At 71.2% G+C, this 44406-nt stretch carries 40 protein-coding genes and 2 pseudogenes; 19 read left to right on the forward strand and 23 right to left on the reverse strand.

What is annotated here, in order from left to right:
- Window positions 1-114: 114 nt before the first annotated feature.
- From ACR9ZG_RS04500 to tkt, 7 genes are read right to left on the reverse strand one after another with little or no spacing between them, the layout of a single operon-like run.
- Window positions 115-1059 carry a prolyl oligopeptidase family serine peptidase gene (locus tag ACR9ZG_RS04500; RefSeq protein ID WP_481283628.1) on the reverse strand — a complete coding sequence of 315 codons (945 nt, stop codon included), beginning with the start codon at window positions 1057-1059 and terminating at the stop codon, window positions 115-117.
- Window positions 1060-1077: 18 nt separating this feature from the next.
- Window positions 1078-1848, reverse strand: a complete 771-nt coding sequence (gene pgl, locus ACR9ZG_RS04505; RefSeq protein ID WP_481283629.1) for a 6-phosphogluconolactonase — start codon at window positions 1846-1848, stop codon at window positions 1078-1080.
- The gene (locus ACR9ZG_RS04510) at window positions 1845-2807 is read right to left on the reverse strand and encodes a glucose-6-phosphate dehydrogenase assembly protein OpcA (RefSeq protein WP_481283630.1); all 963 of its coding nucleotides are present in this window, start codon (window positions 2805-2807) and stop codon (window positions 1845-1847) included. Before ACR9ZG_RS04510 ends, pgl begins: the two co-directional genes overlap by 4 nt.
- Window positions 2804-4348: a glucose-6-phosphate dehydrogenase gene (gene zwf / locus ACR9ZG_RS04515; RefSeq protein ID WP_481283631.1), complete on the reverse strand. Its 1545-nt coding sequence runs from the start codon at window positions 4346-4348 to the stop codon at window positions 2804-2806. Before zwf ends, ACR9ZG_RS04510 begins: the two co-directional genes overlap by 4 nt.
- A gap of 31 nt (window positions 4349-4379) precedes the next feature.
- Window positions 4380-5990, reverse strand: coding sequence for a glucose-6-phosphate isomerase (locus ACR9ZG_RS04520; RefSeq protein ID WP_481283632.1), 1611 nt, complete (start codon window positions 5988-5990; stop codon window positions 4380-4382).
- Window positions 5987-7117 (reverse strand): transaldolase, encoded by a 1131-nt coding sequence (gene tal / locus ACR9ZG_RS04525; RefSeq protein ID WP_481283633.1) that lies wholly within the window; start codon window positions 7115-7117, stop codon window positions 5987-5989. Before tal ends, ACR9ZG_RS04520 begins: the two co-directional genes overlap by 4 nt.
- Window positions 7118-7147: 30 nt before the next feature.
- The gene (gene tkt, locus ACR9ZG_RS04530; RefSeq protein WP_481283634.1) at window positions 7148-9241 is read right to left on the reverse strand and encodes a transketolase; all 2094 of its coding nucleotides are present in this window, start codon (window positions 9239-9241) and stop codon (window positions 7148-7150) included.
- 294 nt (window positions 9242-9535) lie between these two features.
- Here tkt and ACR9ZG_RS04535 point away from each other — a divergent pair, with 294 nt between their 5' ends.
- Both ACR9ZG_RS04535 and ACR9ZG_RS04540 read left to right on the forward strand, forming a co-directional pair.
- Complete coding sequence (locus ACR9ZG_RS04535; protein WP_481283635.1) at window positions 9536-10456, forward strand: heme o synthase; 921 nt, start codon at window positions 9536-9538, stop codon at window positions 10454-10456.
- 55 nt (window positions 10457-10511) lie between these two features.
- Window positions 10512-10993 (forward strand): annotated as a pseudogene (locus ACR9ZG_RS04540) (GNAT family N-acetyltransferase).
- 7 nt (window positions 10994-11000) lie between these two features.
- On the opposite strand, the gene ACR9ZG_RS04545 reads toward ACR9ZG_RS04540, so the two are convergent.
- Window positions 11001-11945 (reverse strand): COX15/CtaA family protein, encoded by a 945-nt coding sequence (locus tag ACR9ZG_RS04545; protein ID WP_481283636.1) that lies wholly within the window; start codon window positions 11943-11945, stop codon window positions 11001-11003.
- A gap of 304 nt (window positions 11946-12249) precedes the next feature.
- Here ACR9ZG_RS04545 and sufB point away from each other — a divergent pair, with 304 nt between their 5' ends.
- The 6 genes from sufB (at window position 12250) to ACR9ZG_RS04575 (ending at window position 18018) form a co-directional block, all read left to right on the forward strand.
- Window positions 12250-13668, forward strand: coding sequence for a Fe-S cluster assembly protein SufB (sufB, locus tag ACR9ZG_RS04550; RefSeq protein WP_481283637.1), 1419 nt, complete (start codon window positions 12250-12252; stop codon window positions 13666-13668).
- Window positions 13669-14862: a Fe-S cluster assembly protein SufD gene (gene sufD, locus ACR9ZG_RS04555; protein ID WP_481283638.1), complete on the forward strand. Its 1194-nt coding sequence runs from the start codon at window positions 13669-13671 to the stop codon at window positions 14860-14862.
- On the forward strand, window positions 14859-15188 hold the full coding sequence (locus tag ACR9ZG_RS04560; RefSeq protein WP_481283664.1) for a non-heme iron oxygenase ferredoxin subunit: 330 nt from the start codon (window positions 14859-14861) through the stop codon (window positions 15186-15188). The genes sufD and ACR9ZG_RS04560 overlap by 4 nt, the downstream gene beginning before the upstream one ends.
- 1 nt (window position 15189) lies before the next feature.
- The gene (sufC, locus tag ACR9ZG_RS04565) at window positions 15190-15984 is read left to right on the forward strand and encodes a Fe-S cluster assembly ATPase SufC (protein WP_481283639.1); all 795 of its coding nucleotides are present in this window, start codon (window positions 15190-15192) and stop codon (window positions 15982-15984) included.
- Between the two features lie 23 nt (window positions 15985-16007).
- A complete protein-coding gene (locus ACR9ZG_RS04570) occupies window positions 16008-16337 on the forward strand; it encodes a metal-sulfur cluster assembly factor (protein ID WP_301208424.1) in 330 nt (109 codons plus the stop codon).
- A gap of 82 nt (window positions 16338-16419) precedes the next feature.
- Window positions 16420-18018, forward strand: coding sequence for an ABC-F family ATP-binding cassette domain-containing protein (locus ACR9ZG_RS04575; protein WP_481283640.1), 1599 nt, complete (start codon window positions 16420-16422; stop codon window positions 18016-18018).
- A gap of 87 nt (window positions 18019-18105) precedes the next feature.
- Here the strand turns inward: ACR9ZG_RS04575 and ACR9ZG_RS04580 are convergent, their stop codons facing one another.
- The 4 genes from ACR9ZG_RS04580 to ACR9ZG_RS04595 form a co-directional block, all read right to left on the reverse strand.
- Complete coding sequence (locus ACR9ZG_RS04580; protein ID WP_481283641.1) at window positions 18106-19005, reverse strand: patatin-like phospholipase family protein; 900 nt, start codon at window positions 19003-19005, stop codon at window positions 18106-18108.
- A gap of 167 nt (window positions 19006-19172) precedes the next feature.
- A complete protein-coding gene (locus ACR9ZG_RS04585) occupies window positions 19173-20030 on the reverse strand; it encodes an SURF1 family cytochrome oxidase biogenesis protein (protein ID WP_481283642.1) in 858 nt (285 codons plus the stop codon).
- Window positions 20027-20251, reverse strand: a complete 225-nt coding sequence (locus ACR9ZG_RS04590) for a hypothetical protein (protein ID WP_481283643.1) — start codon at window positions 20249-20251, stop codon at window positions 20027-20029. The genes ACR9ZG_RS04585 and ACR9ZG_RS04590 overlap by 4 nt, the downstream gene beginning before the upstream one ends.
- Window positions 20248-20589, reverse strand: a complete 342-nt coding sequence (locus tag ACR9ZG_RS04595; RefSeq protein ID WP_481283644.1) for a DUF3099 domain-containing protein — start codon at window positions 20587-20589, stop codon at window positions 20248-20250. The genes ACR9ZG_RS04590 and ACR9ZG_RS04595 overlap by 4 nt, the downstream gene beginning before the upstream one ends.
- Window positions 20590-20650: 61 nt before the next feature.
- On the opposite strand from ACR9ZG_RS04595, the gene fabG reads away from it, so the two are divergent.
- Complete coding sequence (fabG, locus tag ACR9ZG_RS04600) at window positions 20651-21361, forward strand: 3-oxoacyl-ACP reductase FabG (RefSeq protein ID WP_481283645.1); 711 nt, start codon at window positions 20651-20653, stop codon at window positions 21359-21361.
- A gap of 30 nt (window positions 21362-21391) precedes the next feature.
- Here the strand turns inward: fabG and serB are convergent, their stop codons facing one another.
- Both serB and glgC read right to left on the reverse strand, forming a co-directional pair.
- Window positions 21392-22057: a phosphoserine phosphatase SerB gene (serB, locus tag ACR9ZG_RS04605; protein WP_481283646.1), complete on the reverse strand. Its 666-nt coding sequence runs from the start codon at window positions 22055-22057 to the stop codon at window positions 21392-21394.
- Window positions 22054-23298, reverse strand: a complete 1245-nt coding sequence (gene glgC, locus ACR9ZG_RS04610) for a glucose-1-phosphate adenylyltransferase (RefSeq protein WP_481283647.1) — start codon at window positions 23296-23298, stop codon at window positions 22054-22056. Before glgC ends, serB begins: the two co-directional genes overlap by 4 nt.
- 47 nt (window positions 23299-23345) lie before the next feature.
- On the opposite strand from glgC, the gene glgA reads away from it, so the two are divergent.
- The 3 genes from glgA to ACR9ZG_RS04625 all read left to right on the forward strand — a co-directional run bounded on the left by glgA (window position 23346) and on the right by ACR9ZG_RS04625 (window position 25758).
- Complete coding sequence (gene glgA, locus ACR9ZG_RS04615; RefSeq protein ID WP_481283648.1) at window positions 23346-24527, forward strand: glycogen synthase; 1182 nt, start codon at window positions 23346-23348, stop codon at window positions 24525-24527.
- A 60-nt stretch (window positions 24528-24587) separates the two neighbouring features.
- On the forward strand, window positions 24588-25388 hold the full coding sequence (locus ACR9ZG_RS04620) for an ABC transporter ATP-binding protein (protein WP_481283649.1): 801 nt from the start codon (window positions 24588-24590) through the stop codon (window positions 25386-25388).
- A 118-nt stretch (window positions 25389-25506) separates the two neighbouring features.
- Complete coding sequence (locus ACR9ZG_RS04625) at window positions 25507-25758, forward strand: type B 50S ribosomal protein L31 (protein WP_301208435.1); 252 nt, start codon at window positions 25507-25509, stop codon at window positions 25756-25758.
- 77 nt (window positions 25759-25835) lie between these two features.
- Here ACR9ZG_RS04625 and ACR9ZG_RS04630 read toward each other — a convergent pair whose 3' ends face one another.
- From ACR9ZG_RS04630 to treS, 3 genes are all read right to left on the reverse strand, one after another.
- Window positions 25836-26243, reverse strand: a complete 408-nt coding sequence (locus ACR9ZG_RS04630; protein WP_481283650.1) for a DUF4190 domain-containing protein — start codon at window positions 26241-26243, stop codon at window positions 25836-25838.
- Between the two features lie 45 nt (window positions 26244-26288).
- Window positions 26289-26972: an exonuclease domain-containing protein gene (locus ACR9ZG_RS04635; protein WP_481283651.1), complete on the reverse strand. Its 684-nt coding sequence runs from the start codon at window positions 26970-26972 to the stop codon at window positions 26289-26291.
- A gap of 101 nt (window positions 26973-27073) precedes the next feature.
- Entirely contained in the window at window positions 27074-28783 is a 1710-nt protein-coding gene (gene treS / locus ACR9ZG_RS04640; protein WP_481283652.1) for a maltose alpha-D-glucosyltransferase, read from the reverse strand.
- Window positions 28784-28805: 22 nt separating this feature from the next.
- Here treS and ACR9ZG_RS04645 point away from each other — a divergent pair, with 22 nt between their 5' ends.
- Both ACR9ZG_RS04645 and ACR9ZG_RS04650 read left to right on the forward strand, forming a co-directional pair.
- Window positions 28806-29753, forward strand: coding sequence for an alpha/beta fold hydrolase (locus tag ACR9ZG_RS04645; RefSeq protein ID WP_481283653.1), 948 nt, complete (start codon window positions 28806-28808; stop codon window positions 29751-29753).
- Complete coding sequence (locus ACR9ZG_RS04650) at window positions 29750-30841, forward strand: glycosyltransferase family 4 protein (protein ID WP_481283654.1); 1092 nt, start codon at window positions 29750-29752, stop codon at window positions 30839-30841. Before ACR9ZG_RS04645 ends, ACR9ZG_RS04650 begins: the two co-directional genes overlap by 4 nt.
- Window positions 30842-30847: 6 nt before the next feature.
- On the opposite strand, the gene ACR9ZG_RS04655 is transcribed toward ACR9ZG_RS04650, so the two are convergent.
- Window positions 30848-31447 carry a histidine phosphatase family protein gene (locus tag ACR9ZG_RS04655; RefSeq protein WP_481283655.1) on the reverse strand — a complete coding sequence of 200 codons (600 nt, stop codon included), beginning with the start codon at window positions 31445-31447 and terminating at the stop codon, window positions 30848-30850.
- 64 nt (window positions 31448-31511) lie between these two features.
- On the reverse strand, window positions 31512-32357 hold the full coding sequence (locus ACR9ZG_RS04660; protein WP_481283656.1) for a Sir2 family NAD-dependent protein deacetylase: 846 nt from the start codon (window positions 32355-32357) through the stop codon (window positions 31512-31514).
- 81 nt (window positions 32358-32438) lie between these two features.
- Between ACR9ZG_RS04660 and ACR9ZG_RS04665 the strand changes: the two genes are divergently transcribed.
- On the forward strand, window positions 32439-33242 hold the full coding sequence (locus ACR9ZG_RS04665) for a TrmH family RNA methyltransferase (RefSeq protein WP_481283657.1): 804 nt from the start codon (window positions 32439-32441) through the stop codon (window positions 33240-33242).
- 115 nt (window positions 33243-33357) lie between these two features.
- Window positions 33358-34626, forward strand: coding sequence for a D-alanyl-D-alanine carboxypeptidase family protein (locus ACR9ZG_RS04670; RefSeq protein WP_481283658.1), 1269 nt, complete (start codon window positions 33358-33360; stop codon window positions 34624-34626).
- Between the two features lie 30 nt (window positions 34627-34656).
- Here the strand turns inward: ACR9ZG_RS04670 and ACR9ZG_RS04675 are convergent, their stop codons facing one another.
- Window positions 34657-35445, reverse strand: coding sequence for an SGNH/GDSL hydrolase family protein (locus ACR9ZG_RS04675; protein WP_481283659.1), 789 nt, complete (start codon window positions 35443-35445; stop codon window positions 34657-34659).
- A 165-nt stretch (window positions 35446-35610) separates the two neighbouring features.
- Between ACR9ZG_RS04675 and ACR9ZG_RS04680 the strand changes: the two genes are divergently transcribed.
- Genes ACR9ZG_RS04680 through ACR9ZG_RS04690 form a run of 3 tightly spaced genes read left to right on the forward strand, consistent with a single transcriptional unit; the run spans window position 35611 to window position 39006 of the window.
- Entirely contained in the window at window positions 35611-37437 is a 1827-nt protein-coding gene (locus ACR9ZG_RS04680) for a DEAD/DEAH box helicase (RefSeq protein ID WP_481283665.1), read from the forward strand.
- A gap of 18 nt (window positions 37438-37455) precedes the next feature.
- Window positions 37456-38181: a VIT1/CCC1 transporter family protein gene (locus tag ACR9ZG_RS04685; protein ID WP_481283660.1), complete on the forward strand. Its 726-nt coding sequence runs from the start codon at window positions 37456-37458 to the stop codon at window positions 38179-38181.
- Between the two features lie 45 nt (window positions 38182-38226).
- Complete coding sequence (locus ACR9ZG_RS04690) at window positions 38227-39006, forward strand: AMP nucleosidase (RefSeq protein WP_481283661.1); 780 nt, start codon at window positions 38227-38229, stop codon at window positions 39004-39006.
- Between the two features lie 73 nt (window positions 39007-39079).
- Here the strand turns inward: ACR9ZG_RS04690 and ACR9ZG_RS04695 are convergent, their stop codons facing one another.
- The 3 genes and pseudogenes from ACR9ZG_RS04695 to ACR9ZG_RS04705 form a co-directional block, all read right to left on the reverse strand.
- Window positions 39080-42469 carry an error-prone DNA polymerase gene (locus tag ACR9ZG_RS04695; protein WP_481283662.1) on the reverse strand — a complete coding sequence of 1130 codons (3390 nt, stop codon included), beginning with the start codon at window positions 42467-42469 and terminating at the stop codon, window positions 39080-39082.
- A 99-nt stretch (window positions 42470-42568) separates the two neighbouring features.
- Window positions 42569-44155 carry a DNA polymerase Y family protein gene (locus ACR9ZG_RS04700; protein WP_481283663.1) on the reverse strand — a complete coding sequence of 529 codons (1587 nt, stop codon included), beginning with the start codon at window positions 44153-44155 and terminating at the stop codon, window positions 42569-42571.
- Window positions 44156-44406, reverse strand: a pseudogene (locus tag ACR9ZG_RS04705) (hypothetical protein); the annotation flags it as partial.

The raw sequence follows: 44406 nt of genomic DNA on the forward strand, positions 1-44406 counted from the left end.
CCGCCCCCCCCCCCCCCCCCCCCCCCCCCCCCCCCCCCCCCCCCACCCCCCCCCCGCCCCCCCCCCCCGGGGGGGCTCTTCGTCGTCGTGCGACTCGTCGTCGTGCGACGTGGGTCAGTTCAGGGCGTCGTCGAGGAAGCGGAGCAGCAGCGCCCGGTAGCCCGGATCGTCGAGGATCGTCTGCGCGGTCGAGTGACCCAGGGTGGAGACGAGCACGAGGTCGGCCGTCCCTCCGGCGTTGGTCACGCGGTTCGCCAGCTCCACGCTCTGCTGGTACGGCACGACGTCGTCGCGCATGCCGTGGAAGAGCAGGATCGGCGGGTCGCCGGCGTCGACATGGCTCACCGGAGAGGCGTCGGCCAGTCGCGCCGGCGGACAGGTCGGCATGATGCATCCCAGCTCGGCCGCGATCGGCGAGCCCGCGGTGGTCATGCACATGACAGAGGCGGCGGCTCCGTGGGCGCACGCCGGGAGCTGCGCGTCGAAGGTGGCGAAGTCGGTCGGCGGGTAGAACGCGACGACACCCTTCACCGGCTGCCCGGTCAGGCCCGCCTGGAGGGCCGCCCAGCCGCCGGACGAGTCGCCGGAGACGACCAGGCGGTCGGTGTCGAGCTCGTACTGGTCGGCCACCGACGTGAGATAGCGGATGGCGGCCGCGATGTCGTTCCGCTGCGCCGGGAAGCGGGCCTGGCTGCTCGCGCGCACGTTGACGCCGACGACGGCGTAGCCCTGCGGGTTCAGGACCTCCGCCAGCATCGGCGCGGTCGAACCGCCGTCGTCCGCCCGCCACGCGCTCCCGCCCGTCCAGAGGACAACGGGTGCGGGGCGGCCGGTGGGCGCGGGCAGGTAGAGGTCGAGCAGGTGGCCGTTGCTGCCGGGCGGGGTCGCCGGGGCGTACGGGAGACCGGTGACGACGCTGGCCGTCGGCGTGGGCGTCGGCGTCGTGGAGGCCGTCGGCTGCGGCGACGCCGCGGGACCGAGGAAAGAACAGCCGGTGACGAGGATCGCCACCGCCGCGATCAACGCAGCGGTGGCGACCCGGGACGTGCGTCCCCTCATCTCGTGGTGCTCATCGCGTCAGTAGCTCGGCGCGATGAGGTTCTCCGGCACGTCGACGGCGGCGTCCTTGTCGACGAAGAACACCGTGCGCTTCCGGCCCTTGGCGCCGGCGACGGGAACCTCGGTGAAGCTGGCGCCCGCCAGGGCGAGGCCGAGAGCGCTCGCCTTGTCGGTGCCGGCCAGCACCAGCCAGATGCGGTCGGAGGCGTTGAGCACCGGACGCGTCAGGCTGAGCCGCTGCGGCGGCGGCTTGGGCGACTCGCGCTCGGCGATCACCGTCGCCTCCGTCTCACGGATGCCCGCGCGGTCGGGGAACAGCGAGGCGATGTGCCCGTCCGGCCCGACACCGAGGAACGTGATGTCGAACCGCGGGAACCGCTGGCCCTCCGACGCGAACGCCTCGAGCTCGGCGGCGTACACACGGGCCGCCTCGTCGATGTCGGCGATGTCGTCCGAGGCCGGGAACGGGTGGATGTTCTCCGGCGGCACGGCGATGTGGTCGAGCAGCGCCTCCCGGGCCTGGCGCTCGTTGCGCTCGGGGTCGTCGCGCGGAACGAACCGCTCGTCGCCCCACCAGAAGTGCACCTTCGACCAGTCGATGGTGTCGCGGGCGGGGGAGGAGTTGACGGCCTCCAGCACCGCGATGCCCATGGTGCCGCCGGTGAGTGCGATGTTCGCCCCGTCGAGGTCGTCGAGGATGTCGATGGTCTTGGTCAGGAACCGTGCGGCCACCGACGCCGTCAGAGCCTCTTTGTCGGGGTGGACGAGCACCCGCCGTTCGTTCGTCATGCCTTGGAGCCCGCTCCCTCTTCGGAGGCCTCGAGCAGCCCGAGACCCTTGGTGATGACCTCACCGTAGAGGTCGTCGGGGTCCAGCCTACGCAACTCCTCGGCGAGGCAGTCGCGGAGGTTCCGGCGTGGCAGCGCGAGGTCGTGCGAGGGCTGGTTCGGCTGCGACAGCTTGGCCACGTTCGGGATCTCGCGCTCGAGCACGATCGGGCCGGAGGGCCGCTCGAGGCGCACCCCGTGGATGCCGCCGGAGCCGATGGCGCGCGACGCGAGGTCGTAGTGCACCGGCGCCTGGAGCTGCAGGCGCAGCCAGGCGGCGAGCAGGAGCGTCGACGGGGAGTCCGCCGCGCCGGCGACCTCGATCGACGTGACCGGCTCGTACGGCGGCTGGTCGAGCACCGCGGCGAGCTGCGCTCGCCACAGCGTGAGCCGCGTCCAGGCGAAGTCGGTGTCGCCCGGCGCGTACGTCTCGGCCAGGTGGTACAGCGCCTCCTGCGGGTTCGGCTGCGCCGACGCGTCGGTGATGCGGCGCGTGGCGATCCGGCCCAGGGGAGAGGTGGAGACCTTGGCCGGGGCGACGCCGGGCCACCAGACGACCACGGGGGCGTCGGGCAGCAGCAGGCCCGTGACCAGGCCCTCCTCGTCGCTCGCGGTCTCGCCGTAGGCGCGGAGCACGATGACCTCGCTCGCGCCGGCGTCGCCGCCGACGCGGATCTGCGCGTCGAGCCGGCCCTCGCCGTCGTGGCTGCGCTCCTCCTCGGTCGAGACCACGATGACGCGCATCGGGTGCTCGCGGGAGGCGTCGTTGGCGGCCTCGATGGCCTCCTCCTCCTGACCGAGGTGGGTGGCGATCACGAGGGTGAGCACACGGCCGAGGGCGACCGCGCCGCCCTCCTCGCGGATCTTGACCAGTGCCTTCGAGATGTTGCTGACAGTGGTTGCGGGCAGGTCGACGATCATGGACGCCTCCAAACGCGGCCGTCGCGGGCCAGCAGCTCGTCGGCCGAGCGCGGGCCCCAGGTTCCTGGACGGTACTGCTCCGGCCGGCCGCCCTCGGCGGCCCAGAACTCCTCGATCGGGTCGAGGATCTTCCAGGAGAGCTCGACCTCCTCGTGGCGGGGGAACAGCGGCGGGTCGCCGAGCAGCACGTCGAGGATGAGCCGCTCGTACGCCTCCGGGCTCGCCTCGGTGAAGGCGTGGCCGTAGCCGAAGTCCATGCTCACGTCGCGCACCTGCATGCCGGCGCCGGGGACCTTGGAGCCGAAGCGGATGGTGACGCCCTCGTCCGGCTGGACGCGGATGACGAGCGCGTTCTGGCCGAGCGCGCTGGTCTGCGACTCCGCGAAGAGCTGCTGCGGGGCGCGCTTGAACACGACCGCGATCTCGGTGACGCGGCGGCCGAGGCGCTTGCCGGCGCGCAGGTAGAACGGCACGCCCGCCCAGCGGCGGGTGCCGATCTCCAACTTGATGGCCGCGTAGGTCTCCGTGGTGGACTCGGGGTTCATCCCGTCCTCCTCCAGGAAGCCGACGACCTTCTCGCCGCCCTGCCAGCCGCTGGAGTACTGCCCGCGGGCCGTCGACGTGGCGAGGTCCTTGGGCAGGCGCACCGCGGCGAGCACCTTCTCCTTCTCGGAGCGGAGGTCCGCCGCGTTGAACGAGATCGGCTCCTCCATCGCCGTGAGGGCGAGCAGCTGCAGGAGGTGGTTCTGGATGACGTCGCGCGCCGCGCCGATGCCGTCGTAGTACCCGGCGCGACCGCCGACGCCGATGTCCTCGGCCATGGTGATCTGCACGTGGTCGACGTAGTTGGCGTTCCAGATCGGCTCGTACAGCTCGTTCGCGAAGCGCAGCGCCAGGATGTTCTGGACCGTCTCCTTGCCGAGGTAGTGGTCGATCCGGAAGACCGAGTCCGGCGGGAACACCGTCTCGACGACCGCGTTCAGCTCACGCGCCGACTGCAGGTCGTGACCGAACGGCTTCTCGATCACGACGCGCCGCCAGCCGGTTCCGGACTGGTCGGCGAGCCCCGACTTCTTGAGCTGCTCGGTGACGAGCGGGAACGCCTTCGGCGGGATGGACAGGTAGAACGCGTGGTTGCCCATCGTGCCGCGGGCGCGGTCCAGCTCCTCCACCGTCTCCTTGAGCCGGATGAAGGCGTCGTCGTCGTCGAACTCGCCGGGGACGAACCGGATGCCCTGCGCGAGCTGCTTCCAGACGTCGTCCTCGAACGGGGTGCGGGCGTACTGCTTCACCGCGTCGTAGACGACCTTCTCGAAGTCCTGGTCCTCCCAGTCGCGCCGGGCGAACCCGACGAGCGAGAACCCGGGCGGCAGGAGGCCGCGGTTGGCGAGGTCGTACACCGCGGGCATCAGCTTCTTGCGGGAGAGGTCTCCCGTCACTCCGAAGATGATGAGGCTGCTGGGCCCCGCGATGCGGTTGAGGCGGCGATCGGAGGGCAACCGCAGCGGGTTGAACTCCGGGGTGATTTCCACCGGGGACATCGATCTCCTTGGTCGGCGCGGCGCGCCGCTGTCAGTTGACGGCCTCGAACAGCGAGACGACGTCCGCCTCGGGGTTCGTGAGCGTCAGGGTCAGCACCGGACGGCCGTGCTCGCCGAGCACGCTGGCGTCACCCGCGGCCTGCGCCTGGATGAGCTGCCCGAACGTGAACGGACGGTCCGGGATCTCGAGGTCCTCCGGAGCCGTGGCCGTGATCTGCAGGAACACGCCGACGGCGGGGCCGCCCTTGTGGAACTGCCCGGTCGAGTGCAGGAAGCGCGGGCCCCAGCCGAACGTCACCGGCCGCTTCGCCTTGGCGGCGAGCAGGTCGCGGACGCCCGCGAGCTGGGGGAGCGCGATGCGGTTGACGTAGGCCTGGACCGCGACGTACCCGTCGGGGCCGAGCTGCGCGAGCAGCGCGTCCACCGCGGCGTCGAGCGTTGTGGCGTCGCCCAGGAACGAGCCCGTGGTGCGCACCTCGACGCCGCCGGCGGTGAAGGCCGGGGCGGCGGGCTCGGGCCGGTTGTCCAGCAGAGCGCGCGCGGCGGCCTTGGCGGCCTCCACATCGGGCTGGTCGAACGGGTTGATGCCGAGCAGGCGGCCGGCGACCGCCACGGCGTACTCCCAGACGATGAGCTGGGCGCCGAGGCTGCCCGAGACGAGGATCTCGCCCTCGTGCCGGTCGGCCGGGAACAGGTGGTGCGCCTCGGCGTTGGCGACGAGCCGGACGACCTGGAGGTCGGCGGGCTTGAACTCCAGCTCCGGGGCGAGCTTGTCGAGCACCACGGGGAGGAGGCCGGTGCCCTCCTTGCCGGTGGACTCGGCGATCAGCTGCTCCGCCCAGTCGGCGAAGCCCACGATGTGGGTGCCGTCCGCGACGATGCCGAGCTTGTCCTTGAGCGGGCTCGTGCCGGCGATCGCGGCGCCGAGCACGAGGCCCGGGTTCTCGTCGTTGTCGACGGCGAGCTCGATCAGCGTCGCCTCGGCCTCGTCGAGCAGCTCGCTGATGTCCACCCCGGCGAGGCCGGACGGCACGAGACCGAACGCGGTCAGCGCCGAGTAGCGGCCGCCCACGTTCGGGTCGGCGTTGAACACGCGGTAGCCCGCCTCGCGCGCCGCCTGGTCGAGCGGGGAGCCCGGGTCGGTGACGATGATGATGCGCTCGCGCGGGTCGATGCCGGCGTCGCGGAACCACTTCTCGTAGATGCGCTTCTGGCTGTCGGTCTCGAGCGTCGATCCGGACTTCGACGAGATGACGACAGCGGTCGCCTCCAGCCGGTCGCGCAGCGCGTCGAGCACCTGGCCGGGGTCGGTCGAGTCGAGCACCGTCAGCTCGGCCTCCGCCGTCCGGGTGATGACCTCGGGGGCGAGGGAGGAGCCGCCCATGCCGCCCAGCACGATGTGGTTCACGCCCTTGGCGTGCAGCTCCTCGCGCAGGGCGTCGATCTCGGCGACCAGCGGACGCGAGATGGCGACCGCCTCGACCCAGCCGAGGCGCTTGGACGCCTCGGGCTCGGCAGCGGGGCCCCAGAGGGCCGGGTCCTGGGCGGTGATGCCGGAGGCGACCCTGTCGGCCACCAGCTGCGGCACCACCGTCTTGACGGCCTCCGCGGCCGGGCCGGTGACGTGGATGCGGAAGGTCACTTGGCCGCCGCCTGCGCCTTGGCGCCCTCGAGCGCGTCGGTCACGGTCTGGACGAGCTCGTCCCACGAGACGTTGAACTTCTCGACGCCCTCGCGCTCGAGCGTGGCGGTCACGTCGTCGTAGTCGACGCCCAGCGCCGCCAGCTTGTCGAGCACCTCGTTGGCGTCGGCGTAGTTGCCGGTGATGGTGTCGCCGGTGATCACACCGTGGTCGAAGGTCGCGTCGAGCGTCTTCTCGGGCATGGTGTTGACCGTGTTCGGCGCGACGAGCTGCGTCACGTAGAGCGTGTCGGGGAGGCTCGGGTCCTTGACGCCGGTCGAGGCCCAGAGCGGGCGCTGCTCGTTGGCGCCGGCCGCGACCAGGTTCTTGGCGCGCTCGGTGGCGAACGCCTCCTCGTAGACCTGGTACGCGAGGCGGGCGTTGGCGACGCCGGCCTTGCTCTTGAGCGCGAGCGCCTCGTCGGAGCCGATGGCGGTCAGGCGCTTGTCGATCTCGGTGTCGACGCGCGACACGAAGAACGAGGCGACCGACTGGATGCCGGAGAGGTCGATGCCCGCCTCCTTGGCCCGCTCGAGGCCGGTGAGGTACGCGTTGATGACCTCGCGGTAGCGCTGCAGGCTGAAGATCAGGGTCACGTTGACGCTGATGCCGGCGGCGATGGTCTCGGTGATCGCCTCGACGCCCTCGACGGTCGCCGGGATCTTGATCAGTACGTTCGCCTTGTCGATCTTGGCGGCGAGCTTCTTGGCGGCCTCGACGGTGCCCTTCGCGTCGTGCGCGAGTCCGGGCTCCACCTCGATGGAGACGCGGCCGTCGACGCCGTTGGTGCGCTCGTAGATGTCGTGGAAGATGTCGCTGGCGTTGGCGACGTCGTCGGTCGTGATCTCGAAGATCGCGTCGTCGACGGAGACGCCGGCGGCGGCGAGCTCGCGGACCTGCTCGTCGTACGCCTCGCCCTTGGAGAGGGCGGTGGCGAAGATCGTCGGGTTCGTGGTCACGCCGACGACGTTCTTCTCGGCGATGAGGCTCTGCAGGCCGCCGGAGTTGATGCGCTCGCGCGACAGGTCGTCGAGCCAGATGCTGACGCCGGCTGCGGAGAGCTGGGCGGTGGGAGTGGTGTCGGTCATTGTTCTTCTATCTCCTCTGTGTGCCCGCGCTCAGAGCGACGCGAGCGATTCCTTCGCGGCGGCGACGGCGTGCTCGGTGGTCATGCCGAACTCGCGGAACAGCGTCTTGTAGTCCGCCGATGCGCCGAAGTGCTCGATGGACACGCTGCGGCCGTGGTCGCCGACGATCTTGTTCCAGGCGAGCGCGAGGCCGGCCTCGATCGAGACGCGGGCCTTCACGGACGACGGGAGCACGGCCTCCTGGTACTCGGCGGGCTGCTCGTGGAACCACTCGAGGCACGGCGCCGAGACGACGCGGGCGTTGATGCCCTCGCCCTTCAGCACCTCGCGGGTCTCGAGCGCGATCTGCACCTCCGAGCCGGTCGCGATGAGCAGGACGTCCGGCGTGCCGCCGGGAGCCTCCGCCAGGACGTACGCGCCCTTGGCGACGTTCTTCGCCGACGCGAGGGTGTCGCCCTCGGCGTCGCCGTCGCCGCGCTCGAACACGGGGATGTTCTGGCGGGTCAGCGCGATGCCGGCCGGACCCTCGCGGCGCTCGAGGATGGTCTTCCACGCGTACGCGACCTCGTTGGCGTCGCCCGGGCGGACGACGTCGAGGTTCGGGATGGCGCGGAGGGTCGAGAGCTGCTCGATCGGCTGGTGCGTGGGGCCGTCCTCGCCGAGCGCGACGGAGTCGTGCGTCCAGACGAAGATCGAGGGCACCTTCATCAGCGCGGCCAGGCGGACGGCCGGGCGCATGTAGTCGCTGAAGATGAGGAACGTGCCGCCGAAGGCGCGGGTCGGGCCGTGCAGGACGATGCCGTTGATGATCGCGGCCATCGCGTGCTCGCGGATGCCGAAGTGCAGCACGCGGCCGTACGGGTTGCCGGTCCACTCGTGGGTAGAGCGCTCGGCGGGGACGAACGACGCCGCGCCCTCGATGGTCGTGTTGTTCGACTCGGCGAGGTCGGCGGAGCCGCCCCACAGCTCGGGCATGATCGGCGCGATGGCGTTCAGCACCTTGCCGCTCGCGGCGCGGGTGGAGACGTCCTTGCCCGGCTCGAAGATCGGCAGCACGGACTCCAGGTCGGCCGGGGCCGCACCGGAGAGCAGCCGGTCGAGGAGCTCCTTGCGCTCGGGGTTCGCCTCGGCCCAGGCGTCGAAGCCCTTCTGCCACTCGGCGTGCTCCTGCGCGCCGCGCTCGACGGCCTTGCGGGTGTGCTCGATGACCTCGTCGGTGACCTCGAAGGTCTTGTCGGGGTCGAAGCCGAGCACCTCCTTGACCGCGCGCAGCTCGTCGGCGCCGAGGGCAGAGCCGTGGATCTTGCCGGTGTTCTGCTTCTTGGGCGACGGCCAGCCGATGATGGTCTTGAGGACGATGAGCGACGGCTTGTCTGTGACGGCCTTCGCGTTCTCGATCGCCTCGTAGAGCTCGTGGACGTCCTCCTTGTAGACGCCCGTCTTCTTCCAGTCGACGACCTGGACGTGCCAGTGGTATGCCTCGTAGCGGGCGGCGACGTCCTCGGTGAAGGCGATGTCGGTGTCGTCCTCGATCGAGATCTGGTTGGCGTCGTAGATCGCGATCAGGTTGCCGAGCTCCTGGTGGCCGGCGAGCGAGGACGCCTCGCTCGAGATGCCCTCCTCCAGGTCGCCGTCGGAGGCGATGACGTAGACGTGGTGGTCGAACGGGCTGGTGCCCTCAGCGGCCTCCGGGTCGAACAGGCCGCGCTCGAACCGCTGCGCATAAGCGAAACCGACGGCCGAGGAGATGCCCTGACCGAGAGGTCCGGTGGTGATCTCCACGCCGTCGGTGTGTCCGTACTCGGGGTGTCCGGGGGTGAGCGAGCCCCAGGTGCGGAGCGCCTTGAGGTCGTCGAGCTCGAGCCCGTAGCCGCCGAGGTACAGCTGGATGTACTGGGTCAGCGAGCTGTGACCGGCCGAGAGGATGAAGCGGTCGCGGCCCAGCCAGTGCTGGTCGCGGGGATCGCGGCGCATGACCTTCTGGAACAGCAGGTACGCGGCCGGGGCGAGGCTCATCGCCGTGCCGGGATGCCCGTTGCCCACCTTCTCCACCGCGTCGGCCGCGAGGATGCGGACCGTGTCTACTGCCTTGTCGTCAATGGGATCCCACTGCAGAGCTGCCACGTGAAAACTGACCCTTCGTCGAAGTGGTGAGGGCCGTCTGTGGAACCCGCACCGGTTGAGGTAGTGCGCGCCGTGGACGTCATCGGCGCCGGGCCGCGGATGCGTGCGAGTCCTACAAAGAACCGCGCACACGCGTCGGCTTCGGCTGGCGAGCATCTCCAAGTATAGGTAACACGCACGAAACGTGGGGTGTTCCCGCAGCCGCTTGCGAGCTCTCTCGCGGCGGGGTAGTGCTCTACGCCGTGTCGTAGACTCGTAGCGAACCCCCACCACCGATCGGATGACCGAGGAGCAATGGACGTCGCTGTAGAGAGCCGTGTCGAACCGGGCCGCATCGGCGTCGCTCGCAAGGTCAAGGCGTACATCGCGCTGACCAAGCCGCGCGTCGTCGAGCTGCTGCTGGTGACGACCGTCCCGACGATGATCCTCGCCGCCCACGGCATCCCGAACCTGCTGGTGGTGCTCGCCACCGTCGTCGGCGGCTACATGTCGGCGGGCTCGGCGGGGGCCTTCAACTGCTACATCGACCGCGACATCGACCGCGTCATGCGCCGCACCAAGAACCGGCCGCTGGTCACCGGCGAGCTCTCGGACCGGGAGGCGCTGGTCTTCGCGTGGGCACTCGGCGCGGCCTCGGTGCTCGTGCTCGGGTTCTTCACCAACTGGCTCGCCGCGGGGCTCTCGGTCGTCGCGATCCTGCTGTACGTCGTCTTCTACACGCTCATCCTGAAGCGCCGCACGCCGCAGAACATCGTGTGGGGCGGCATCGCGGGCTGCATGCCGGTGCTGATCGGCTGGGCCGCGGTGACCGGCTCGCTCGACTGGGCGCCGTTCATCCTGTTCGGGATCATCTTCCTCTGGACCCCGCCCCACTACTGGCCGCTGTCGATGAAGTACCGGTCGGACTACAAGGAGGCCGGTGTCCCGATGCTCGCGGTGGTCCGAGGCCGCGCCGTCGTGGGGCTCCAGGTCATCCTGTACGCGTGGGCGATGGTCGCCTGCTCGCTGCTGCTCATCCCGGTCGCCCACATGGGCCTGGTCTACATCGCCGTCTCGCTGGTCGCCGGCGGCTGGTTCCTGTACGAGTCGCATCGGCTCTACAACCTCGCCATCCGGCACGAGTCCGTGTCGCCGATGCGGGTGTTCCACGGTTCGATCGCCTACCTGACGCTGATCTTCCTGGCCGTCGCGATCGACCCGCTGCTCCCGTTCTGACGTGCAGGAGCTGAGGACGGCCCGGCTCGTCCTCGATGCCCCGCGCGCGGGCGACGTGGAGGCCGTCCTCGACGCCTGCACGGACCCCGAAACCCAGCGCCAGGTACCCGTGCCCTCCCCGTATACGCGCGATGATGCGGAGTACTACGTCCACAGCTACTGCCCGCATGGGGAGCTGAGCGGCCGGTACACGGTCTGGGCGCTGCGCACGGCCGGGGACGCCCCGCTGCTCGGCACCGTGGAGGTGCGGCTCGACGAGGCGCGGGCTCGGCCTCCCTCGGCTGCTGGCTGCGCCCCTCCGCCCGCGGTCACGGGTACATGCGGGAGGCGGTGCGGGCGGTCGTCGCGTACGCGCTCGACCCCGCGGGGCTCGGCTGCACGGTGCTGCACTGGGACTGTCTCCCGGACAACCTGCGCAGCAAGCGGCTGGGGGAGGCGGTCGGCTTCGCCTTCGACGCCGGCGAGCGTCGGATGCTGACCTTCCGGGGGGAGTCGCGGGAGGCGCTGTCCGGCGTGCTCCGGGCGCCGTCCCGGTAAAGGGCTCCTAGGCGCGAACGGCGCCGCTGACCGCGGGACCGGCGGCCTCCACCGCGGACGGCGCCGGCGCCTTCAGCGACAGGATGACGGCGGTCATCGCGGCGGCGAGGGCCGCCGCGAGCATCATGTGGACGCCGACCAGGATGCCCGGCAGCCCGGTGTTCGCCTGGATGAGCCCCACCGCGATCTGGAGCACCTCCACGGCCAGCAGGTACATCGTGTAGCGGTGCACGCGGGTGGTGCGGATGCGGAGCGAGCCGAGGACCAGTACCAGCGTGAGGCCGAACGTCACGTAGGCGGGGATGGCGTGCACGTGCTGGAGCAGCTCGGAGTTCAGCCCGTTGCGCGGGGCGTCGGCGTCGCCGGCGTGCGGCCCGGAGCCCGTCGTCAGGATGCCGACCAGGATGGTGACCGCGACGACCGCGCTGGTGACATGCGCCACCGCCGCGAACCAGCCCGGAACGGCGCGGACGCGGGGACCGGGAACGTCGTAGACGCGGAACAGGAACGCCGTGCACAGTCCGACCAGCACGATCGAGACGACGAAGTGGAGGCCGACGACGTACGGGTTCAGCCCGGTCAGCACGCTCAGACCGCCGATCACCGCCTGGGCGGGGATGCCGAGCCCGGCCAGCAGCGTCAGCCAGAACAGGTCGGGCCGCTGCTTGCGCAGCCGCAGGATGGCGACGAAGGCGACGATCGCGACCAGCCCGAGCAGCACCCCCAGCAGGCGGTTGCCGAACTCGATGATGCCGTGCACGCCCATCTCGGGCGTGTTGACGAGGGAGTCCGCCGTGCACTTCGGCCAGGTCGGGCAGCCGAGCCCGCTGGAGGTCAGTCGCACCAGGCCGCCGGTGCCGACCAGGACGATCTGGCCGACGAGATAGACCCAGGCGACCACGCGCAGCCGGGTGTCGACGCGGTCGGGCAGCCAGGCGATGATGCGGTTCATGGGTCTCGGTGTTCCTCGCGGGGTGGCGGTGCGGATCGGATACTCGGCCAACGTGCAGGCGCGCCTCTACTATTACCGTCCCGCACCTGTAGAATCGATGGGTTCGAGAAACGCGCGATCCTGCGCGTGCCGTGTCGCCGTTCTGCGAACGCGGCCGGGGCATCGTCGCCCGTGTCCTCGATCAGTTTAGGTACGCACACCAGCCACCCGCACAATCAGGACGCCCGAGCGGCGGCGCACGCCGTCGCCCGGGGGAATGAGCCGGACTGATATCCGGTTACGGATGGTAGGAAACGAGGTAGATATGTCAGACATCCTGATCGACCGGCCTGAACTCGCGAGCCTTGGGCAGTACGAGTTCGGCTGGGCGGATTCCGACGCTGCGGGCGCTTCCGCGCGTCGCGGGCTCTCGCCGCAGGTGGTGAAAGACATCTCGGCGCTGAAGAACGAGCCCGAGTGGATGCTGCAGCGCCGGCTCAAGGCCCTCCAGCTGTTCGAGCGCAAGCCGATGCCGACCTGGGGCGCCGACCTCTCGGAGATCGACTTCGACAACATCAAGTACTTCGTGCGCTCGACCGAGAAGCAGGCGCAGAGCTGGGAGGACCTCCCGGAGGACATCCGCAACACGTACGAGAAGCTCGGCATCCCGGAGGCGGAGCGTCAGCGCCTCGTGGCCGGCGTCGCCGCCCAGTACGAGTCGGAGGTCGTCTACCACCAGATCCGCGAGGACCTCGAGGCGCAGGGCGTCATCTTCATGGACACCGACACCGCGCTGCGCGAGCACCCCGAGTTCTTCGAGGAGTACTTCGGCACGGTCATCCCGGCGGGCGACAACAAGTTCGCGGCGCTCAACACCGCGGTGTGGTCGGGCGGCTCCTTCGTCTACGTGCCGAAGGGCGTCCACGTCGAGATCCCGCTGCAGGCCTACTTCCGGATCAACACCGAGAACATGGGCCAGTTCGAGCGGACGCTGATCATCGCCGACGAGGACAGCTACGTCCACTACATCGAGGGCTGCACGGCCCCGATCTACAAGTCCGACTCGCTGCACTCCGCGGTCGTCGAGATCATCGTCAAGAAGAACGCCCGGGTGCGCTACACGACCATCCAGAACTGGTCGAACAACGTCTACAACCTCGTCACCAAGCGGGCCACCGCGGCCGAGGGCGCGACCATGGAGTGGATCGACGGCAACATCGGCTCCAAGGTGACGATGAAGTACCCGTCGATCTACCTGATGGGGGAGCACGCCAAGGGCGAGACGCTCTCCGTCGCCTTCGCGGGCCCCGGCCAGCACCAGGACGCCGGCGCCAAGATGATCCACATGGCGCCGTACACGCAGTCGTCGATCGTCTCGAAGTCGATCGCCCGCGGCGGCGGCCGCGCCGGCTACCGCGGCGAGGTCCGGGTGGACGCCAACGCGCACCACGCGGCCAACACGGTCCGCTGCGACGCGCTGCTGGTCGACACCATCTCGCGCTCCGACACGTATCCCGCGATCGACATCCGCGTGGACGACGTGCAGCTCGGCCACGAGGCGACGGTCTCGAAGGTCAGCGAGGAGCAGCTGTTCTACCTGATGTCCCGGGGGCTTCCGGAGGACGAGGCGATGGCCATGATCGTCCGCGGCTTCATCGAGCCGATCGCCCGCGAGCTCCCGATGGAATACGCACTCGAACTCAACAAGCTCATCGAGATGGGCATGGAAGGCTCTGTCGGCTAAATGATGTCAGCTACCACTCCGGCGCAGGCCGAGCAGTCGGCGCCGAAGCACATGCGCGCGCCCGTTCCCGTCCAGACCCGTTCCGAGCGGTTCACGTCCACGCAGGTCGCCGACTTCCCCGAGGTCACCGGCCGCGAGGCGATGTGGAAGTACACGCCCGTCGCCCGCCTCGCCGACCTCATCACCGGTGAGCTCGACGGCTCGCCCTACGTCTACGACGCGACCACCGCCTCCGGCGTCACCACCGAGTGGATCGGGCGCGACGACGCCCGCATCGGCGCGGCGGGCACCCCGGAGGACCGCGCGTCCGCGAACGCCTGGACGCACTTCCAGCAGGCGCTCCTCGTCCGCATCGCGGGCGACGACCGCAAGGAGGTCACGCTCACCCGCTCGACGCTCGGCGGCTCCGCCCGTGCGGCGCACACCGTGGTCGAGGTGGCCGAGGGTGCCAACGCGACGCTGATCCTCCAGAACTCCGGCCAGGCGCATCTCGCCGAGAACGTCGAGTTCCTGGTCGGCAGGAACGCCGATCTCACGGTCGTGAGCGTGCAGGAGTGGGACGACGAGGCCCTCCACGTCGCCGCGCACTTCGCCGAGCTGGCCGAAGGCGCACGCCTCAAGCATGTGGCGGTCACCCTCGGCGGCGGCGTCGTGCGGCTGAACCCGTCGGCGCACCTCGCCGGGGCGCGCTCCGACGTGGAGCTGCTCGGCGCCTACTTCGCCGACGCGACGCAGCACCTCGAGCAGCAGGTCTACGTCCACCACGACGGGCCAGAGACCCGCAGCCGCGTGACCTACAAGGGCGCGCTGCAGGGCGAGGGAGCTCGCACCGTCTGGATCGGCGACGTGCTCATCGGCCAGAAGGCCGTCGGCACGGACTCCTACGAGCAGAACCGCAACCTCGTGCTCACCGACGGCGCCCGCGCCGACTCGGTGCCGAACCTCGAGATCGAGACCGGCGACATCGTCGGCGCCGGCCACGCCAGCGCGACCGGCCGGTTCGACGACGAGCAGCTGTTCTATCTCCAGTCCCGCGGCATCCCCGAGGAGGAGGCGCGCCGCCTGGTCGTTCGTGGCTTCCTCTTCGAGATCGTGCAGCAGATCGGCTCGCCCGCGCTCCAGGAGCGCCTCCAGGCCGCCATCGAGGCAGAGCTGGAGTCGTCGGTCATCGCGTCCGCCACGGCGGCGAGCTGATGGGCACGCGCGTCTGCTCCGCCGCAGAACTGGTCGAGAACCAGGCCACCCGCGTGGTGGTGGACGGCGTCCCCATCGCCGTCGTCAAGGACTCGGCCGGCGACATCCACGCCATCGGCGACACCTGCACCCACGGCGAGATCTCGCTGTCGGAGGGCTTCGTCGAGGGTGAGACGCTGGAGTGCTGGGCGCACGGCTCCCAGTTCTCGCTGATCACCGGCAAGCCCCTCAACCTCCCGGCGTACGAGCCGGTCCCCGTCTTCGACGTCGAGCTCATCGACGGAGACGTCTACATCGACCCGAGCGTCACGAAAGCGATTCAGTAACATGTCCACTCTTGAGATCCGCGACCTGCACGTCACCGTCGAGACCGACCAGGGCACCAAGCCCATCCTCAACGGCGTCGACCTGACCATCAACGAGGGCGAGATCCACGCCATCATGGGCCCCAACGGCTCCGGCAAGTCCACCCTCGCCTACACGATCGCCGGGCACCCGAAGTACACGGTGACCCGCGGCACGATCACGCTCGACGGCGAGGACGTCCTCGCGATGAGCGTCGACGAGCGCGCCCGCGCCGGCCTGTTCCTCGCGATGCAGTACCCCGTCGAGATCCCCGGCGTCACCAACACCAACTTCCTCCGCACCGCGAAGACGGCGATCGACGGCCAGGCGCCGGCGATCCGCACCTGGGTGAAGGACGTGCGCGAGTCCATGACCAACCTGCGCATGGACTCCTCGTTCGCCGAGCGCAACGTCAACGAGGGCTTCTCGGGCGGCGAGAAGAAGCGCAACGAGATCCTCCAGCTGGAGCTGCTGAAGCCGAAGTTCGCGGTGCTCGACGAGACCGACTCCGGCCTCGACGTCGACGCGCTCAAGATCGTGTCGGAGGGCGTCAACCGCGCCAAGGCGAACACCGGCCTCGGCATCCTGCTCATCACGCACTACACGCGCATCCTCCGCTACATCAAGCCGGACTTCGTGCACGTGTTCGTCGCCGGCAAGGTGGCGGAGCAGGGCGGTCCCGAGCTCGCCGACCGCCTGGAGGAGGAGGGCTACGACCGCTACGTCGGCGCGCCCGAGGCCGCCAGCGCCGCCGCGGGCAACCTGGCCGACGCCTGAGCCGCGAGAGGTAGACTCCCACCATGCCCGCCACTCTGAGCCCGGCGCTCTTCGACCAGGTCGAGGAGGCGCTGAAGAACGTCATGGATCCCGAGCTCGGGATCAACGTCGTCGACCTGGGCCTCATCTACGACCTGGCCTGGGACGACGAGAACAACGCGCTCATCATCTCGATGACGCTCACGAGCGCCGGCTGCCCGCTCACCGACGTGCTCGAGGAGCAGACGGCGGAGGCGCTCGACGGGATCGTCGAGGCGTTCCGCATCAACTGGGTGTGGATGCCGCCATGGGGCCCCGAGCGGATCACCGACGACGGGCGCGACATGATGCGCGCCCTCGGCTTCGCGATCTAGCCCCACCACCACACCACTGACGGGTCCCGGCACGGAGTGCCGGGACTCTCGTGTGACCACCGACTGAAGAACGGATACCACTGTGCTCGCCGTGCACGACCTCGAACTGCGCGTCGGCGCCCGCCTGCTGATGGAGGACGTCAGCTTCCGCGTGGCCGCCGGCGACAAGATCGGGCTCGTCGGCCGCAACGGCGCCGGCAAGACCACGCTGACGAAGGTGCTCGCCGGCGACCTGCTGCCGACCGCCGGCAAGGTCGAGCGCAGCGGAGAGCTGGGGTACCTGCCGCAGGACCCGCGCTCCGGGAACCTCGACGACCTCGCCCGCACGCGCATCCTCGACGCCAGAGGCCTCGGCTCCATCGTGCTCGGGATGCAGCAGGCGACGATGGACATGGCCAGCGACGACCCCGCCGTCTCGGCCGCGGCGATGAAGAAGTACGGCCGGCTGGAGGAGCAGTTCCACCTCCACGGCGGTTACGCGGCCGAGGCCGAGGCGGCCTCCATCGCGTCGAACCTCAACCTCCCGGACCGCATCCTCGACCAGCCGCTGAAGACGCTCTCGGGCGGTCAGCGCCGCCGCATCGAGCTCGCGCGCATCCTCTTCTCGGACGCCCGTACGATGATCCTCGACGAGCCGACCAACCACCTCGACGCCGACTCGATCGTGTGGCTGCGCGACTTCCTCAAGAGCTACACCGGCGGCTTCATCGTGATCTCGCACGACGTGGACCTGGTGGGGGAGACGGTCAACCGCGTCTTCTACCTCGACGCCAACCGCCAGGTGATCGACATCTACAACATGGGCTGGAAGAACTACCAGCGCCAGCGCGCCGCCGACGAGGAGCGCCGCAAGAAGGAGCGCGCCAACGCCGAGAAGAAGGCGAGCGCCCTGCAGCTCCAGGCGGCGAAGTTCGGCGCCAAGGCCACGAAGGCGGCGGCCGCGCACCAGATGGTCGCGCGCGCCGAGAAGCTGCTCGCCGGGCTGGACGACGTGCGCCAGGCCGACCGGGTGGCCAAGCTGCGCTTCCCGACCCCCGCGCCGTGCGGGCGGACGCCCCTCCAGGCCTCCGACCTCTCCAAGAGCTACGGCTCGCTCGAGATCTTCACCGCGGTGGACCTCGCGATCGATCGCGGCTCGAAGGTGGTCGTGCTCGGGCTGAACGGCGCAGGCAAGACCACGCTGCTCCGGATGCTCGCCGGGGTGGACCGGCCGGACACCGGTCAGGTGGAGCCCGGTCACGGTCTCCGCATCGGCTACTACGCCCAGGAGCACGAGACCATCGACGTCGATCGCACCGTGCTGCAGAACATGGTGTCGTCCTCGCCGAACCTGACCGAAACCGAGGCGCGCAAGGTGCTCGGCTCCTTCCTCTTCACTGGGGACGATGCCCACAAGCCCGCCGGCGTGCTCTCCGGTGGTGAGAAGACGCGGCTCGCCCTCGCGATGATCGTCGTCTCGGGCGCGAACGTGCTGCTGCTCGACGAGCCGACCAACAACCTCGACCCGGCGAGCCGCGACGAGATCCTCGACGCGCTCGCGCACTACGAGGGCGCGGTCGTGCTGGTCAGCCACGACGAGGGCGCGGTGGAGGCGCTGAACCCCGAGCGCGTCCTCATCCTCCCCGACGGCGTCGAGGACCACTGGAACAAGGACTACCTGGAGCTCATCTCCCTGGCCTAGTAGCCGCCGAGCACAGGGTTTTTGTCGCGGAATGCGCCTGAACGCGACATTTTTCCTGTGCTCGGCGGCTGGCGGCTAGGGCGGGGGCTAGCGCCAGAAGGGGGCGAGCGCTGTTGCGCGGGCCCGGCCGACGGCGCAGCCCGCGCGGGCGGCGGCCGGGCGCAGGGTGACGTCCATCGCGTTCTCGCCGAACAGGTCCTCCGACTCCGGGAAGATCGTCTCCACGGTGCTTCCGCTCGCCCGGAGGGCGTCCACCTGCGCCGCGAGGTGCACGCCCCAGGACGCCGGTGCGAGCGACCGGCCGCCGAAGGGCGACAGCACGAGCACGCGGGCGTACCCGGTGGCGAGGTCCGCGTTCTCGGCGTTCGAGCGGAAGCCGCCGTCGAGGTAGCGCTTGTCGCCGATCCGGAAGGGGAGGCCGCTGGAGCAGCTCGCAGCCACGGCATCCACCAGGTCGATGCCGCTGTCGCGGTCGAACACGACGCCCTCCCCGGTGCGCGCGTCGACGCCCGTGATCGCGATCGCGCGCTCCGGCCAGCGGGCGCCGGGGAGCCGCTGGGCGACGATGGCGCGCCAGCGCTCCGACCAGGTGCCGTCCGACTCCGCATCCGCAGCGAGGGCGGAAGCGCACAGCCGCCGCCGGTAGTCGGCCGCGTCGGCCGACTCCGCGATGAGGGCGGTCAGCCGTTGGAGCCCGCCGGCGGCCGGGCGGGAGAGGGCGCCTCCACCCGGCTTCCGTACAGGGAGGGGCGTGAGCGCGGCCTCGTACAGCTCGTCGGGCCGGGACGAGGCGAGCTGCGCCGCCGCGGTCGAGCCGGCCGAGGTGCCGACGGCGAGGTCCGGCGCGGTGACGTCGAGTCCGGCCGCGTGCAGGCCGGCGACCACGCCGATCAGCCAGGCGTTGCCGGTGGAGCCGCCGCCGCCGAGGACGAGGGCGCGCTCACGAGTGGGAGCAGCAGCAGAAGAAGAAGAAGAAGAAGGGTTCATGGGAGTCGCCTTTCGCGATGTCGCTGAACGGCGCTCCCGGCGGCGACTACCTCGGCCGCGCGATCGTGGGCTCGGGGGGAGCGCCCACTGTCGATGCGTACATGGGTCTCACCTCCTGGAGTCGGAACACGATCGGGAAGACCATAGCACCCCGCGTGCGCCCGCGCTCAGCGGGTGGCGTCGAGCAGCTCGTCCTCGATGTCGGCGTCGGTGCGCTTGCGGGCGCGGCGCCGCTCCCGCTCGGCGGCGCGCTCGCGCTCGGCCGGGTCGTCGGAGTTGCGCCGGCGGTACTCGGTGCGCAGCGCGTAGCCGAGACCGAAGAAGCCGATCAGCGCGAAGATGATCCACTGGATCATGTACGACCAGTGCAGCCCCTCGTCCTGCGTGGGCGGCGACGTCACGGTCGGGGTCGGCGCCTCGGCCGGGGACGGCGTCTGCGAGTCGAGCAGGCCGTACGCGCCGGTGTACACGTCCGCGTCGCCGAGCTTCTGCTTCACGACCGAGAGCTGGATGGTGCCCACCTGATCACCGGTGGCCGTGCGGCCCTGGATGGCCGGCTCGCTCGCCTTGAGCCGCGCGACGACCGTGACCGTTCCGGCGGGCGCGGCCGGCACCGCATCCGGCGCGTCGGTGTCGTTGCCCGTCGGAACCCAGCCGCGGTCGACGATGAACAGCGCGCCGTCCGCCGTGCGCAGCGGCGTCAGCACCTCGAAGCCGGGGCTGCCGTTGAAGGGCCGGTTGCGTGCGAGCAGCTCCTTGTCGCGCTCGTAGGTGCCCGTGATCTCGACGCGCCGCCACTCCTGCTTCGGGGAGTAGGAGGTGAGCGTCGGCAGCTCCTGCGTGAGCGGGACCGGCATGGAGTCGAAGTTGGCCGAGATGAGGTGGTTCGCCGCCGCGGCCTCCTTGCTCCTGGCCAGCTGCCAGTTGGAGAGGAACCCGCACGCGATGGCGAACGCGATCGCGAACGCCAGGTAGCCGAGCCAGCGCCGCGAGAACGCGAACCGCCAGCCGTCGCGCGCGCTCACGCCGTCGTCCTCTCGCCGATCGCGACCACGGACAGCGGGAAGTCGCGCGCGGCCAGGAACTCGCGCAGGTAGTCCACGTGCTCGTCGCACGCGAGCCACACCTTCACCCGGTCGGCCGTGTGGATGCGCGGATTGCGCCACTCCAGCCGCCACGCCGCCCGTTCGCGGCAGCCGGCGCGCGAGCAGGTGAGGGGCTCCGGTTCGCCGCCGAGTCCGATCACCGCTCCTCCTGCCGGTCGTCGCCCGCACCCGGAGGGGGAGGGGTCTGCGCTGCTGACGGCCCCTGCACGGGCGGGGGGCTCATAGGCAGGATATTGCCAGGACGCTGGACTTCTTCTCGACGCGGGTCGGCGCCGACGTTGGCGATGACGACGGCGAAGTACGGCAGGAAGATCGCCCCGATCAGCGGGACCGCCGCCCACCAGCCCGGCACGATGACCGCGACGATCAGGCAGACCACACGGATGCCCATGGCGACCGAGTACTTGATGACTCGGCGTCGGCGCTCCTCGTCGGGGGACAGGGGGAGGCTCGTGAGCGACGGGCGTGTGTTCTTCATATGCGTTGACTCCAGGGTACGTCCATAGACTGGTAGCCGTTTCGATTCGGAAGGAATACCCATGACCACACCCCGCACCGTGCTCGTCACCGGCGGCAACCGCGGCATCGGCTACGCGATCGCTCAGGAGTTCGTCGCGCAGGGGCACCGCGTCGCGGTCACCGCCCGCTCGGGCGAAGGCCCTGAGGGCTCGCTCACCGTGCGTGCCGACGTGACGGACGCCGCGAGCGTGGACGCCGCCTTCACCGAGGTGGAGGAGAAGCTCGGTGCGGTGGAGGTCGTGGTCGCCAACGCGGGCATCACCCGCGACACGCTTCTCATGCGCATGTCGGACGACGACTTCGACGCCGTCGTCGACACCAACCTGGGCGGCTCCTTCCGGGTGATCAAGCGCGCCTCCAAGGGCATGCTGAAGGCGCGGTTCGGCCGCATCGTGCTCATCTCGAGCGTGGTCGGCCTCTACGGCTCGGCCGGGCAGGTGAACTACGCCGCCAGCAAGTCCGGCCTCGTCGGCATGGCCCGCTCGATCACGCGCGAGCTCGGCGGCCGCGGGATCACCGCCAACGTCGTCGCCCCCGGCTTCATCGAGACCGACATGACCGCTGAGCTGCCCGAGGCGCAGCAGGCGGAGTACAAGCGCAACATCCCCGCCGGCCGGTTCGCGTCTCCCAACGAGGTCGCGAAGGTCGTCACGTGGATCGCGGGCGACGACGCCGGGTACATCTCGGGCGCGGTCATCCCGGTCGACGGCGGCCTCGGGATGGGGCACTAGGGCACGACGCCCGCGGGCCGCGGGCGTCGGTCAGCCGCGCAGGCCGAGCAGCGGGAGCACCTGCGCGAGGTCCTGCCGGTCGATCACGAGGTCGGCCTCCTGGCGCACCTTCGGCTTGGCGTTGAAGGCGATGGAGAGGCCGGCCTCCGCCATCATGCGAAGGTCGTTGGCGCCGTCGCCGATGGCGACGGTCTGCGAGAGGTGCACACCGGCGTCGGCGGCCCAGAACAGCAGGGCCTGCGCCTTGGCGGCGGCGTCGACCACCGGGCCCTCCACGTCGCCGGTGAGCACGCCGTCGCGGACCTCCAGGCGGTTGGCGCGCCAGTGGTCGAGGCCCAGCCGCTCGCCGAGCGGGTCGAGGATCTCGTGGAAGCCTCCCGAGACCACGCCGATGCGCCCGCCCGCCGCCTGCACGCCCGCCACCAGCTCAGGGACACCGTCGGTGACGCGGATGCGCTCGCCCACGCGGGCGAACACCTCCACCGGGAGCCCTTCGAGCGTGCGGACGCGCTCGCGCAGGCTCTGCTCGAAGTCGAGCTCGCCGCGCATCGCGCGCTCCGTGATGGCGGCGACCTCGGTGCGCGAGCCGGCCTCCTCGGCGAGCAGCTCGATCACCTCGTCGTGGATGAGGGTCGAGTCGGCGTCGAGGACGACGAGCCAGCGGGCGCTTCTTCTGTTGTGCTCTGCGGTCGTCATGGAACGACGTGGACTCCCTTGCCGACCACGGTGATGCCGGAGTCGGTGACGGTGAAGCCGCGGGCGCGGTCGCGGGCGGGGTCGACGCCGATGCGGGCGCCCTCGGCGACCACCACCTCCTTGTCGAGGATGGCCCGGCCGACGAACGCGTTCGGCCCGATGACCGCGCGGTCGAAGACGACAGAGTCGATGACCTTCGCCCCCGAGTCGACCTTGGCCCACGGCCCGAGCACGCTGCGCTCGAGGTGCGCCCCCGAGATCACGGAGCCGAGCGAGACGATCGAGTCGATCGTCGTCCCGAGCGCTCCGCGGCCGTCGCGCACGATCTTCGCGGGCGGGGAGTTGACCACCTGCGAGAAGATCGGCCACTGGTCGTTGTAGAGGTTGAAGATCGGCAGGGTCGAGATGAGGTCCTGGTGCGCCTCGAAGAACGAGTCGATCGTCCCGACGTCGCGCCAGTAGTAGCGGTCGCGGTCGGTGGAGCCCGGCACGTCGTTGTTGTTGAAGTCGTAGACCGCGGCCTCGTCGCGCGAGACGAAGTCGGGGATGATGTCGCCGCCCATGTCGTGGTTGGAGTCCGGGCGGTCGCCGTCGCGGATCACCGCGTCGATGAGCGCATCCGCGTCGAACACGTAGTTGCCCATCGAGGCGAGCACCTCCTCGGGGGAGTCCGGCAGGCCGACCGGGTCGCTCGGCTTCTCGCGGAAGGCCGCGATGCGGTCGGGCCGCGCGGCGTCCACCTCGATGACGCCGAACTGGTCGGCCAGCGAGATCGGCTGCCGGATGGCGGCGACCGTCGCCGGGGCTCCCGAGTCGATGTGCGCCTGGATCATCTGGCCGAAGTCCATCCGGTACACGTGGTCGGCGCCGACCACGACGACGATGTCGGGCTTCTCGTCGCGGAGGAGGTTGAGGCTCTGCAGGATGGCGTCCGCCGATCCGCTGAACCAGCGCTTGCCGAGCCGCTGCTGGGCGGGCACGGAGGCGATGTACGAGTTCGTGATGCCGTCGAGGCGCCAGGTCTGCGACACGTGCCGGTCGAGGCTGTGCGACTTGTACTGGGTGAGCACGACGATCTGGCGCAGCTGGGAGTTGATCAGGTTGGACAGCGCGAAATCGATGAGGCGGTACTGGCCGCCGAAGGGGACCGCCGGCTTCGCCCGGTCGGCTGTCAACGGCATCAGCCTCTTGCCCTCCCCGCCCGCTAGTACGATGCCGAAGATCTTCCTGCCTGCTGCCATGAGCACCACAGTAGAGGCAAGTGGGGGGCTGTACTAGCGTTCTCGACATGCGCGTCGATCTTCTGACCCGGGAGTACCCGCCGGACATCTACGGCGGGGCCGGGGTCCACGTCACCGAACTCGTCCGTGCCCTGCGGGCCGACACCGAGGTGCGCGTGCGCTGCTTCGGCGAGCCGCGGGAGGAGGCGGACACGTTCGCCTATCGCATACCGGCTGAGCTGCTGGGCGCGAACGGCGCGATCACGACGCTCGGCGTCGACCTGCAGATGGCGCAGGACTGCGGGGGAGCGGACGTCGTCCACTCGCACACCTGGTACGCGAATGCGGGCGGCCACCTGGCGAAGCTGCTGCACGGCGTTCCGCACGTGGTGACCGCGCACAGCCTGGAGCCGCTGCGCCCGTGGAAGGCCGAGCAGCTCGGCGGCGGCTACCGCGTCTCCAGCTGGGCGGAGAAGACCGCGTTCGAGGCGGCCGACACGGTCATCGCCGTGAGCGACGGCATGCGCCGCGACATCCTGACCTCCTACCCCTCGCTCGACCCGGCGAAGGTCGTCACCGTCTACAACGGCATCGACCTGGAGCGCTGGCAGCCGAACCACGACGAGGAGCTCGCACGCTCGCTCGGCGTCGACCCGAGCCGGCCCGCCGTCGTGTTCGTCGGCCGCATCACCCGGCAGAAGGGGCTGCCGTACCTGCTGCGTGCCGCGCGCCTCCTGCCGCCGGAGGTCCAGCTGATCCTGTGCGCCGGCGCGCCGGACACGCCCGAGATCCTCGCCGAGGTGACCGCGCTGGTGGAAGGGCTGCAGGCCGAGCGCGACGGCGTCGTCTGGATCGACCGGCTGCTGCCGAACGACGAGCTGCGGGCCGTGCTCACGGCCTCCACCGTCTTCGTCTGCCCGTCGATCTACGAGCCGCTCGGGATCGTGAACCTGGAGGCCATGGCGTGCGGCCTGCCGGTCGTCGGCACCGCGACGGGCGGCATCCCCGAGGTCATCGTGGACGGCGTGACCGGCCGGCTCGTCCCCATCCAGCAGCTGCAGGACGGCACGGGCACCCCCACGGACCCGGAGGCGTTCGTGCGCGACCTGGCCGCGGCGCTGACCGAGGTCGTGAGCGACCCGGCGCAGGCGGCGCGGATGGGCGCGGCGGGGCGCGAGCGGGCCGAGACGTCGTTCAGCTGGGCGACGATCGCCGAGCAGACAAAGGACATCTACCGGTCGCTGACCTGACGGCGGTCCGCGGGCTCGTCGGCGTCATCTCCTGCGCCGCGCGTGGGTAGGCTAGAGGCCATGGCCAGCAGCGTTCTCCGACTTCGTGACGTGTCCGTGACTCGGGACGGCAACCCCGTCCTCCAGGGAGCCGACTGGGCGGTGGAGCCGGACGAGCGCTGGGTCATCCTGGGGCCGAACGGCGCGGGCAAGACGACGCTGCTGCAGGTGGCCGCGGCGTCCCTCCACCCGACCTCCGGCGAGGCCACGGTGCTGGGCGAGACGGTCGGCAAGAGCGACCTGGCCGAGCTGCGCCCGCTGCTGGGCTTCGCCTCCAGCGCTCTCGCCCGCCGCATCCCGCGCACCGAGCGCGTCGTCGACGTCGTGATGACGGCCGCGTACGCCGTCACCGGCCGCTGGAACGAGCTCTACGAGGACATCGACGAGCGCCGCGCCCGCCGCGTGCTCGCGGAGTGGCACCTCGAGCACCTCGCCGAGCGCACCTTCGGCAGCCTCTCGGACGGCGAGCAGAAGCGCGTGCAGATCGCCCGCTCGGTGATGACCGACCCCGAGATGCTGCTGCTCGACGAGCCGGCGGCGAGCCTCGACCTCGGCGGTCGCGAAGAGCTGCTGCAGCTGCTCGGCGGCTACGCCAGCGACCCGAAGTCGCCCGCCATCGTCATGGTGACCCACCACGTGGAGGAGATCCCGCTCGGCTTCAACCGCGCGCTGCTGCTCAAGGAGGGCCGCATCACCGCGCAGGGGCCGCTGCAGGAGGTCATCACGAGCGAGAGCCTCAGCGAGACCTTCGGCGTCGATGTCGAGCTCACCGAGATCGACGGCCGCTACAGCGCGCGGGCGCGTCAGGCGATCGCCGACTGATCTGCTAAACTCGATAGCTGGTCCCCGAACCGTCGTGTCCGGCGTGACCGTGACGCTTCCCGTCCACGCGCTCAGCGCGGACACGACCGACCGAACACTACGCAACAAGGAAGTCCTGATGAAGACTGACATCCACCCCGCCTACGCCCCGGTGGTTTTCCGCGACCTGGCCTCGGGTGCGACCTTCCTCACCCGTTCGACCGTCTCCAGCGAGAAGACGATCGAGTGGGAGGACGGCAACACCTACCCGGTGATCGACGTCGAGATCTCGTCGGAGTCGCACCCGTTCTACACCGGCAAGCAGCGCATCCTCGACTCGGCCGGCCGCGTCGAGAAGTTCAACTCGCGCTACAAGAACTTCGGCAAGTAAGGCCCAGCGCCTCACGCGTCGAGAAGGCCCCCGCTCCGGTGGAGCGGGGGCCTTCTGCTGTCAGCGGCGGTCGTCCCTCAGGGGTTGTACTGGTACTGCGTCGCCGCGACGCCGAACGCGATGAAGACGATGATCCCGACGATGAGGCCGATCAGGACCTGCGCGAAGCCGATGATGATGCCGGCGATCGCGAGGCCGCGGCCCTGCTCGCCGGTGCGCTTGATCTGCGACAGCGCGATGAAGCTGAGGACGATGCCGACCACGCTCACCACGATCGACAGCACGAAGCCGAGGATCGCCATCGTGTTGTAGCGCGGCTGCTGCGGGTAGGGCTGCTGGGCGTAGCCGTAGGGGTCCTGCTGGCCGTACGAGGGCTGCGCGGGCTGCTGCTGAGGAGACTGCTGCTGAGGCTGCCCGTACGGTTGGCCCGCCGGCTGCTGCGGCGCCGGGTCCGGAGGCGGCGCTGCGGGGTTCGTGTCGCTCATGCGTCGAACTGTAGCGAGCCTCCCGTGCGCGCGTCAGTCCTCAATTCAGCGGATCGGCCAGGCCCCCGACGTCGTGAACTCCGGGTCGCGGACGCGGCGCATGTACTCCTGGAAGTCGGCGGCCTGCTCGTTGCACCAGTCGACCTGCCGGCGGTGCAGCTCGGCGGCCTCCACGGCGAGCACGTCCGCGTGGATGCGGGCCAGCGCCTGGGCGACGCGGCCGGCGGCGATCGCGTCGGCGCCGGCGTCGTGCGCCTCCAGCAGGCTGACGCCGTAGTGCGTCGCCGTGACCGTGAGGGTGCGCTTGCCGCGGCGGTACTTGTCGACGGCCCTGTCGATGACGAGCGGGTCGATGATGGGGCCGGGGGAGACGAGCGGGGGGATGCCGTGCCGCTGCGCCTCCCGGTCGAGCAGGGTGAAGTCGTAGGGGGCGTTGTAGGCGACGACGGGGATGCCGCGGTCGAACAGGCTGCGCAGCTGCGCGACGATGGCGGCGACGCCGCGCGCCGGGTCCATGCCGAGCTCTCGTGCCTGCGCCGTCGTGATGCCGTGGACCGCCGTCGCCTCCGACGGGATCTCGACGCCGGGATCGAGCAGCCAGTCGCGCCGGTGGACGACCTCGCCGTCGGCGTCGAGCAGGCCGACGTGGGCGGTGACGATCCTGGCCGTCTCCACGTCGATCCCGGTGGTCTCGAGATCGAAGACGCCGAGTTCGTGGTGCCAGCTCATGCCATCAGGCTAGGCAGGCGCCTCCGACACTCCCGGCAGCGACGCGCCGGTTGTGGAGGGCCGGGTCGTCCACAGGAGCGGTCACGACCCGGCCGTGGCGCTCAGTCGCGGCGCGGCTCCAGGTGCAGCCAGTAGAAGTTCTGCGTGCCGAGCGTGAGCGTGAAGCGGCCGTCCTCGGCCACGGTCGGGAACTCGGCGCCGCCGAACAGGTCGTACAGCGTGCGGCCGGCGAGCTCCGGCGCCTCCAGGGTGACCGAGACGGGATTGTGCGCGAACGAGAACACGCACAGCACATCCTCCGGCTGGTCGCCGAAGTGCGACCCGCTGCCCGCGTACGAGCGGACGAACGCGAGCACGGACTCGTGATCGGTCTGCAGCACGCGGATGCTGCCGAGACCGAACACGGGGTGCGCCTTGCGCACGTGGATGACGTTGCGGATCCAGTGCAGCAGCGAGCGGGACTGCGCGAGCTGCGCCTCCACGTTGACCTGGTTGTAGTGGTACACGAGCGACTGGACGATGGGCAGGAACAGCTTGCCGGGGTCGGCGCTGGAGAAGCCGGCGTTGCGGTCGGGCGTCCACTGCATGGGCGTGCGGGACGAGTCGCGGTCGGGCAGCCAGATGTTGTCGCCCATCCCGATCTCGTCGCCGTAGTACAGGAACGGGCTGCCCGGGAGCGAGAACAGCAGGGCGTGGGCGAGCTCGAGCTCGGCGCGAGAGTTGTCGAGCAGCGGGGCGAGCCGCCGCCGGATGCCGATGTTGGCGCGCATGCGCGGGTCGTAGGCGTACCAGCCGTACATCGCCTGCCGGTACTCCTCGCTCACCATCTCGAGCGTCAGCTCGTCGTGGTTGCGCAGGAAGACGCCCCAGGCCGCCCCGGTCGGGACGTCGGTGGTCTCGGACAGCACCCGGACGAGCTCGCTCGCCTGCTGCGAGCGCAGCGCGTAGAAGATGCGCGGCATGACCGGGAAGTCGAACGCCATGTGGCACTCGGGCTCGTCGTCGGTGCCGAAGAAGGCCGCGACCTCGCGGGGCCACTGGTTCGCCTCGGCGATCATGATGCGGCCGGGGTAGTCGCGGTCGACCCACTCCCGGAGCCGCTTGATGAACTCGTGCGTCTTGGGCTCGCCCTCGCCGTTGCCCTCGTCGGACTCGTACAGGTAGGGGATGGCGTCGAGGCGGAACCCGTCGACGCCCATGTCGAGCCAGAACTTCACGACGTCGAACATGGCCTGGTGCACGGCCGGGTTCTCGAAGTTGAGGTCGGGCTGGTGGGAGAAGAAGCGGTGGAAGTAGAACTGCCTCCTGGCCTCGTCGAAGGCCCAGTTGCTGTCCTCGGTGTCCACGAAGATGATGCGGATGTCGGGCCACTTGTCGTCGGTGTCGTTCCAGACGTAGAAGTCGCCGTACGGGCCGTCGGGGTCGGCGCGGGACTGCTGGAACCACTCGTGCTGGTCGGAGGTGTGGTTCATCGGCAGGTCGATGATGATGCGCATGTTGCGCTCGTGCGCCTTCGTCACCAGCTCGCGGAACTCGTCGATGGTGCCGAACTCCGGCAGGATCGCGGTGAAGTCGGAGACGTCGTAGCCGCCGTCGCGCAGCGGGGACTGGAAGAACGGCGGCAGCCAGAGCGCGTCGATGCCGAGCCACTGCAGGTAGTCCAGTTTGGAGATGAGGCCGGCGATGTCGCCGGAGCCGTCGCCGTTGCTGTCGACGAAGGACCTGACCATGACCTCGTAGAAGACGGAGCGGCGGTACCACTGGGGGTCGAGGGTGAGTCCTGGCAGCGTGATGGGCGCGGTGAAACTCACGGTTCTCCTTAGACTTGAGGCGATGAGCGCACACTCACCCTACGCCGACGCCCTGCAGCGCGTGCCCGTCCGGACGGGCGAGCTGCCCCTCCTCGGCGGGATCACCCGGTACTGGGACTACGGAGACCCGGCGGCCGCGACGACGATCGTCGTCGTGCACGGCTTCCGCGGCGACCATCACGGGCTGGAGCCGGTGGTCGCACAGCTGCGCGGCGTGCGCCTGGTCTCGCCCGACCTGCCCGGCTTCGGCGACTCGACGCCGCTGACGGAGGCGCCGCACGACATCGACGGGTACGCCGCCTGGCTGCGCGCGTTCGTCGAGGCGCTGGCCCCGGAGGGCCGCGTGGTGCTGCTGGGCCACTCGTTCGGGTCGATCGTGGTGTCGGGTGCGCTCGCGACGCGCTCCGCCGACGACGTGCTCCGGCCGGACGCCGTCGTGCTGGTGAACCCGATCGGGCAGCCGGCGCTGGAGGGCCCGCGCGGCATCCTGACCCGGCTGGCGATCTTCTACTACTGGCTCGCGGCGGTGCTCCCGGAGCGGCTCGGCTTCGCGCTGCTGCGCAACCGCGTGATCGTGAGGGTGATGAGCATCGCCATGGCGAAGACGCGGGATGCGGCGCTGCGGCGTTTCATCCACGACCAGCACGACCGCTACTTCTCGGCCTTCAGCGACCGGCGGGTGGTGCTGGAGGCGTTCCGCGCGTCCGTGTCGCACGACGTCAGCGAGTACGCGCCGCGCATCCCCGAGCCCAGCCTGCTCGTGGCGGCGGTCGACGACGACATCACGCCGATCGCGGCCGAGCGGAGGCTGCGGACGCTGTTCCCGCAGGCGCGGCTGGTCGAGCTGCCGGGCGTCGGGCACCTCATCCACTACGAGAAGCCGGTGGAGGCCGCGCGCGCGATCGAGGCGTTCCTCGCGGCGGAAGGGCTGGCGGGAGAGGGACTGGCAGGAGAGGGGCCGGCGTCGTGAAGATCCTGTTCGACTGCCGGTACACCCGGATCGGCCGGCACGACGGCATCAGCCGATACACCGCCGGCCTCGTCACCGAGCTCGCGAAGCGGCACGCGGTGACCATGCTCATCAGCGACCACCGCCAGCTGGAGCTGCTGCCCGACCTGCCCTGGGAGCTGATCCCGTCGCCCACCGCGGTCGGCGAGCCGTGGGTGGCCCGGCACGTCAACCGGCTGGACCCGGACGTCGTCTTCACGCCGATGCAGACGATGGGCGGCTTCGGGAGGCGCTACCGGCTCGTGCTGACCGTGCACGACCTGATCTACTACAGCCACCCGACGCCGCCGCGGGACCTGCCGGCGTTCGTGCGCGGGCTGTGGCGGCTGTACCACCTGGCGTGGTGGCCGCAGCGGCTGCTCCTGAACCGCGCCGACGCGGTCGTGACGGTCTCGCAGACGACCAAGAAGCTGATCGCCGACCACCGGCTGACCAGGCGCCCGGTCTACGTCGTGCCGAACGCGGCCGACATGCCGCCCATCCCCGAGGAGCGTGCGTCGCGCACGGCGGCGGAGACGAAGTCGCTGGTCTACATGGGCTCGTTCATGCCGTACAAGAACGTCGACACGCTCGTGCGCGCAGCGGCCCTGCTGCCGGAGTACGAGCTGCACCTGATGAGCCGGGTCTCCGACACCGAGCGCGAGCGGCTGCAGGGGCTCGCGCCCGCGGCGCGGCTGGTGTTCCACGGCGGCGCGAGCGACGAGGAGTACGCGGAGACGCTGGCGGCGGCCACCGCGCTGGTGACGGCCTCCCGCGACGAGGGCTTCGGCATCCCGGTGCTGGAGGCGATGACGCTCGGCACGCCGGCGGTCGTCAGCGACATCCCGATCTTCCGCGAGATCGGCGGCGACGCGGCGCTGTACTTCGACCCGGAGTCGCCGGAGGAGGTGGCCGCCCGGGTGCGCCACCTCGAGGAGGACGGGGTGTGGGCCGCGCGCTCTGCGGCCTCCCGCCAGCAGGCGGCCCGCTACTCGTGGGCGGCGTCGGCCGAGCACCTGCGGACCGTGCTCACGGCGACGGTCGGACGCGCGGAGAGCCACAGGAAGTAGTGCGGTCTACATCACCGACGCGGTGAGCAGGTCGCGGTCCTCCGGGCCGAGGTTGAACCGGTCGAGGGTGAGCCGGCCGTCGTCGTAGACGAACCGGTGGACCGATCCGTTCGGGATGACCTCGCCAGGGCCGGGGAGGGCGTGCTCCGTCACGTGCCGCACGAGCGAGCCGATCACGCCGCCGTGGCTGACCACGATGACGTGCTCGCCGTCATGCTCGGCGCCGAGCTCCAGCAGGGCGGGGAGCGCGCGCTCGACGACCTGGTCCCGCGACTCGCGGCCGGGCACGGGCGTGCCCTCGGGCCAGCGGGCGAGGATCTCGGCGCCGGTGAGGCCCTCGGCGTCGCCGTAGCGGCGCTCGGCGACCGCCGGCAGCGGGTGCGGCTCGCCCAGTCCGAGATGGCCGGCGATGATGCGCGCGGTGTCGAGGGCGCGGCTCAGCGGGCTGGCGTAGATCGCGTCGAAGGAGCCTCCGGCGAGCGCGCGGCCCGTCGCCTCGGCCTGTGCGCGGCCCGTCCCGTTGAGCGGGATGTCGCTGGAGCCCTGGATGCGCTTGGCGAGGTTCCAGTCGGTCTGGCCGTGGCGGACGAGGGAGATGAGGGTCACGCGCATCCTTTCGGTCGCAGGACGCGCGGCGAGCTCGGGCGGCAGCGCAGAGGCGGCCGTCCGGTCAGGCGAGCCGGCGGGAGAGCTCGACGAGCGTCTCCGTCGTCCCACCGTTCAGCTTAACGGTCGCACGGCCGTCGCCCTTCGTCTCGCCCCGGTTGACGATGACGATGGGGAGCCGGCGGCGCCGCGCCTCCTCCAGCAGCCGGATGCCGGAGTTCACGACGAGGGAGGAGCCGGCGATGAGCAGCGCGTCGGCCGAGCGGACGAGCGCGCTCGCCTCCCGGTACTTCTCCGGCGGGATGAACTCGCCGAAGAACACGACGTCGGGCTTGAGGTGGCCGCCGCAGACCGTGCAATCGGGGACGACGAAGGCGTCGACGTCGTGCACGATCGCGTCGCCGTCCGGTGCGATCTCGATCGCGCCCTCGGTGTCGAGCCAGGGGTTGGCGGCGTCGATGCGGGCGGTGATGGCCTCGCGGGCGAAGATCTGGCCGCAGACGAGACACAGCACCCGGTCCATGGCGCCGTGCAGGTCGACCACGCGGCGCGAGCCCGCCTGCTTGTGGAGGCCGTCGACGTTCTGCGTGACGACGCCGTTGGTCGCGCCGGCGGCCTCCAGCGTCGCGAGGGCGCGGTGGCCGTCGTTCGGCCGGGCAGCGGCGAACCGGCGGTAGCCGAGGTGGCTGCCCGCCCAGTACCGCTTGCGGTAGGTGTCGTCGGCCAGGAACTGCTGGAACGTCATCGGCGTGCGCTTCGGGGCGCCCTCGCCGCGGTAGTCGGGGATGCCGGAGTCGGTGGAGACCCCGGCGCCGGTCAGCACCGCGAACGTGCGGCCGGCCAGGAGATCGGCGGCCCGATCGAGGTCGCGTGCCAGCTCGGGCGGGAGCGACGTCGTCAGGGTGTTCACGGGTGACCTCCAGGGGTGACAGGCATGAGTCTAAACGCTCCGGTTTTCCGAATTGTTTCGGGCGCCTGGCAGTCTGGAGCGATGCACCTCCACCGCATCGACGACCTCTCCGCCGACGGCCTCGCCGACTACTCCCGGCTCACCGACGTCGCGCTGCGCCGCGTGACCGAACCGGAGGGCGGCCTGTACATCGCCGAATCGACCAAGGTCATCACCCGGGCACTCGCCGCGGGGCACCGGCCGCGCTCGGTGCTGCTGCAGGAGCAATGGCTCCCCGACGTGGAGCCGCTGCTCGCGCCGTACCCGGACGTGCCCGTGTTCGTCGGCGACGCGGAGGTGCTGGAGCGCCTGACGGGCTACCACCTCCACCGCGGCGCCCTCGCGGCCATGCACCGGCCCGCGCTGCCCGACCCGCGGGAGCTGCTGCGGGACGCGCGGCGCGTCGTGGTGCTGGAGGACATCGTCGATCACACGAATGTCGGGGCGATCTTCCGCAGCGTCGCCGGGCTCGGTGCCGACGCCGTGCTCGTGACGCCGCGCTGCGCCGATCCGCTGTACCGCCGCAGCGTCCGGGTCTCGATGGGCACGGTGCTGCAGGTGCCGTGGACGCGGCTGCCGGAGTGGGGGGAGGCGGCTCCGCTCCTCCACGAGGCCGGGTTCGACATCGCCGCGCTGGCCCTCGCCGACGACGCGGTGAGCCTCGACGCGTACGCGGCCGCGCCTCCCGAGCGGGTCGCGATGGTGCTCGGGTCGGAGGGGGACGGGCTCAGCAGGCACGCCCTCGCCGCCGCGGACACGGTGGTGACCATCCCGATGCTGCACGGGGTCGACTCGCTCAACGTCGCCTCGGCGAGCGCGGTCGCGCTGTGGGCGCTGCGGGTGTGACGACGCCGGCCGCCGGGCGTCCGCCTGGCGCGTTCTCAGGGCCCGCATACGGACCCCCGATTAGAATCCCTGCGTGCCCCAACTGCCTCCCGTCACCGATCCACGCCGTCCGACCATGACACGGGCCGATGCGCAGGCGGCGGCGGAGCGGGCGCGGCGCCGCGCGGTGTACCGCCGGCGGAGGATCGTCGTCTTCGGCTCGGCCGGGGTCGTGCTCGCGTTCCTGTTGTACGTCTTCGGCGCCATGGTCGCGCCGCTGCCGGCGACGGCCGCCGCGCTGGACTCGAACGCCACGGCCGGGACCATCACGCAGCCAGCCGCGCAGCTCGCCTGGCCCGGCTACGGTTCGGCGGCGATCACCGCGCCCGACTACGAGGGCGCAACGCAGTACCACGGCAGCGACGCGAGCGTGCCGATCGCGAGCATCACGAAGACGATCACGGCGCTCGTCGTGCTCGACAAGAAGCCGCTGAGCGGCGGCGAGCAGGGCCCCAGCATCTCCTTCACCCAGGAGGACGTCGACATCTGGAACCAGGTGGTCGCGGCGGGCGGCTCGTGGGCCCCGGTCGAGGCCGGGACGTCGATGACCGAGAAGGAGGCGCTCACGGCGATGCTCCTCCCGTCGGCGAACAACTACGCCATCTCGCTCGCGAACTGGGCGTTCGGGTCGACCTCGGCGTTCGTGAAGGCCGCCAACGCGTGGCTCGACGACAAAGGCTTCAGCGGGACCAGGATCACGACGCCCGACGGCCTCGACCCTGGCAACGTGAGCACCACGAAGGACCTCATCGGCCTCGGGAAGCTGGTGCTCGCCTCCCCGGCGCTGTCGTCGATCGTCTCGCAGAAGACGGCGACACTGCCGGGCGCGGGGGCGCAGGACAACACCAACGTGCTGCTCGGCGTAGAGGGCATCGACGGGATCAAGACCGGCAACACCGACGAGGCCGGCAACTGCCTCCTGTTCTCGGCCGAGGTCGGGGTCGGGAAGGCGAAGGTCCGGGTGCTCGGAGTTGTGCTCGGCGCCCCGACCCACGACGACCTGTGGGCGGGCACGCAAGCGCTGCTGACCAGCGTGAAGGCCGGCTTCCACGAGGTGACCGTGGCGGCGAAGGGCCAGAAGTTCGGCTCGTACGCGACGGCGTGGGGCGCGGGCTCCGGGCTCGTCGCGACCAAGGCGGCGTCGTTCGTCGTGTGGTCGGACACGCCCGTGACGGTGAAGGTGGAGACGCAGCAGCTGCAGTCGGGCTTCGCCGGCGACGAGGTCGGCTCGGTGTCCTTCACTCTCGACGGGAAGACGCAGACGGTGCCGCTCGCGCTGGCGCAGGACCTTCCGGACCCTGGCCTCGGCTGGCGGCTGGCGCACCCGGGCGGGCTGGGGGCGTAGCCGCCCTGACGCCGAGCGGCGCGTCGCCGCTCAGTCGCCGCTGATCAGGAACGGACCGGCCTCCGGCCGCTTCGCCGTGACGTGGTCGCCGGAGGACTGGTGCCGGATGCGGCGCAGCACCCACGGCACGAGGTACTCGCGCGCCCACGACAGGTCCTCGGAGCGGGCCTGGCGCCAGGTGCGCGGCGGCAGCGGCTCCGGCTCCCGCGGCTGCAGGTCGTTGTCGACGTTGAGCGCCGCGAGCACCATCCTGGCGACCGTGTGGTGGCCGAGCGGGGCGAGGTGGAGGCGGTCGGGCGCCCACATCCGCTGGTCCTGGATCTCGGTCAGCGCCCACTGGTCCGCGACGATGCAGTCGTAGCGCGCGGCGATGGCCCGCACGTTCTCGTTGTAGATCGCGACCTTGCCGCGGATGCCCCGGAAGACGGGGGAGAAGCCCACGTCGACGCCGGTGAACACGACGATGGTCGCGCCATCGACGCTCAGCCGGCGCACGGCCTCGTCGAACAGTACGGCGATCTGGTCCGGGTCGGTGCCGGGGCGGATGACGTCGTTGCCGCCCGCCGAGATGGTGATGAGGTCCGGACGGAGGGCGATCGCCGGCTCCACCTGCTCGTCGAGGATCTGCTTGATCAGCTTGCCGCGCACCGCGAGGTTGGCGTAGGCGAAGTCCTCGGTCTGCTGCGAGAGCACCTCGGCCACGCGGTCGGCCCAGCCGCGGTGGCCGCCCGGGCTGCGCGGCTCGGGGTCGCCGATGCCCTCCGTGAACGAGTCGCCGAGGGCGACGTAGCGGGACCACGGATGCTGCGCTTCGACCATGCCTCCATTCTGCCTCCGTCACCACGCCGCCCGTCGAGTGGTGAGTCGTTGCGGGTTGCGGCGCCGAGGAGTGACACCAGGTCACGACTCGGCGGGGTGTCGGTGGGGTGTCGGTGGGATGTCGGTGGGGGCACGGTAAACTCGGGTCAAGTGGAGACGACAGCACTGCCCGAGCCGGCCGACGCGAGCGAGCCCGACGAGGGCACCGGTCCCGGCGCGCACGCCGGAAGCTTCGCCGCCGAGCACCTCTCCCCGTCGTTCCCCGAGCGCGCCGCGTGGGGCACCGCCGGCAAGCTGCGGGCGTGGCAGGCGGAGGCGCTCGACGAGTACTTCCGCACCGAGCCCAAGGACTTCCTCGCCGCGGCGACGCCGGGCGCCGGTAAGACGACCTTCGCACTCCGGCTCGCGACCGAGCTGATCAACCGCCGCACGGTCGAGCGGGTGACGGTGGTCGCGCCGACCGAGCACCTCAAGCGGCAGTGGGCGGAGGCGGCATCGCGGGTGGGCCTCCACATCGACCCCGAGTTCAAGAACGCCGACGGCCGCTACGCCCGGCACTACAAGGGCGTCGCGGTCACCTACGCGCAGGTCGCGATGCGGCCGAGCCTGCACAAGGACATCACCGAGGGCGCGAAGACGCTCGTCATCCTCGACGAGGTGCACCACGGCGGCGACGCGCTCAGCTGGGGCGACGGCATCCGGGAGGCGTTCGAGCGGGCCGAGCGGCGGCTGTCGCTCACGGGTACGCCGTTCCGCTCCGACACCGCGCCGATCCCGTTCGTCACCTACCTGCCCGACCGGCAGGGCATCCGCACCTCGCTCACCGACTACAACTACGGCTACGGCCGCGCGCTCGAGGATGGCGTCGTGCGTCCCGTCATCTTCATGGTCTACGCGGGGCACATGCGCTGGCGCACCAAGACCGGCGACGAGATGGAGGCGCGGCTCGGCGAGGGCAACACGAAGGACATCACCGCGCAGGCGTGGCGCACGGCGCTCGACCCGCGCGGCGAGTGGATCCCGGCGGTGCTGAGCGCGGCCGACCGCCGCCTGACCGAGGTGCGCAACGCCATCCCGGACGCCGGCGGGCTGGTCATCGCGACCGACCACTACGCGGCTCGCGCGTACGCGGACCTGCTGCAGCAGATCTCGGGCGAACCGGTCACTGTCGTGCTCTCGGACGAGAAGGAGGCGAGCGACCGGATCGAGGAGTTCTCGAAGGGCTCTTCGCGCTGGATGGTCGCCGTGCGCATGGTGTCGGAGGGTGTGGACGTGCCGCGGCTCGCCGTCGGCGTGTACGCGACCAGCGCCTCCACGCCGCTGTTCTTCGCGCAGGCGATCGGCCGCTTCGTGCGCGCCCGGCGCCGCGGCGAGACGGCGTCGGTGTTCCTGCCGAACGTGCCGACGCTGATGGCGCTCGCCAACGCGCTCGAGCTGGAGCGCGACCACGCGCTGGACCGGCCGACCGACGAGAACGCCGAGGGCGACCTGTGGAACCCCGAGGACGCGATGATGGCGGAGGCGAATCGCGAGGATCGCGCGTCCGAGTCGCTGACCGAGCTGTTCGCGTACGAGGCGCTGGGCTCGGAGGCGAACTTCGACCGGGTCCTGTACGACGGCAAGGAGTTCGGCACCTTCGCCGTGCCCGGCACGGACGAGGAGCAGGACTTCATCGGCCTCCCGGGCATCCTGGAGCCGGAGCAGGTGCACGAGCTGCTCATGCAGCGGCAGCAGCGGCAGGCCCGCCGCCACTCGTCGCGGCCCGCCGCCGCGGAGGGGCACCCGCCCGCGCCGCTGCACCGCTCGCTGAAGGAGCAGCGTCAGCTGCTCAACAGCCTGGTCGGGCTCTACTCGAAGAACTCGGGGGAGCCGCACGGCCTCATCCACGCCGAGCTGCGGCGGGTGTGCGGCGGCCCGGCGGTGGCGCAGGCCAGCGTGACGCAGCTGCAGGCGCGCATCGAGTTCCTGCGCAAGCGCCTGGGCCGGGGCTGACCCGCCTAGGCTGAGGTCATGGCAGACGAGATCGGGGTCGGGGCGCACCCCGGCGAGCCGCATCGCGAAGGGCTGGCCCAGCGGCTGAACTGGCTGCGCGCGGGCGTGCTCGGCGCGAACGACGGGATCGTCTCGGTGGCGGCCGTGGTCGTCGGTGTCGCGGGGGCGACGCCGGAGGTGCCGGCCATCCTGACCGCGGGCATCGCCGCGCTCGTCGGCGGCGCGATCTCGATGGCGCTGGGCGAGTACGTGTCGGTGAGCAGTCAGCGCGACAGCGAGCACGCCCTCATCGCCAAGGAGCGCCGCGAGCTCGCAACCATGCCCGAGGAGGAGCTGGAGGAGCTGACCGGGCTCTACGAGGCCAGGGGCCTGCGGCCAGAGACCGCCCGGCAGGTCGCCATCGAGCTGACCGAGCACGACGCGCTGGCGGCCCACCTCTCCGTGGAGCTCGGCATCGACCAGGACGACGTGGTGAGCCCGTGGCACGCCGCGCTGGCGTCGGCGGTCGCGTTCACGATCGGCGGCATCCTCCCGCTGCTGACCATCCTGCTGCCGGCCGAGCTCCGCATCCCGCTGACGTTCGTGATCGTGCTCGCGGCCCTCGCGGTCACCGGGTACGTGGCCGCCTGGATCGGCGGCAGCGCCCGGGCGCGGTCGGTGCTGCGGCTGGTGATCGGCGGTGCGCTGGCGCTCGCGGCGACCTTCGCGATCGGCGCGCTGCTGGGCACGACGGGCGTGGTGTAGGCCGGTGGTGCCGGTCATGGTGTCGGCGGTGAGGCGGGAGGCCGGGTGAAGGAGAAGCAGGAGATCGTCCGCGACTGGCTGCCGCGGTACACGGGGACGCCGCTGGAGGGCTTCGGCGAGCACGTCCTGCTCACGAACTTCGTCGACTACGTCGAGCGCTTCGCCGAGTGGTACGGCACCGAGGTGCGCGGCCGCGAGAAGGCGATGCCCAACGCGACCGCCGACGGCATCACGATGATCAACTTCGGGATGGGGAGCCCGAACGCGGCGACGGTGATGGACCTCCTGAGCGCGGTGTCGCCGAAGGCGGTGCTGTTCCTCGGCAAGTGCGGCGGGGTCAAGCGCAAGAACCAGCTGGGCGACCTCGTGCTGCCGATCGCGGCCATCAGGGGCGAGGGCACCTCCAACGACTACCTGCCGCCCGAGGTCCCCGCGCTGCCGGCGTTCCAGCTGCAGCGGGCGGTGTCCACCTCCATCCGCGATGCCCAGCACGACTACTGGACGGGGACGGTCTTCACGACCAACCGGCGGGTGTGGGAGCACGACGACACGTTCAAGACGTACCTGCGGCGTACGCGGTGCATGGCGGTGGACATGGAGACGGCGACGATCTTCGCGGCCGGCTTCGCCAACCACATCCCGAGCGGGGCGCTGCTGCTGGTGTCCGATCAGCCGATGGTCCCGGAGGGCGTGAAGACGGCCGAGAGCGACCGCGGCGTGACGACGCAGTTCCAGGAGCGACACATCCGCATCGGGGTGGAGGCGCTGCGCCTGGTGCGCCGCCGCGGCCGGAGCGTGCGGCACCTCCGCTTCGAGGACGACTGACCGCGAGGGGCGTCGTTGTGTCGTAAATCCACCGGAATAGCGGCACAACGACGCCCCTCGGCGGGCAGCGGGGTCAGCGGAAGTCGCGGGAGGTGGTGCGCACGCCGGTCTCCAGGCTCTCCAGGCGGTCGGCGACGATATTGACCACGCCCTCCTCGCTGCGCTCCAGGATGCCGCGCACGATCATCGCGGGCGCCGTCCTGGCGACCCGGCGGTAGCGGTTCCACACGCCGACCGGGCAGACGACGTTCACCATCCCGGTCTCGTCCTCGATGTTGAGGAAGGTGACGCCCGCCGCTGTCGCCGGCCGCTGCCGGTGCGTGACCAGGCCGCCGATCTCGATCCGGCGCCCCGACTCCCCGGCGGCGAGCGCGTCGGCCGGCTGCACCCCGCGTGCGGCGAGGGCGGGGCGCAGGTAGCGGATGGGGTGGTCGTCGGTCGAGATGCCGGTCGACCAGAGGTCGCTGGCGAGCTGCTCGGCGGGGGAGAGCATGGGCAGCAGCGGCGGCTGGACCGTCACGACCGTGTTCGGCAGGTACTCGGCGCGCTCCTGGGCGGCGTTGCCGGCCTCCCAGATGGCCTGCCGGGTGGTGAGGCCGAAGCCCTCGAACGCGCCGGCCGCGGCGAGCGCCTCCAGCTGTGCGACGGTCAGGCCGACCCGGCGGTTGAGGTCGGCGAGGCTCGCGTACGCGCCGTTCGCCTCCCGCTCGGCGACGATGCGCTCGGCGAGCCGCTCGCCGATGGAGGTGACCCCGGCGAGCCCGAGCCGGACCGCGTGCCCGGCGTCGCGGCGGTGGGCGGCGAAGTCGAGCGGCACCGACGGGTCGAACGGGGCGACGGGAGGCTGGTCGCGCTCCAGGCACGGGTCGGTGCCGGTGGGCGCCTCCCGCCCCGCCACCGTCGGCTCCAACAGCGGGAACACCCCGGAGCGCTGGATGTCGGGCCGCTCCACCACGACGCCGTGCCGCCGCGCGTCGGCGGTCAGCGTGCGCGGCGAGTAGAAGCCCATCGGCTGCGCCCGCAGCAGCCCGGCGAGGAACGCTCCTGGGTAGTGCAGCTTCACCCACGAGCTGACGTAGACGAGCAGCGCGAAGCTGATCGCGTGGCTCTCGGCGAAGCCGAAGTTCGCGAACGCCTCGATCTTGGAGTAGATCGCGTCGGCGTCCTCGCCGGTGATGCCGTTGTGCGCCATCCCGTCGTACAGCTTCGCCTTGAGCGCGTCGATCTTCTCGACCCCGCGCTTGGAGCCCATCGCGCGGCGCAGCAGGTCGGCGTCCTCGGCGGTGCAGTCGCCGACCGCGACCGCCATCTGCATGAGCTGCTCCTGGAACAGCGGGACGCCCATCGTGCGCTCCAGCACCGGCACGAGCGACGGGTGGAGGTACGTCACCGGCTCCTTGCCGAGCTTGCGCCGGATGTACGGGTGCACCGCCCCGCCCTGGATGGGCCCCGGCCGGATCAGCGCGATCTCGATCACGAGGTCGTAGAAGCTGCGCGGCTGCAGGCGCGGCAGCGTGCCGATCTGCGCCCGGCTCTCCACCTGGAACACGCCGATGGAGTCGGCGCGGCAGAGCATGTCGTAGACGCCCTGCTCCTCCTTCGGGATGGTGTCGAGCGTCCACTCCTCGCCGAGCGCGGCCGCGATGGTGCGCATCGAGTAGTCGAGGGCGCTGAGCATCCCGAGGCCGAGCAGGTCGAACTTGACCAGGCCCATCCACGCGCAGTCGTCCTTGTCCCACTGCAGCACCGTGCGGCCCTCCATGCGGGCGTGCTCGATCGGGCACACCTCGCCCACCGGCCGGTCGGTGAGCACCATGCCGCCGGAGTGGATGCCGAGGTGCCGCGGGAACTTCAGCACCTGCTGGGCGAGCTCGACCACCTGGTCCGGGATGTCGTGGTCGGTGGTCGGCACCGAGCCCCAGGAGTCGATCTGCTTGCTCCACGCATCCTGCTGGCCGGTGGAGTAGCCGAGCGCCTTCGCCATGTCGCGCACCGCGTTCTTGGGCCGGTAGCTGATGACGTTCGCGACCTGGGCCGCGTTGTGCCGGCCGTACTTGGCGTAGACGTACTGGATGACCTCCTCGCGCCGGTCCGAGTCGAAGTCGACGTCGATGTCCGGCTCCTCCTCGCGCATGCTCGACAGGAACCGCTCGAACGGCAGGTCGTACTTGATGGAGTCGACCGCGGTGATCCCGAGCAGGTACACCACCGCCGAGTTCGCCGCCGAGCCGCGCCCCTGGCAGAGGATGCCGCGGCTGCGGGCGAACCGCACGATGTCGTGCACGATGAGGAAGTAGCCGGGGAAGTCCTTCGCCTCGATCACGTCGAGCTCGCGCTCGATGCGCTCCCGCTTGGCCGGGTCGCGGTCGAGGTCGGGGTAGCGCTCTGCGGCGCCGCGCCAGGTCAGCTCGCGCAGCCAGCTCATCGGGGTGTGCCCCTCCGGCACCTCCTGCTTCGGCAGCTTCGGGCGGGCGCTGCGGAGGCGGAAGGAGAGGTCGTCGGCGATCTCGACCGTCCGCTCGACCGCGCCCGGGAAGCGTGCGAAACGCGCGGCCATCTCGCGGCCGCTGCGCAGATGCGCGGCGCCGGCGGCCGGCAGCCAGCCGTCCATCTCGTCGAGGCTGCGGCGCGCGCGCACCGCCGACACCGCGGTCGCGAGCGGGAACTGCGCGGGCGAGGCGTAGTGGACGTTGTTGGTCGCCACCACCGGCAGGCCAAGCCGCCCGGCGATCCGCGCCAGCACGTCGTTGTCGGTGCTGTCGCGCGGGCCGCCCTGGTCGATCAGCTCGACCAGCACGCTGTCCCGGCCGAACAGCTCCACCAGCCGGGCCACCTCCCGCTCGGCCGCACGCTCGCCCTCCCTGGCCAGCGCGAGCCGGACGTCGCCCTTCCTGCAGCCGGTCAGCACCATCCACTCGCCGCCCGCCTGCTCGGCCAGGGTGGGGAGGTCGTACACCGGCCGCCCCTTCTCCTCACCCGCCAGCTGGCCCTCGGTGAGCGCGGCGGCCAGCCGGTGGTAGCCCTCCTGCCGGCGGGCGAGGACGACGAGGTGCGAGCCCTCCGGGTCGGCCTCGCCGTTCTGCGGCCGGCTCAGCGACAGCGACAGCTCGGCGCCGAACACCGTCTTCACCCGGTCGTACGCCTCCGCCGCCTCGGCCAGCCGCACGACGCCGTACAGGCCGTCGTGGTCGGTGAGCGCCAGGCCGCTGAGCCCCAGCCGGGTCGCCTCCTCCATCAGCTCCTCCGGCGAGCTCGCGCCGTCGAGGAAGCTGAACGTGCTGTGGGCGTGCAGCTCGGCGTACGGGACGTGCGCCCCCTCGGGCTCGACGGGCTCCAGCGGCCGGGCGACGTACTTCTGGCGCTTGCGCGAGGAGGGCCGCTCGTCCTCCGGCGCGGGCGTGCTGCGCCCCGACAGCCGCCGCTCGAACTCGGCCCACGGGATCGGCGGGTTGTTCCACCCCATCGCTACCGCCTCCTCCGACCTGAACGAGTTGGCACGACACGCCGTGCGGGCATGCCGGCGGACGGCGTGTCGCGCCAACGGGATGGAGCGGGGACGCGGCTAGTCATACCGGGCCTCCGCGAACCACGCCGAGCCGGTCAGCACCAGCAGCCAGGCGGTGCCCGCGGCATCCACCAGCTGGAACCGGTTCACCGCGCTCGACAGCGCCGCATCCCACCACCGCTCCCGCACCGGCCACGGCCCCGCCCAGGAGTCGACCGGACGCGCGTCGCGCTCGGCGCCGGTCGGCGAGAACAGCGCGATCGGCGCCGTCACCTCCCCGCGCCCGGTCACCTGCACCGGCTCGCCGTCCGCCGTCAGCACCGCGACCGGCCGCGGCACCTCGAACACCGTCGACGGCGCCGGCGCCGGCAGCGACCCCGGCCACGGCCGGTCCGACCGCGCCACCCCCACCGGCCGGTCGCCCCACGGCACCAGCACCTGCCGCTCCGCCGGCGCCCTGCCCCCGCCGATCGCCGCCGTCAGCACCGCGTCATGGCCCAGCATGCTCTGCACCCGGGTGAGGCCGTGATGGATGCGCTCGTCAGCGCCTCCACCCCACAGCCCGTCCTCGTGGTGGCCGATGTCGTCCACCGCCTCCGGGGCCAGCAGCACCCGGGCGATGGGGGAGGCGAGGCCGGGGTCGAGCGCGCCGGCGCCCTGCAGCTGCCAGCGCACCCGGTCCACCACGTCCGCCGCCGAGAACAGCCGTGGATGCAGCCACGTGCGCTCGCTCGTCCTCCCGTCGTCGTCGGTCACCTCCACCTGCAGCGACGTGCACACCAGGCCCGCCTTCGTCAGCCCGGCCACGAACTGCTCGGCCGTCGCCCGCACGGCGAACGTCACCTGATCCACCCGGTCGAGCGGAGGCTCGAACGCGATCTCGCGCTCCAGCTGCTCCGGCGGCGTCCGCGGCACCACCGCGGCGCCGTCCCGGCCGCTCGCCAGGTCGTGCGCGTGCTCGCCGCGCTCGCCGAAGCGCTCGCGCACGTCGGTGCGGGCGAGCGCGGCCAGGTCGCCGAGGGTGTGCAGGCCGAGCCGGCGCAGCAGGGGAGTGAGGTCGGTCAGGCCGAGCTGAGCGATCGGCAGCGGCGCGAGGAAGGCGGGGGTGCCGCCGGGCGGGATGATCCGCACCCGCGCCGCACCCGTCGAGCGCGCGGCCTGCTCGGCGGCGTACGGGCCGTCGGCGATGCCGATCCGCGCGTCGGGGTGCCCGAGCGCCTCCAGGCAGCGCAGCAGCTCGGCCGCCGCGGCCTCCTCGCCGCCGTAGTACCTGGCCGGTCCGCGGGCGCGCAGCACGCAGGTGCCTGGACGCACCGGCTGCACGCCCGGCGTGATCTGCTCGACCGCCTCCAGCACCGGCTCGAAGGCGCGGGCGTCGAGCACCGGGTCGTACGGCGCCGTCACCAGCTGCGGACAGCGCGCCTGCGCCTCGCGCAGCCGGAGGCCGCGCGTGACGCCGTCGGCGCGCGCCGAGGCCGAGCAGGCGTAGACCATGCCCTTGTCGACCAGGGCGAGCGGGGCGTCCTCCGGCAGGTCGAGCGTCTGGCGGGCGGCGAGCACCGGCCAGTCCGGGCACCAGAGCACGATCGCGCGGGTGACGGCGGGGGCGCCCGGTCCCGCCGCGGTGGAGGTCGCGGGCCCCACCTAGCTCACCGCCTCCAGCCGGGTGGGCCCGGAGACCCGGAAGCTCTCGTCCATCGCCGGCAGCCACAGCTCGGCGCGCCGGCGCGGGCCGGAGCCGCCGCGCGGTGCCGCCTCCACGGTCACCCGCCGCGACGAGAGGTAGCCGGTGCCGGTGCCGAGGCCGTCCCAGCCGCTGCGGGCGACGGTGAGCGACGCCTCCACCTGGGGCCAGTCTCCCGCGACGATCAGCGTGCTCTCGCGCTGCCGCAGCC

Source organism: Leifsonia sp. KNZ12-8B (assembly GCF_056755495.1).

Coding starts and splice junctions, on each gene's coding strand:
- ACR9ZG_RS04500 (WP_481283628.1), bottom strand. CDS start 1,059: ATGAGGGGACGCACGTCCCGGGTCGCCACCGCTGCGTTGATCGCGGCG.
- pgl (WP_481283629.1), bottom strand. CDS start 1,848: ATGACGAACGAACGGCGGGTGCTCGTCCACCCCGACAAAGAGGCTCTG.
- ACR9ZG_RS04510 (WP_481283630.1), bottom strand. CDS start 2,807: ATGATCGTCGACCTGCCCGCAACCACTGTCAGCAACATCTCGAAGGCA.
- zwf (WP_481283631.1), bottom strand. CDS start 4,348: ATGTCCCCGGTGGAAATCACCCCGGAGTTCAACCCGCTGCGGTTGCCC.
- tal (WP_481283633.1), bottom strand. CDS start 7,117: ATGACCGACACCACTCCCACCGCCCAGCTCTCCGCAGCCGGCGTCAGC.
- ACR9ZG_RS04535 (WP_481283635.1), top strand. CDS start 9,536: ATGGACGTCGCTGTAGAGAGCCGTGTCGAACCGGGCCGCATCGGCGTC.
- ACR9ZG_RS04545 (WP_481283636.1), bottom strand. CDS start 11,945: ATGAACCGCATCATCGCCTGGCTGCCCGACCGCGTCGACACCCGGCTG.
- sufB (WP_481283637.1), top strand. CDS start 12,250: ATGTCAGACATCCTGATCGACCGGCCTGAACTCGCGAGCCTTGGGCAG.
- sufD (WP_481283638.1), top strand. CDS start 13,669: ATGATGTCAGCTACCACTCCGGCGCAGGCCGAGCAGTCGGCGCCGAAG.
- sufC (WP_481283639.1), top strand. CDS start 15,190: ATGTCCACTCTTGAGATCCGCGACCTGCACGTCACCGTCGAGACCGAC.
- ACR9ZG_RS04570 (WP_301208424.1), top strand. CDS start 16,008: ATGCCCGCCACTCTGAGCCCGGCGCTCTTCGACCAGGTCGAGGAGGCG.
- ACR9ZG_RS04580 (WP_481283641.1), bottom strand. CDS start 19,005: ATGAACCCTTCTTCTTCTTCTTCTTCTGCTGCTGCTCCCACTCGTGAG.
- ACR9ZG_RS04595 (WP_481283644.1), bottom strand. CDS start 20,589: ATGAAGAACACACGCCCGTCGCTCACGAGCCTCCCCCTGTCCCCCGAC.
- fabG (WP_481283645.1), top strand. CDS start 20,651: ATGACCACACCCCGCACCGTGCTCGTCACCGGCGGCAACCGCGGCATC.
- serB (WP_481283646.1), bottom strand. CDS start 22,057: ATGACGACCGCAGAGCACAACAGAAGAAGCGCCCGCTGGCTCGTCGTC.
- glgC (WP_481283647.1), bottom strand. CDS start 23,298: ATGGCAGCAGGCAGGAAGATCTTCGGCATCGTACTAGCGGGCGGGGAG.
- glgA (WP_481283648.1), top strand. CDS start 23,346: ATGCGCGTCGATCTTCTGACCCGGGAGTACCCGCCGGACATCTACGGC.
- ACR9ZG_RS04620 (WP_481283649.1), top strand. CDS start 24,588: ATGGCCAGCAGCGTTCTCCGACTTCGTGACGTGTCCGTGACTCGGGAC.
- ACR9ZG_RS04625 (WP_301208435.1), top strand. CDS start 25,507: ATGAAGACTGACATCCACCCCGCCTACGCCCCGGTGGTTTTCCGCGAC.
- ACR9ZG_RS04630 (WP_481283650.1), bottom strand. CDS start 26,243: ATGAGCGACACGAACCCCGCAGCGCCGCCTCCGGACCCGGCGCCGCAG.
- ACR9ZG_RS04635 (WP_481283651.1), bottom strand. CDS start 26,972: ATGAGCTGGCACCACGAACTCGGCGTCTTCGATCTCGAGACCACCGGG.
- ACR9ZG_RS04645 (WP_481283653.1), top strand. CDS start 28,806: ATGAGCGCACACTCACCCTACGCCGACGCCCTGCAGCGCGTGCCCGTC.
- ACR9ZG_RS04665 (WP_481283657.1), top strand. CDS start 32,439: ATGCACCTCCACCGCATCGACGACCTCTCCGCCGACGGCCTCGCCGAC.
- ACR9ZG_RS04670 (WP_481283658.1), top strand. CDS start 33,358: ATGACACGGGCCGATGCGCAGGCGGCGGCGGAGCGGGCGCGGCGCCGC.
- ACR9ZG_RS04675 (WP_481283659.1), bottom strand. CDS start 35,445: ATGGTCGAAGCGCAGCATCCGTGGTCCCGCTACGTCGCCCTCGGCGAC.
- ACR9ZG_RS04685 (WP_481283660.1), top strand. CDS start 37,456: ATGGCAGACGAGATCGGGGTCGGGGCGCACCCCGGCGAGCCGCATCGC.
- ACR9ZG_RS04695 (WP_481283662.1), bottom strand. CDS start 42,469: ATGGGGTGGAACAACCCGCCGATCCCGTGGGCCGAGTTCGAGCGGCGG.